We start from the raw sequence: 57,671 nt of genomic DNA, 5'->3' as shown, positions 1-57,671 counted from the left end.
ACATAAGCAAGAACATTTCCGTACATGTGATCTTTGAAGGTCTACTAATGTTGTATTTCGGATTTGGCCTTTATAGTGCCTTTGTGGTAGGTGATCAGGGTGGCGATTTTGGATTATTCCCATTCCACTTAATGCTTTTCATTGGTTTTGGTTATGTCTTCTTCAAATCATTAACATCAAAAGTGTAATACTTTAGTACCCGGCAGCCTGTCCGTCCTTTCGACTTTCAGAAGCGCCGTGATACACTTTATTTTCGGCATCCCACATAATGGCTTGGTAACCACCATAACCACCCAGCCCATAACCAACAAAATGTCTTTTTTTCATTAAACCTCTAACGGTTTCATATGGGATTCCAGATTCAACATGAATAGTTCCGGGATATTCTGCAGCCTCTCCTGTTGGCGATGATGACCCAGAATGGTCCCAGCGTGGGGCATCTCCGGCTTCTTGAACGTTCATACCAAAATCGATGATATTCATTATGATTTGGGCATGACCTTGGGGCTGAAAATCACCTCCCATAACACCAAAACTCATAAAAGGTTGTCCGTCTTTTGTAATAAATGCCGGAATAATAGTATGAAATGGTCTTTTCCCGGGCTCGTAGGTATTATAATAGCCTCGTTTCAGGTTAAACAACTCTCCTCGATCCTGAAGCATAAATCCAAGTTTTGGCGGTGTCATTCCCGAACCCATTCCGCGATAATTACTTTGAATAAAAGACACCATATTGCCATATTTATCTGCCGTAGTAAGATATATAGTTTCGCCGGCACTTATTTCACCTGCTGAATATTTTGATGCATTATCAGAAATTAATTTTTCCCGCTCAGAAGCATAGGCTTCCGAGATTAAAGTTTCCACCGGAACCTTGGCAAAATTCATATCGGCATAATATTTAGCGCGATCTTCAAAAGCCAGTTTTTTAGCTTCGGTAAATAAATGCAGGTGTTCCGTACTTCCAAATGGAATCTTTGAAAAGTCATAAACTTTTAATATTTGTAGCATCTGTAAAGCAGCAATACCTTGTCCGTTTGGTGGTAATTCCCAAATATCGTAACCTCTGTAATTAATAGAAACCGGATCGACCCATTCACTTTTATGTTGGGTAAAATCGTCCATTGACAAAAATCCCCCCTGACTTTGAATAAAATCTGTAATAGTTTTAGCAATCTCTCCTTTATAAAACACATCGCGCCCTTGGTTAGCCAGTTTTTTGTATGTGTTGGCTAAATATGGGTTTTTAAACACCTCACCTTCCTGAGGTATTTTACCATTACGCATGTAGGTATCTTCTATATTTGGAAAGGCCATTTGATTAAATCGATTAATGCTCAGATTGAAATACCATGCTATAAGTTGTGTTAAAGGAAAACCGTTTTCAGCATAGTTTATAGAAGGCTGAAGAATATCTTTCATAGGTAATGATCCGAATTTTTCATGAAGCTCGAACCAACCATCTATAGCACCGGGAACCGTTACAGGTAAGGGTCCAAAACTTGGTATTGCTGTAAGTCCTTGTTTTTCAAAATATTCTAAAGTTAAGGTTTTAGGAGACCTCCCACTGGCATTAAGACCATATAGTTTTTTAGTTTGAGCGTCCCAGAGAATAACGAATAAATCACCCCCGATACCTGAACCTGTGGGTTCCATTAATCCTAAAGTGGCATTGGCTGCTATTGCGGCATCAATGGCGTTACCTCCTTTTTTTAAAATATCCAGACCTACTTGCGTCGCTAATGGATGACTTGTGGCAACCATGCCATTTTGGGCAAGAACCTCGGAACGGGTAGCATATAAGGCGCCATTAATCCGATCTTGAGCATGAATACATAACGCCATTAAAAGTGCAAGAAAAAAAATATAAGGTGTTTTCATAGTGGGTAGTTTTGATATATTAAGTACCTAGTTTACTAAGTTACTGTTTTTGAAACACACTCTAACCAATGGAACACTTTTTCAACTTCAAATTGATGTATCTTTGAATTATGCCTATAATTAATTCGCTCAATAAATTTAAAAGCTCCGTAGTTTTGCTGATAATTTTTAGTGCTGTTTGCTATTGGATCTTTGCCTATGATTTACAACGTACTGAGTATTTAAAACTTGTAAGTCTATATGCCGCCCTATTCGGTTTCTTTTACATTCTCGTTCAAAAACTAAAATCTAATCCAAAACTCTTAACCTGGTTGGCTTTTAGTTTTCGGGCTGTTTTTTTATTAAGCATCCCTAATTTATCTCAGGATTTCTATCGTTTTATTTGGGACGGCAGAATTATTTTGGAAGGTTTTAACCCGTATATACAAACCGTAGAAAGCTTTATGTCTGGTGGCGCTTACCCGGTATCGCAGGCTGAAAACCTGTACCAGGGCATGGGTGCTTTAAACGCTAGTCATTACTCCAATTATCCACCCTTGAATCAATTGTGCTTTTTAATAGCAGCTATGTTGGCTAACAAAAGTATTTTGGGTTCTGTATTCGTACTCCGTATCATCCTTATCGCAGCCGATTTTGGAACCTTATATTTTGGGAAAAAATTATTAACTCTTTTAGGTAAACCGGATTACCTAATATTTTGGTATATACTGAATCCGTTTATTATTATTGAACTAACCGGTAATTTACATTTTGAAGGCCTAATGATCTTCTTTTTAATGTGGAGTTTGTACTTACTTCACATTGGTAAATGGAGACTTGCAGCCATACCCTTAGCCGCATCTGTTTCAGTTAAATTAATTCCGCTATTATTCTTACCTCTGTTTTTTCAATGGTTCACAGCCTCTAACGATAATGATAAAAGAAGATCTTTTAGTTTCCTTGGAATAAAAAATTTACTAACATTCTATATTATAATTGGAATAATTATCCTTGGATTATTTACACCATTCTACTCGGCTACCTTTATTGAAAATTACACCCAAACCATTGGATTGTGGTTTCAGAAATTTGAATTCAACGCAAGCTTGTACTACATCGCTAGAGCCATTGGTTATGGCTTTCGCGGGTATAATGAAATTGCCACTATCGGAAAATGGATCGCGATCATTGTGTTTTTAGTTGTGGCAGTATTAGCTATTTTTAGGAAGAACAAAAACATTTTACAACTCATTACCACGATGCTTTTGGCTTTGTCCTTTTACTATTTTACTGCAACCACTGTGCATCCATGGTATATTGCAACACTGCTCATTTTAAGTGTTTTTACGGGGTTTAAATTTCCGTTAGTGTGGAGCGGTGTCATTATCCTCAGTTACCTAGCATACCTCCACGTTGATACGTCCGATAAATCTGAGAATCTTATCGTTATCACCTTAGAGTACAGTATTGTGTACGGGGTTTTCCTTTGGGAACTTTTTATAAAAAAGCACCAAACAACTAATTTCCTGAGCTAACTCTGAATCGTTATTGCCGAGTAAAAAGAGTCAATAATATGACGCAACCGCAAATAGATTTTCACCGAAAAGCGGTGTTTCTAAAATTTTATTCTATCGGTTTTAAACTCTCAACGCGGTAAATAACCTCGTCGTCTGAATCGTCTTCAACAAACGTTATTCGGAAATCTGTGTCAATTAGACTTTTATCGTTTTTTAAATCGTATTGCTTTAAAACGCGTGGATGTACTTCTTCAAAAGCTAACTCCTCGCCATTTTCAAACCAAAACGTAAAATAACCGTTTTTGTAGGATTTAAAAACAGCTGTTCTCATGGTTCTTTATAATTGGTTAATCGTTATCGTCTTCGTTGTCATCATCATCATCCAAGTCTTCATCCAGAATCTCAGGATCCTGAACTGCTTCCGGATCATCCGTGTCAAAATCTTCATAATCATCTTCATCGTAGTTTTCCATAGTAACGGCAAGCTTGGTACTCACTTTTACTAAATATTTTGTGTCTTCCGTATTTACTTCAACAGCTTCAATAATTTCGTTATGCTGATTTCGGAATGAAATAATCTGATCGTCGTCATAACCATCAGGATATTTCTCAACTAACATAGCCAAAATTTCCGGGGTTAATTTTTTAAAATCTACAATGACACGCTTACGGTTATCATTTTTATTTTTCATTATAGTGGATTTAAATTTCTTTATAGCTTTAATTTACATGCCCAAAAGATAAGCAAAAATTAATGGCGCAACAATAGTGGCATCACTTTCTACAATAAATTTTGGAGTATCAATATCTAATTTTCCCCAGGTTATTTTCTCGTTGGGTACTGCTCCAGAATATGATCCGTAGCTCGTTGTAGAATCACTAATCTGACAAAAATAACTCCAGAAAGGGGTGTCTGTACGCTCCAGGTCTTGGTACAACATCGGCACTACACAAATTGGAAAATCACCGGCAATACCACCACCAATCTGAAAAAACCCAATCCCCTTCTCCGAATTATCGGTGTACCAATCAGCAAGAAAAGTCATGTATTCAATTCCTGATTTCATCGTGCTGGCCTTCAGCTCTCCTTTCACAACATAACTGGCAAAAATATTACCCATGGTACTGTCTTCCCAACCGGGACAAACAATGGGTAGGTTTTTTTCTGCTGCGGCGTACATCCAGGAATCCTTAATATCAATCTCATAATATTCCTCCAGAACACCGGAAAGTAACATTTTATACATGTATTCATGCGGTAAATAACGCTCACCCTTGGCTTCAGCATCTTTCCAAATAGCATATATGTGCTTTTGCAAACGACGAAACGCTTCTTCTTCTGGGATACAGGTGTCAGTAACCCTATTAAGTCCTTTTTCCAAAAGGTCCCACTCTTCTTTTGGTGTTAAATCCCGATACTGTGGTACACGTTTATAATGTGAGTGCGCTACTAAATTCATGATATCTTCTTCCAGATTCGCTCCGGTGCAAGAAATAATATGCACCTTATCCTGACGAATCATTTCAGCAAAACTCTTTCCTAATTCAGCGGTACTCATAGCACCTGCCAACGACACTAGCATTTTAGCGCCTTTATTTAATTGATCTTCATAACCCTTAGCAGCGTCTACAAGAGCAGCTGCATTAAAGTGTAAATAATGTTTTTCTATAAATTGAGAGATTGGTCCTTTTGTACTCATTATCGTTTTTAATTTTTAAAACTTTATATTAATCAGTGTTTTGGCTGTGTATCATACCCTAAAATATGAAGCAAGTCTTCACTTTTTTGTTGCTCACTAAACACTTTTGTTGTTAATGTTCCATCAGCGGCCTTATCGATCAAAATATGTTTTGGCGACGGAATTAAACAGTGTTGTAAACCCCCAAAACCACCTATGGTTTCCTGGTAGGCACCGGTATTAAAAAACCCGATATACAGCGGCTTATCCTTATGATATTTTGGTAAATAAATCGCATTCATATGTTGTTCACTGTTATAGTAATCGTCACTATCGCAGGTTAAACCTCCTAAAAGTACACGCTCATAACTTTCCTGCCAGCGATTTATTGGCAGTAAAATAAAACGTTTGTTTATAGCCCATGTATCCGGAAGTGTGGTAATAAAAGACGAATTGATCATATTCCACTTTTCGCGGTCATTCTGTTGTTTTTGGTACAACACTTCATAAATGGCACCACCACTCTCACCAACGGTAAAACTACCAAATTCTGTAAATATGTTCGGAACATCTACACCTTCCTCCTCACAAGTCAGTTGGATCTGGTTTATGATTTCATCAATCATATATTCATAATCAAATTCAAAAGCCAGAGAATTTTTAATTGGAAAACCGCCACCAATATTTAGGCTGTCCAACGTAGGGCAAATCCTTTTCAAACTGGTATAAACACGCAAACATTTCAATAGTTCGTTCCAATAATAGGCGTTATCGCGAATACCGGTATTAATAAAAAAGTGTAGCATTTTAAGCGATACCCTTTTGTTACCCGCAATCTGATTTTTATAAAACGGTAAAATATTTTTATAGCCAATTCCAAGTCGGGAGGTGTAAAATTCAAACTTAGGCTCTTCTTCTGAAGCGATCCGGATACCCACATTGAATTTTCCTTTTATCTCCTGTGACAACAGGTCGATCTCCTCATAATTATCAATTATCGGAATAGCATTTTTATGCCCGCCATTAATTAATCTTGCAATGTTGGTAATATATTGTGCACGTTTAAATCCATTACTAATAACATAGGTATCATTAGTGATTTTTCCTGAAGCCTTCAACTGTTCAACAATATCAATATCAAAAGCCGAAGAGGTCTCAATATGGATGTCATTTTTCAAAGCCTCATCCAGAACATGCTTAAAATGCGAACTTTTGGTACAATAACAATAATGGTATTGTCCCTTGTAACCATACTTTTTTATGGCATCATTAAACCATTTATTAGCCCGGTTAATGTTGTTCGATATTTGTGGTAAATAAGTGAATTTCAGCGGAGCGCCATACTGTTTCGTGAGTTCCATTAAATCAATATCATGAAACTGCAATTGGCCTTTTTCGACCTTAAATTCTTCCTGAGGAAAATCAAAAGTCTGATTTATTAAATCAAAGTATTTCGTGTTCAAATTGTAATAAAAAAAAATTAAAAATTAGGTTCTGTCCTTAAAAGTAAACAATGAGGTAAACAAAACCAATCAAATACGAATTTGATTTTTAGTTATAGGCACGAAACCATAGCTGTTAAGAACAGTATGAATTGAAATAGCGGAAGTTAGCTTTAAAATTCGGTTACTTAATCTGTAAGCTGCTTTTGAATATGACTTCCTAATGTTCAAAAGCCCGAACATAGAAACAGGTTTCAATTTGTTCAGCTAAAAGTGCGGCAAATGTAATTTATTTTTCAATACAGCAAAGCGTTTTAAAAAAAATTTCAATGTGGCTTAGTGTACAGGAAGAAATAACAGCTAAATTAATCCAACAAAGGCATTTTTAAAGGTCTTTTTTTTTAGGGCGTTACTCCCGCAAAAAAGCGGGAGTCGGGCTTTTCGCAGTCGCGCTCTTTGAGGCGCTCCAACAATGCTTCAATCCCTAACGCAAAAGAACTTCATAGCTAAAAACCATCCAAAGGAATACCTAAAAATATAGTGTAATTAAACCGCTAACTATTTACTCACCCACGTATTTTCGATGAATTATTTATCTACTTTTGGTATGGAAAATAATGCCATAAATCAGTTAAAAAATAAATATTTCTTGTGAAAACAAAAGAACCCTACAGTAAAAAATTTCTATTTGTGTCGCGTTGGGGCGAATCATTGGATATTATCAATACGATAAAATCTGAAGGTCATGCGGTTAAAATGTTTATTGAAGATAAAGCCTCCAAAGAAATCGGTTTTGGTTTTGTAAATAAAGTTGCTCATTGGGAGAAGCATATTGATTGGGCCGATATTATTGTTTTTGATTATACCGGTTATGGTAAAATTGCTAGCGAACTAAGAAGTAAAGGAAAACTTGTTATTGGCGGAACCGAATACACAGATAAACTTGAATTAGACAGAAATTTTGGGCAGTCTGAACTCCAAAAACATAAAATTAAGGTTATCCCATCCGAAGAGTTCACCTCATTTAATGATGCCATACATTACATTAAAGCTCATCCAAACACCTATGTAATTAAACCTTGTGGCGAAACCCAAGAGCTTAAACAATTACTTTTTGTTGGAAACGATGATGAAGGATTAGATGTTATTCGTGTCCTTAAAGCTTACGAAAAATCCTGGGGTAATAATTTTGGAAACTTTCAATTACAACGAAAAGTAAAAGGCGTTGAGGTATCCATTGCCGCATTCTTTAATGGAAATGAATTTATTTACCCCATCAATATTACCTTCGAGCACAAAAAACTATTCCCAAAAGAATTGGGTGTTTCTACGGGCGAAATGGGAACTAGTATGTTTTGGACAAAAGATTCTCCGATTTTTGAAGCCACCTTATTGAAATTTCAAAATACACTTTCTAAACATAACTATATTGGGCATATCGATATTAATTGTATTGTAAACGGAAATGGCATTTATCCTTTAGAATTTACCTCCAGATTTGGTTATCCTCAAATTTTTATCCAAAGCGATGGCATCATGGAACCCTTGGGAGAATTGTTTTTTAAATTAGCTTCTAAAAAACAATTTAAGATGAATGTTAAAAAAGGATTTCAAATTGGTGCATTTATAGTAGTACCTCCATTTCCTTACGATGATAAAAAAACATTCGACTTGTTTTCAAAAGATGCCGTTGTGGTAATTAAAAAGAACGGAAAAGAGGGTGTACATCCTATGCATTTAAAAAAGGTAAATGATGAATGGTTAATTACCGGCAACACAGGTATTGCCGTTTTAGTTACAGGTTCAGGAAACACCATGAAAGATGCTCAGAGAATGATGTATAATAGAATTAATAACATCATAATTAATAACGCTTATTACCGCACAGACATTGGCGACCGATGGACTGAAGATTCCGATAAGCTTTGGTCATGGGGTTTATTATAAATAAGTTTAACACCATTTAAAAATGACTTTTGAAGCTTGCACAGATTATCTGGGATTTTTTAAAATACTCCCAAAAGATTGGCAGGAAAGCATAGTGCCAGTTTGGAAAAACTTTAAAGCGAGTACAAGCGGCTATTTACTGATTGATAATAATCAAATAATTGCCGGAGGTTTGGTGTTTTCAAAATGTCCCCCAGATATGTTATATGCCGAAAATGAGTCTAAGGCATGGTTTAACAAAGGCTTTTTGTATTTAGGTTTTATTTATGTTATTGAAGAAAAAAGACATCAAAACTTAGGCTCTGTTTGGTTAGATAATCTAAAAAAAAGGATTCCAAATCAAAAGTTTTGGTTAACGATCGAAGATTTAAAACTGGATGCTTTTTATGTGAAAAACGGATTTAAATATGTAAAATCATTTTACAATGACGGGATTGAGGAAGCGGTTTATACTTTTGAGGGATAGTAATTTTGATGATCTTTAGTTCGTGCAATAATTAACATCTGGTAATTCAATTGAGATAACCAAACCTTAACGCCAACCTGTTGGCAGGCAAACCTAATCCGTGCCTAGTCATTTGGTTCCGAGGCCACCATCTTCATCATATTCAAAATTCAGAGCATAAGTAAAATAATCATAATCCTTAGTTTTCGGAAGCTTATATTTATAGCTCGTTTCCAAACGCACTTCAAGTTCTATATAACCCTTTAATCCATCCATACCATTTTCAAATGGATTTTTATTAAGTATCAGAGTCGAATGCTCTATAATTTGCTTTGCTGTAACGTGTTCGGCAACCAAATCAGACCACAAACGGAAGCTTTGATGATTTAAATTTAAACTGCGATCTAACTGCAATTGGGTCTCATCACCGGTGGAGCCATTTGAATTTTCTAATTTAAAAACGATACTCTCCTCATTCACTTTAATAACCGAAAATTTTCGCGTATCTCGAGCATCTATTGGGTTATTACTAAATACCTGCTTGGTATTCTTAAAGTGCTTTGAATTTTCATCGATTGAAATGGTCTGACTGTAACTTGTATTCATAAAATGAAATAACAGGATCAGCCAAAAAAAGGAACTGAACTTAAACATGATGGTGATTAGTTGGTTAATAGCTCACCTAAGATACTAAAATTCAGCATAATAATCACAAAGGCGTTAATTTTTTTAATAGCTCATTTTTAGAAATAGATAAAGGAATAAACCCAAATACCTGTTATTAGTACCTTAGCGTACAAAGATAAAAATGGCTCGATTATTTCGAGAACCACATTTACGTGTTCATCTCATGGCAAGATTCGAATGGTAAAGATTACTTCTCTAAACTCTTAAAATAAGCATGTTTTTGGTAAAGACTACAGCATCTGCAATTGATCCAGCTCCTGCTTACTTAAGTGTTTCCAATGGCCACGTGGAAGATCTTTTTTGGTGAGATGCCCAATGGCCACGCAGTCAATACTAATAATGTTATAATTGAAGTGCTCAAAAATACTTCGGATAATACTATTTCCCGTATTCTTAATTTTCAAACCAATTTCTTTTTTAGTTGCCCCGTCGATATAACTTATTTCTTCAACAGTAATTAATTTGCCTTCCAATTTAAATCCACTCTGGATCTTCTTAAGATCTTCAAGTTTTAAATTCTTATCGAGTTCAATATGAAATAAGCGTGGTACACCATGCTTTGAATTGGTGAATTTATCGTGAATTTTATCATCATTGGTAAACAAAATCAACCCTTTAGAATTACGTCCTAAACGACCTATTGGTTTGATACTTGACTTGGTAGCATTGGCTACGAGGTCCATAACAGTCGAACCTTTACTATCACTTGTGGTGGTAGCAAAACCTTTGGGTTTATTCAGTAAGACATAGGCCTTTTTCTCCGGATTTATCCTCGTGCCATCAAACCGCACATCATCAGTAATTTTCACTTTGTAGCCCATTTCAGTGATAACCTTACCATTGACTGTCACCAAACCTGTGGCGATATGGGTATCAGCTTCCCGACGTGAACATATTCCGGCGTTAGCCACATATTTGTTTAAACGGATCTCGTCTGAGGCAGCCGATTTTTTAGGTGTAACTACTGCTTTTTTCACAGGGGCATTGCCACGCGCAAAACTTCCCGAACGCTTGTTTCCACTGCCACGTCCTGATGCTTTTCCCTTTCCTGTACTCCCTTGATGTCTGCTCATGCGTTTAAAATTTTAGTGCAAAGATATACTTAAAATAATCACTTCCTGTCTTGAAGGTCTTAATTTATTAAATACGATTTAAAACGACGCTTACTTTAATTAAAACAATACAAAAAACACCGGATACAATGATGAATTTTAGAATGTTATGCAAAATTAGGTAGTGTATTTTCTGCTTTGATAAACGTAAGACCCAGAGAAAAATAAGCAATAAAAACGCACTAAAATAAAAATATAAATCCATGTACCCGATATCAAAATAATTCAATAATAAATAGGTAGGGATCAAAGTCAAAAGCGACAATACTGTAAGCATAACTTTCGAAACCTTTTCCCCATAAACCACAGGAATAGTGTGGTAATTTTGAACCAGATCACCCTTGATGTTTTCAAGATCTTTGGTTAGCTCACGCATGGAAATAAGTAAAAATAAATACATGGCATGAATGAAAATAACCGTCTCGAAATTTTTGTAATAGAGGAAAATAGCAAAGAAGGGAGTAATGGTGAGTATGGCTGAAGTTAAATTGCCAATAAAGGGTAATTTTTTAAGCTTATGCGAATAAAACCAGATACCAAAAATATAAAAGGAAAAAAACAATACGGCATTAAACGAGACATAACTGGCCATAATGGCTGCGGCGAAGTTAAGAACAAAGTAAAAAGACAGTTTTGTATTCTGGCTTACGAATTGGTCCAGCTGCGTTTTTAAGGGTCGGTTGATCAAATCTTTTTCCGAGTCGTAAAAATTATTAATGATATAACCGCCGGCAATCGTTGCTGCAGTAGCTAAGACCAGCATCAGCAAGTTTTCATCAAAAAGAACGGACCGTACGGGTTTATCATGAGCCATGATATAAATTGACGCCAAGTATTGCGCAATGATCATGATCAAGATATTATATCCCCGAATAGCAGAGAACATACTAAAGAACTTGAGAATTATATGTTTCTGTTTTGTTGAAGTCATACCATAACCTAATTAGGTTCTGTCCAAACAGAATACCTCATTTAAAAAAAGAAGTTGATCTTAGAAGTTATATACAACCTCCAGCTTATAGTCTGAAAGCGCTTGTTTCGCCTTTTCAATATCTTCGGTAAACCCTAAAATATAGCCACCTCCACCGGAACCGCAAAGCTTAAGATAATACTCATTGGTTTCCAGGCCATTTTTCCAAAGCTCATGGAATTGCGCAGGGATCATAGGCTTAAAATGATTTAGAACGATCTTGGATAATTGCTTAGTGTTTTTGAAAAGTGATTTGATATTTCCGGTTAAAAAATCCTCAACACAGGCATCAGTATGCTTTATAAACTGATCTTTCAACATATTACGGAAACCTTCCTGTTTCATGTTCTCCATGAAAATACGAACCATCGGTGCGGTCTCGCCGGTAACACCACTATCAATTAAAAATACAGCGCCTTTGCCATTGCTTTGTTGCGCCGGAATACCAGTAGCTTCAATATTATCTTTGGAATTTATAAGAATTGGAATACTTAAATAACTGTTCAAAGGATCCAAACCGGATGATTTTCCATGAAAAAAAGACTCCATTTCAGCAAAAATGGTTTTTAAGCTTAAGAGTTTTTCTCGGGTTAAATTTTCCAGAACAGTAATCTTGTCTTTCGCATAGTTGTAGTAAATAGCGGCAACCAGAGCACCACTACTACCAACCCCATAACCTTGCGGAATAGAAGAATCAAAATACATACCCTCTTCCAGATCCCGGTTTAAGGCTTCAATATCGAACTGTACTAAATCAGGATCAATATTCTCTAAATAAGAAGCAAAACGTTTTAAGCCTTCATTAGATTTTTTAGCTTTTTCCGAAGACTCCTTTTCCACCTTTAAAGCACCATTATAAAAATTATAAGGTATCGATAATCCTTTAGAGTCTTTGATGATACCATATTCACCAAAGAGTAAGATTTTAGAGTAAAAAAGAGGGCCTTTCATTCAGCAATTTTTTTTTGATAGCGGGACAAAATTACAACAGTTTTGCACCAAAACCAATTTTGTCACTAATATAATGACCATTTTGGCAATATGCAACTAGTTCATTCTTAATAAATTCACCAACCTGTTCTGCATCGTTTTCAGGATACAAAACATGTACATTGGCACCAGCATCCAACGTAAAACACACATGGACCTTGGTCTTTTCACGAAAGGCCCAGATCGCATTTATAATTTTTAAGGTATTTGGTTTCATTAGAATAAAATAGGGCGAACTGGTCATCATCATCGCATGCAAGGTTAAAGCCTCCTGCTCCACCAAGGTTATAAAACCATTTAAGTCGCCTGATTTAAAAATACCTTTCAATCTTGAAATATGATCCTTTGCCTGCTGAAAACGCTGTGCCGCAAACGGATGTCCGTGCATCAAATTATGCCCCACCGTACTGCTCACCTGCTTTTCACCCTTATCCACTAATAGAATAGTATCGTGATAATTTTTAAAATTCTCATGAACCTCATACGGATATTTAATGCCATACAAATCCGAACTACCTTGTATCGCTTCATGTTTTCCCCAAACTACCAGGTCGCCTTCAATACTTCTACAAGCACTTCCAGAACCTAATCGTGCTAAAAATGACGCTTTTTTTATAAATAATTCTTCTGAAATATTGGGAGAAAGGGCTTTTTCAATACTCATTAAACATAGGGCCAAAGCACTCATTCCAGAGGCTGAGGATGCAATTCCTGAACTGTGAGGAAAGGTATTAGACGTTTCTATCCTAAAATGATAATCTTTTAAAAAGGGTAGATAGGCTTCTATGCGCTTAAAAAAAGTGAGGATTTTAGGTTTGAAATCGGGAACTTCTGAACCATCCAAAAACACCCTTACAGAAAATTCATCCTCCTCTATCTTTTTTAAAAAACGCAGTGTTGTGGTCGTTTTACAATCGTTCAACGTGAAACTTATCGACGGATTTTCAGGCATTTGCGGATCCCGCTTACCCCAGTACTTCACCAAAGCAATATTGCTGGGCGACGACCAGGTAAAGGCACCGCTATCAAGGTTTTTACTATAATTTTCAGGAATAAATTGTGCGTCCGTCATGGTATTCAAATCTGTGGGCAAAGATAATAACTTTCAGTATGTGCCCATGAAAAAATAAAAAATTAGGCCCCTATATTTTGAGCTGCTATAAAAGCACCAGTCCAGGCATTTTGAAAATTAAATCCGCCAGTTACGGCATCAATATTTAAAACCTCTCCAGCTAAGAACAGGTTTTTACAACACTTACTTTCAAAAGTTTTAAAATTGACATCCCTCAGGTCAACACCTCCGGCCGTAACAAATTCTTCTTTAAAGGTACTTTTCCCATCAATATGAAAAACCGCCTGAGTGAGCTGTTTTGTTAAATTATCTAATTGAATTCTGTTCAGATCAGCCCAACGTCCGGTTTCGTCAATTTCTGATGCTAGAACCAATTTTTCCCAAAGTCGTTTTGGAATATCAAAGCTGGTCCATTTACAAACTAATTTCTTAGCTAACTGTTGTTTCTGATCCTTTAAACCTTCAATTACTTTCTCATAACTCTGATTCAAAAAATTGATGGCCACTTCAAATTTATAATCCAATTTGGCCAGATCGAGGGCGCCAAAGGCGGAAAGCTTCAAAATAGCCGGAGCACTAAAACCCCAATGCGTTATGAGTAACGGACCTTCAGTTTCCAGATCAGTTCTTAAAACCTGAACATGAACCTGAGGAACAACGACTCCCGGAATGTCTTTAATGCGTTTATCAGCGCAATTAAAAGTGAATAGCGATGGTACTGGCGGCACAACAGTATGGCCTAATTGTTTTAGAACTTCCCAGATTTTTGGATTACTCCCCGTGGCAACAATTACAAAATGTGCTTTAAACACGCATTTCGAGGTTTCTATACTAAATTGATCATCATCTTTATGGATGGTTTTAACCGAATGATTCAAAAGGATGTCTACTCCGTTCTTTTCAGCCTCATCCAAAAAACAATCAATAATGGTCTGAGAAGAATCACTTTCGGGAAACATACGGCCATCGTCCTCTATTTTTAAAGCAACACCACGTTTTTCGAACCAGGCTATGGTATCACCGGTCATAAACTGGTGAAAAGGACCCAACAATTCTTTTTGTCCTCTTGGATAATTTTCAGTTAAGGGTTTTGGTATAAACTCAGCATGCGTTACATTACAACGACCGCCTCCGGAAATTTTCACCTTAGTTAGCACCGCGTTACCACGTTCTAAAATGCTTATTTTAAGATCAGGTCGTCGTTCAGCCAGGTTTATAGCAGCAAAGAATCCGGCCGCTCCACCACCTACAATAATCACATCCCTGCTTATCATATTTTATCGGGAAAATCGGTGATAATACCATCTACACCAAGTTTTTTCATACGTTTTATGTCATCAGGTTCATTTACCGTCCAGACATAAATTTTATAGCCTTTTTCGTGAATTTGACCCACATTATCCGAATTTAATAAAGTAAAATCAGGGTTTATAGCCTCTGCACTAATGGTTTCAGCGAAAGCTACAGCCCGATCTACATTGGTTTCCGTTAGGACCGCTAAGGGTATATTTTTGTTGTGGGTGAAGGCCTTGGTCAAAAGGTCTTCTTTAAAACTAGAAATTATAAAATCGGAATAAGCCCAGCCCTTTTTTTTGACATAGGTTTCGATTATATCACAAGCTTCAGCTGCCGTACCATTACCCTTTAGCTCCACATTAACAAAACACGTTCTGTCTACAAGATCTAAAACCTCAACCAACGTTGGGATCGGATAGTTTTGAAGCACTTTAAGTTTTTTTAAGGCCTTTAATGTATGATCTGAAACTTTCCCTTTTCCATTTGTAAGCTTCTCCAAGGAAAAATCATGGAAAACAACCAAATCGCCCGAGGCACAAACATGAACATCCAATTCAATACCATCGACACCCAGATCGATCGCTTTTTTAAACGATGGTAATGTATTCTCAGCAACATACCCTTTGGCGCCTCGATGTCCGATATTTAGTATTTTGTGTTTCATGTTAACTTTTTGGTCGCATAAGTCCTTCTTGAGCTACTGAAGCCACTAATTTTCCATCTCTAGTAAAAATATTTCCTCGGGCAAAACCCCTAGCTGCATGAGCATTTGGTGATTCAATTGAAAAAAGTAACCAATCAGTAAAATCGAAATCTCTGAAAAACCACATGGAATGGTCGAGGCTTGCCGATTGAATATTGCCCCAGTGCGCTTTACTGGCATGCGGATTCATAGCTGATACCAAAATATTATAATCTGATATATAGGTTAGGATCTGTTGCTTCGTAGCTAAATCTAAATTACCCACATCACCTTTGAGTTTAAACCAAACATCATTATACGGCGGTAAATCTTTTCGTTCTAAAGGATTGCCAATTACGGTTGGTTTAAAATCGATTGGGCGATCAATCTCAAAAAAGGCTTTCAGCCCACTAGGTAAATAGTCATTGTATTGATGCAAGATATCCGTCCAACTTAAAAGCTCCTCAGGCTGCTTTAATCCAGATTTCATAGATTGTTGATGACTGTAACCGGATTCCTTTTGATGAAATGAAGCCGCCATGATAAAAATAATACTATCTTTTTGACTAGCCGTAACCCGACGTACGGAAAAGCTACCGCCATCACGAAGAATATCGACTTTATAATCAATCGGAATTTTAAGATCGCCTGCTTCTAAAAAATAGGCATGTAAGGAGTGAAGAATGCGCGCTTTATCCACGGTTCTGTAGGCTGCATTGGCTGCTTGCGCTAAAACCTGCCCACCAAAAACCTGCGGACTTCCAATAGAACTGCTAATTCCTGTAAATGTGTGGTCACTTACATGATCTAAAATGAGAAGTTCCAATAAATCGTCGACTGAAGTCATCTATTTAGTTTTTATGTAAAAGTAGGAACTAAACCTAAGTAATAAAAACCTCAGAGATTAAAGTATTGCGTGTTGTTATATAGATTTTCGTCAAAAGCATATAAAAAGGCACCTCTTCTTGAGGCTGTCATGTCTTTTTCACCGAGCTTCACAATAGCCTCTATCTGGGCTATCTTTCTTCGAAAATTACGTTTATCAAGTGGTTCATCAAGAATGCCCTCGTATAAGGCTTGAAGTTGTGGAATTGTAAATTTTTCAGGGATTAAATTTAGTGCTATTGGCGTGTTCCTTACGCGACGGCGTAAGCGTATAATTGCGGCCTCAACCATATCTATATGATCAAAAGCCAATTCCGGCAGGTCATTAACAGGAAACCATTTGGCACCGTGATCCTTTATTTTGTCATCATCGTATTCGGATCGTAAGATCAATGCTGTATAGGTTATGGATATGGTCCGGCCTCTGGGATCACGATTGGCTTTACCAAAGGCCTTCACCTGCTCCATATACACATTTTCTAAACCAGATAAATTGTACAAAACACGATTGGCGGCTTCATCGAGATCTTCATCATTGCCAATGAATCCGCCAATTAATGACCATTTTCCTTTTTGAGGTTCTGCCTCTCTATGAATTAAAAGACATTCTAATCTATTATTATTGAATCCAAAAATAATACAATCCACAGCGATCTTAATCTGCTGGGTTTGCTGATCAAATAGACTTTCAATTCTCATGTGTATAAGGACACGCTATAGATTAGTTCCCTTTCTTGTAATCTTCAAGAAACTTCGCCAAGCCTATATCCGTTAATGGATGTTTTAGTAATCCTGTAATAGACGATAACGGACCGGTCATTACATCACTACCCAATTTTGCACAGTCGATCACGTGCATCGTGTGACGAATAGACGCCGCTAAGATTTGGGTTTCAAAACCGTAATTGTCATAGATTTGTCTGATCTCGGCTATAAGATTTAAACCGTCGGTAGAAACGTCGTCCAAACGTCCTAAGAAAGGAGATACATAGGTAGCCCCCGCTTTGGCCGCTAATAAGGCTTGTCCTGCTGAGAATACCAAAGTCACATTCGTTCTGATGCCTTTATCTGAAAAATATTTACACGCTTTGATGCCATCAGCGATAACGGGTAATTTCACCACAATTTGTGGATGTAAAGCAGCAAGCGCTTCACCTTCCTTTACCATGCCTTCAAAATCTGTGGCAATGACTTCAGCACTTACATCACCATCTACAATATCACATATCTTTTTATAATGATTTGTAATATTTTCTGCCCCTGTAATACCTTCTTTTGCCATCAGGGAAGGATTGGTGGTCACACCATCTAAAATACCCAAAGCCTGGGCTTCTTTAATATCGTCTAGGTTTGCTGTATCAATAAAAAATTTCATACTATTATTGTTAAACTGTTTTTAAATAATTTAATACTTCTTGACTCACTTTTTCACCGGTAAATCCAAATTTATCATCAAGGACTTTCGCCGGAGCGGAATAACCGAAATGATCCACTCCAAATACAAAACCTTTTTCTCCAACCAGACCTTCTAAATTTACTGGTAAACCGGCTGTTAAACCGAATAATGGTTTGTTTTTTGGAATGACGTAGTTCTGATAGGCCTTATCCTGGGTTCTGAAAACACCTTCGGAAATTACCGAAGCAATATTCACTTTAAGGTTATGTTCAGATTCCAAAATGCCTGCTGCATCAATAAGGGTTGAAACTTCTGAGCCATTTGCAACAAGAACCACATCAGGATTATCAACCTCTTTCACCAAATACCCACCTTTTTCAGCGGCCAAGGCATCATTATATCGAGAATCACTCTGTGCCGGCACATCCTTGATACCCTGTCTTGAAAGAATCAAACCGGAAGGTGTGTTCTTATTTTCCAGAGCCATTTTCCAAGCTACACTAGTTTCAGCTGAATCAGCAGGTCGCAAAGCCATGAAACTAGCTTTACCACTATGGTTCTTTAATTTTTCTAATAATCGGATCTGCGCTTCTTGCTCAATTGGCTGATGTGTTGGTCCATCTTCCCCTACTCTAAAGGCATCATGCGTCCAAACAAACTTTACAGGCAATTCTTGGATACCGCTCAACCGAATGGCAGGTTTCATATAATCAGAGAATACGAAGAATGTGGCAACTACAGGAATGACACCACCATGTAAGGCCAAACCATTAGCAATAGCTGCCATGGTTAATTCGGCTACTCCAGCTTGTAAAAACGCTCCGGTGAAATCACCTTTTTGAAGAGCATGTGTTTTCTTTAAGAAACCGTCCGTTTTATCGCTATTCGAAAGATCGGCGGAAGACACGATCATGTTTTCAACATGCTCGGCTAAATAACCAAGAATATTCGCTGATGCAGCTCGGGTAGCCAAACCTTCTTTATGTACGATTTCAGAAAAATCTAATTCCGGTAATTCTCCTGAAAAGAAGAAATCTAGTTTTTTAGCCAAAGCTCCGTTATCTTTTTTCCAAGCCGATATTTTAGCTTTTTTCTGGGCAGCCTGCTCCGTTTTATTAGCAATTATTTCTTTATAGAACGAACTTACCTCCTCAAATATATCAAATGGATTTTCCGGATCAGCACCTAAATTTAAAAGTGTTTTTTCATAATCTGCTCCGGTATTCCCAATAGGCTGACCGTGAAGTTCTGTATACCCTTCAAACATAGCACCTTCAGCAGTTACACAACCTTTCCCCATTATGGTTTTTCCTATAATTAAGGTTGGTCTTTCAGTTTCATTGTTTGCCTCAGTTAAGGCTTTACGAATCTCATCGTGATCATGTCCGTCAATAGTAATAACCTTCCAACCCCAGGCCTTATATTTCATAGCAGTATCCTCAGTGGTTACTTCATCCGTAGGAGTTGATAATTGAATATCATTTGAATCGAAAAACATGATAAAATTACTTAAGCCTAAATGACCCGCAATACGGCCGGCACCCTGAGATATTTCTTCCTGAATACCGCCGTCTGAAATAAATCCATAAATTTTATGATTCATCCAATCTCCAAAACGGGCCTGTAAAAACTTGGCTGCTATAGCGGCACCAACTCCCATGGTGTGTCCTTGCCCAAGTGGTCCCGAGGTATTTTCCACACCACGTTTTACATCCACTTCAGGATGCCCAGGTGTTATCGATCCCCATTGTCTGAATTGCTCCAAATCAGATTTGGCATAATTCCCTAACAAGTAATATTGTGCATACATCAATGTAGACAAATGTCCGGCATCCATAAAAAATCGATCTCTGAACGGCCAGGTCATATCGGTAGGATCGTAATTAAAGAATTCTGAATAAAGGATGTGCATATAATCCGCACCACCCATGGGGCCTCCCGGATGTCCTGATTTTGCTTTTTCTACCATGGCTACGGCTAGTGCTCTAATATTATCTGCCGCTTGCTGATCGATTTTTTTGTTCATTGTAATATGTGCTTAAATTGTGTTGATTATGACTTTTGTTAACATAAAGTTGATAACATTCATGACGAAACTTTTTATAATCTCCGCATAAAAATATCTTTGCAAATATATAATAAAAAATCCATAAGTGTCATCATGACACCTATGGATTTTTTTAGTTTTTTTATTTCTTGAAGTTTTAATACTCAATTAATCCTGAAATTCAATCCGAAGAATTTCTGAACAAAACGCGATAACCACCATACAAAAAAAGAGGAAATTCAATAATAGCGTTAAATTCACTAACTTAGCACCTCAACATAAAATTATCAAGGTGAGGTATTGCAGAACACTCATTTATATTTTATTCTTTAGTATTTTTTTTTCCGCGGCTCAGGAATTACCTCCTATTGCCATTTATGAATCAAAAGTTTATAACGCTGAAAATCAAAATTGGAGTATTTCGCAGTCTAAAGACCACTACATTTACGTTGCAAACAACAGCGGATTGCTAGAATTTAATGGTTCCCGATGGAAATTATTCCCATCTCCCAGTGGTATTATGCGTTCTGTTCATGTCATTGACAATTTAATTTATACCGGAAGCTATCGGGAGTTTGGATTTTGGAAAGAAAACTCCTTTGGCATTCTGGAATACCATTCCATTTCCGACGAACTTGACATTGAATTTTTTGAAGACGAAGAATTCTGGAATATTATTGCAGTTGATGAATACATTCTGTTTCAATCATTCAAAAGTATTTTCATTTATAATAAAAAAAATAACACCTACAGCCGCATTACGTCGGAAGGGATTATATATAAAGTATTTAAATTAGAAGATGACATATATTTCCAGGAAGAAAAAACGGGATTATACATGATAGACAACGGAGAATCCAAATTGGTCTCTGACGATCTTGTAATTAAAGAAAATCTACTCGTTAATATTTATAAGGAGAAAGATACCATCTTAATCGAAACCGAGAATAATGGGTTTTACACCTTTAAGGAAGGTGCTCTTAATAAGTGGCAGGTCCCAGCCAATAAAGTATTAACAGAGGTTAGTGTTTATCGAAGTGCCAAATTACGTGATGGCTCATACATTCTAGGCACGCGATCTAACGGTATAATCCTTCTCTCACCTTCTGGAGAAATTATAAAACAGATCGATACAGAAACCGGTTTGAGCAACAATACCATTCATTATATTTTTGAAGACGATAAGGAAAACATTTGGTTGGCATTAGATAATGGTATCAATTGCATCAATATGACCTCTCCCTTTTCGTTATTCACTGAAAATGAAGGTAAGCTTGGTACTGTTTACGCATCTTTGATTTATGAAAATACCTTATATCTAGGTACCAATCAGGGCTTGTTTTACAAACCACTGGATTCTAAAAGCACCGTCTTCAATCTCATAAAGAATACTCAAGGACCCGTTTGGAACTTAAGACTTATTGACGATACCTTGTGGTGTTGTCATGACAGCGGTACCTTTATTATTAAAAACAACAAGGCTACATTAGCTTTGGAGGCCCGGGGGGCATGGGATATTAAACCCATTCCTGATCATCCGAAACTGTTTTTACAGGGAAATTATAGCGGCCTTTATATTATTGAAGCTGATAATCAAGGGTGGCACATCCGAAACAAAATTGAAAACTTTGATATTTCCAGTAGGTTTTTCGAGATTCAAGACAACACCATTTTTGTGAGCCATGAGAATAAAGGTGTATTCAGAATTAAAGTAAATCCTGAACTGACCAAAGCACAAGAAACTGAGATCGACACAACTGTAGGAAAAAGCCTAAAATCTTGTGTTGTAAAATACAATGGTTCTATATTTTATAGTACCGCCTCAGGTGTATACCGATTTAATAATCAAGATAATAAGTTCGAAAAAGACAGTATTTTATCTAAGCTTTATACTAAAGACTCTTATTTGTCTGGAAAAATGATTTTAGATAAAACGCAAGACATGCTATGGAATTTTTCAAAGGACAATCTGAATTATATTACTACAGGGAAATTTGCCAAAACACCGGAAATTAATCGTATCCCAATTTCAAGAACATTATCCAAAGGATTAACGGGATATGAAAATATTGCCTGGCTTAAAGACGATCAGTATCTCATTGGCACCTCAAGCGGTTATGTTGTTTTGGACATGAATAAATTGAAGAAAAAAGATTACAAAATAAACATAAATACCATCCAAACCCATTCCATTGCGGATAGTACTTCATTAGTGGAATTAGGCAGTAATAAAACATTTGAATACAAATACAATAATATTACGTTCGAATACAATGTACCGGAATTCGATAAATATTTGGATGTATATTACCAATACAAACTAGATGGCTTGTATTCCAGTTGGAGTGAATGGTCGGATACGCCAATAAATGCATTTCAAAATTTACCTTTTGGTGATTACACCTTTTCCGTTCGGGCCAAAGTTGGAAATACACTATCTCAAAATACGGCGTCATACACATTCGCCATTGACAGACCCTGGTATTTATCGCAAACCATGATCATTGCTTATGTACTTTTTGTAATTATATTCTCTATAATTATGCACAACATTTACAAGCATTATTACAAACAACAACGTGAACGTCTGTTGGAAAAAACCACAAGAGAACTAGAATTAAAGGAATTAGAAAACAAACAACAACTCATGCGTTTCAATAATGAAAAACTTCGGCAGGATATTGAAAACAAAAATAGAGAACTGGGGATTTCAACTATGAGTTTGATTAAGAAGAATGAATTCTTAAACAATATTAAAAAGGAACTGGAAGGCATAGATAATGTGACGCAACTTAAGAAGATAAATAAAATAATTGATCGAAATTTAAGCGATAATGATGATTGGAAGTTATTTGAGGAGGCCTTCAATAACGCCGATAAGGACTTTTTGAAAAAGATAAAATCATCTCACCCGGAATTAACCTCAAATGATTTAAGACTATGTGCTTATTTACGTTTGAATTTATCCTCTAAAGAAATTGCACCCCTACTTAACATTTCACCACGTAGTGTCGAAGTGAAACGCTACAGATTACGTAAAAAGTTGAATTTGGAGCATAACGACAGTCTTTCCGATTATATTTTAGAAATATAATCCACAACATATAGGGAAATCACCTATACAACACCACAACATTGAGGGTTTTTCTGCCTATACAATACATTCCTAAATTCACAATAAACCACCAAGAATATTAAGGTTTTCACAAATTTGAGCGTTTTTTTTTGCCTTGTATGTTTTTTGTAAAGGTGTTAAATACTTGTTAACAAAAAGTGCTTAATACATTTACAAAAAACTAAAACTTAACTCAAATGAGACAAACCTTTTTAAAAATTCTAGCTCTTCTGTGTGTCACCGTAGCCAGTGCACAAACAGTTCAGGTTAGTGGAAATGTACAAGACGCTTCTGGTATTCCGATTCCAGGTGTTAACGTTGTTGTTGTAAACACGAGTAAAGGAGCGGTAACCGACTTCGATGGTACTTTTACCATTGCAAATGTTGAAGTTGGCGCAACCCTTTCTTTCAGTTACGTTGGCTACGTAACAAAAACTTTACAAGTTACTGATGGTAGTGCGCTTGCTGTAACCATGCAAGAAGACCTTTCTCAATTAAACGAGGTTGTTGTTATTGGTTATGGTACACAAACCAAAAAGGAAACTACCGGTGCTGTTAGTGTTATAGGGGCGCAGGATATTGAGGCGCTTAAACCACAACGTATTGAACAAGCGATACAAGGTCAGGTTGCCGGTGTAAATATTACGACACAATCCGGTTCTCCAGGTGGTGGTGCTAATATTAGTATCCGTGGTATTTCTACCAATGGCGATAGTAGACCATTAATTTTGGTGGATGGGACGAGAATTGAAGACCTTAGTGTTATAAATCCATCGGACATTGAAAGTATCAACATACTTAAAGATGCCACCGCCGGTATTTATGGTGTTCAAGCGGCAAACGGTGTTATTTTGATCAAAACAAAATCAGGTCGTAAAGAAATGCCTCTTAGCGTTGAGTACGATGCATATGGTGGTTTTCAGCAAACGACACGAAAAATTCCAGTGTTAAACGCTACAGAATATGCCTTAATAGTGAATGAAGCTTTAGCGGCAGCTGGTAATGTGCCACCATACACTAATATAGGTACCTTGGGTGTTGGAACAGATTGGCAAGATCAGGTTTTTGAAGATGCGCCAATTCAAAATCATAACATTCGATTGAGTGGTGGTGGAGAAAAAAGCACATATTCATACAGTGGTGGTTTCTTGACTCAAGATGGTATTGTTGGCGGTTCGTCATCAAACTATACACGTTTAACGAATAGCGCAAATTATAATGTTGATTTCCTAGATAACTTTAAATTAGCTACAGGAGTGAGATTAACACGTTCTAATAAAAGAAACCTTCCCGAAAACTCAAACGCATCTGTACTATTCAACGCACTAAACATGAACCCTGTTTTGGGTGTAAGAGACGCCAATGGCGAGTATACTATTGCAGATGGATTGGGAGCTGAGGTTATCAACCCTATCGCACAGATCGATGACAATTATAATAGAACTAAAATTTTTAGATTAAGTGGTAACGCGAGTCTTTCTTATGAATTTTTAGATCACTTTACCGCGCAATCAAACATACAGTTCAACTACGCTGAAGTTAAAGGTAAAATATTCGATCCTACCGCCTTCTTTGGAAGTGGAAAGGTATTTAACGTACTCGATGAAGCTACTGTTACCCTTACTAACACATATTACAGAGATTACATTTTTGATGCGTTTGTTAAGTATGAGAACAAATTTAATGACACTCATAACTTAAAAGTACTTTTAGCAACATCCGTTTCAAAAGAAACTGGTGAGTTTAAAGGTGGAACTGGTTTTGGTTTACCAACTAATGATCCGGCGCAAGCTACTTTAGAAAATGCTAATACTGTTCAATTATTAAACCGGACAACAGGAAGATACCGAACCTTTGATACCAGACTGTTATCATATTTTGCTAGATTACAGTATGATTATAAAGGTAAATATTTACTTTCTGGAGTTATTCGTCGTGATGGATCTTCAAACTTCGGCCCAGAAAACAAATTCGGTTACTTCCCTTCCGGCTCTGTAGGATGGGTTGCTTCTGATGAGAATTTTTTGAAGGATAGCAAGTCAATTAACTTTTTGAAATTAAGAGCTTCTTATGGTATTATTGGTAACTCAAGAATTGGAGCCTTCAGATACCTATCACTATTAGATGGTGAAGGTACTTACATCTTCAATAACCAAGAAATTATCGGTACCGCCAGTGGCGCCATTGGTAACCCTGAAATCAAATGGGAGAAACAAAAGACCTTAGATATTGGTTTTGATATGAAGTTAGCTAACAATAAAATTAGTATCACAGCCGATTACTTTAAAAAGCGTACAGAAGATTTACTCGTGATCCCTCAAATTTCAGGTCTTTTAGGTGTCGGTGGTGCTCCTTATGTGAATGGTGGTATTGTTGAGAACGAGGGTGCTGAATTAGTATTAGGATACACCAATACCTTTGCCAACGATCTTAAGTTCAGTATTAATTACAATGTAACCTATTTAAGAAACGAAGTGAAGTATGTGAATACAGACACTGGAGTTCTTGAAGGTGGCGCCTTTGGTATTGGACAGCCTGCACCATCTCGAATGGAAGCCGGTCATCCGCTTGGATATTTCTACGGATTTCAAACCGATGGGATCTATCAAAATCAAGAAGAAATTGACAACTCTGCAGTAGGTAACGTTGCACCACAACCGGGTGACATCAGATATATAGATCAAAATAATGATGGCGTTATTAACGAGGATGATAAAGTGGATATAGGAAACCCAATTCCGGATGCTACGATGGGTCTGAATATTAGTTTAGATTATAAGAATTTTGATTTTTCTGCGTATGCGTTTGCTTCAATAGGAAATGATATTGTAAGAAACTATGAAAACACGAACCCACTAACCAACAGCACGGTTTACAGATTAAGACGATGGACAGGACCTGGAACGACTAACGAGTATCCAAGAGTTACCGGTGGAACATCTCCTAACAATTTATTTTCTGATTTCTTTGTAGAAGATGGTTCTTTTATTCGTTTGCAAAATGTGCAGTTAGGATATTCTCTATCTAGTAAAGTTTTAGAAGATTCTAAGATTAATAAACTGCGTTTTTATGTTTCTGCAAATAACTTATTTACACTAACAGAATATAGTGGTTACGATCCAACAGCATCTACAGGTGCTCCAATTGGAGGCGGTATAGACCAAGGTTTCTACCCAAGTGCTAAAACATTCCTATTAGGTGTTAACTTAAAATTTTAATTAAGTCATTATGAAAAATATAAATATTAAAATCCTTGCGTTATTTGCTTTAATAGCAATGAATTCATGTTCTGATGATTTTATTGATGTAAAATCACCAGATCCGAACACAGAGGATTTCTTCAACTCTGAAGAAGATTACCAAGATGCTTTGGTTGCCGCTTATGATATGCTGCAATCTACTGCAAAAATTTATCAACTGGGCGAGATTGCCTCAGACAATACCCTATGTGGTGGACAAGATGCATTAGACACACCTGGATTTCAGGAAATAGACGACATGATCCACACACCTGTAAATGCGCAGCTTAGAGATATCTGGACATGGATGTATACTGGTGTTAATCGTGCGAATTACATTATGGAATTTAAGGATAAACTCGATTTTCCTAATAAAACCAGTGTACTTGCACAAACAAGATTCCTTCGCGCCTATTACTACTTCCAATTAACAAAGTGGTTTGGAGATGTGCCTATGGCCATTGACACACGAATCCAGTTTGGTGATCAATTCGAAATAGATCGTACGCCTCAAGCTCAGGTTTATGCTCAAATTGAAGAAGACCTGGAATTCGCTGCAGCTAATTTACCGGTAACCGTAAATCAAACCGGCAGAATTACCAAAGGTGCAGCACAAGCCCTTTTAGGAAAAGTGTATTTATTCGATAAAAAATATCCTGAATCAGCTGCCGTGTTAAAAAGCTTGATAGATAGTGGCACATACCGCTTATTAACACCAACTGAAGCACCGTTGATGTGGGAAAACGAGCAAGAAAACAATGATGAATCTGTTTTCGAGATTCAGTATTCTGATGTTGACGGAGGTTCTTATGCCTGTTTCTATTGTTTAGAAGGTAACTACGCTATAGGTTTTAATGGCCCAAGAGAATATGAAGGTCCTGTTTTCGATTTTGGATACAGTTTTAATGTTCCTACCCAAGAATCATTTGATGCTTATGAGGATGGTGATATCCGCAGAGATTATTCTATTTTGGATATTGTTCAGTGGCTAGCTGATAACCCTGAGGCCTCTTACAATGAGAATGCCGGTTATGAGCAAACAGGTTATTTCAACAGAAAATATATCGCACGTCAGGGTGACTTGAACCGTCCTGATCCAGCACTTACCAACCCTAACAATACCCGAGCTATCAGATATGCTGATGTTCTTTTAATGTATGCGGAGGCTTCTGCCAATGCTAATGGAGGTCCAACAACTGATTCTTATGAAGCATTAAACAAAGTTCACCGAAGAGCTTTTGGATTACCAATTGATACGGCTGATGCATCAGATTATTCAGGGCTTTCCTTAAACGCCTTTAACGATGTTATTTTAGTTGAACGTCGTTTAGAGCTTATGGGTGAAGGACATCGTTTCTTTGATTTGGTAAGAACAAATAAGGCATCAGATTATATTCCAGGTTTCCAATCTGGTAAACACGATCTATTTCCTATACCTATTCAAGAAATCCAGTTATCAGGAGAAAGATGGGCTCAAAATCCAGGTTACTAATAAAAAAACATAAGATATGAAAACATTAAAATATTTAATCAGTTTCGTTTTGGTACTCTTCGTGAGTTGCGATCCGGACAATAACGATTTAAGCTTTGTTGAGTCGGCCCAGTCTCCAACAGATATTTCATTAGCTTTTGAAATATCTCAGGACAACTCCGGTCTTGTCTCAATAACGCCGAACGGCATGGGTGCTGTAACCTATAATATTGATCTAGGTGATGGCAGTGAAGTACAAGCCTCAGTAAAACAAGGAGAAAGCTATGAACACGTTTATTCCGAGGGAACATATTCCCTCACGGTAGAAGCTATTGGCATTACAGGATTGAAAAATGTGGTAACACAAGATCTTGTAGTGTCATTCAAGGCACCTGAAAATTTGGTTATCGACGCACAGATCGATTCCGCTAATCCATTCCAGGTGAATGTATCTGCTACAGCAGATTTCGCTGCATCTTTTGAAGTGTATTTTGATACTTCAAATCCAGATGAGGTTGCTACGCCAATGCAATTAGGAGAAACGGTAAGTTTTGAATATCCTGCCGTAGGTGATTACACCATCAAGGTAGTAGCCTTGAGTGGTGGTGCAGAAAGTACGGAAGGCACAACAGATATTACTATCAATGTACCGGTTGAATTACCCATAGGCTTTGAAGTTTTCGATGCCAGTAAATATATAGGGTTTGGTGGTGCAACTGCTGAAATTGTTGACAACCCAGATACTAGTGGCAAACCAGCTGGAATAGTTGCAAAAACTGAGAAAAATGGACCTGAAGTATGGGCTGGTAACGTTATTATTTTATCATCACCAATCGACTTCAGCAACAAAAAGGTTATTAACTTAGATATTTGGTCTCCACGAGCAGGAGGTAAGTTTTTAATGAAACTTGAAAATCTGAATGATCCCGGAATTTTCATAGAAAAAGAAGTGACACTTGAAGGAAATAGCACCTGGGAAAATGTAGATATCGATTTCAGTGATGTTGATACATCGCAAAGTTATCAGAAAATAGTTTGGTTCTTCGATATCGGTACTGTTGGTAGCGGTGGTGCAGATTGGACCTTCTACTTAGATAATATTAAGCAGGATTTTGCTGGCGTTCCAATTGCTCAAATGATACAAGATTTTGAAGGTGCAGCGCCTACATTCACTAATTTTGGTGGTGCAGGAGTTGAAGTTATTGCTAACCCAGATGCTTCTGGCATCAATACCAGCGCTAATGTTGCGGCCCTTACTAAAAGTAATGGTTCAGAAGTATGGGCAGGTAGTTTCTTTGAAACCGGAGCTCCTATAGACCTGGCAACATTTGGTTCTATAAATGTTAAGACCTGGTCACCAAAAGCAGGTATTACAGTTAAATTAAAATTAGAAAACGCAGATGCTTCTGTTACTTATGAAGTAGACCAAACCACAACAGTGGCGGATGCTTGGGAAAATATATTATTTGATTTCTCTGAAGCTCCGGCCGGAAATTATATGCGTGTGGTGTTATTCTTCGACTTTGGTACAGCCGGAGACGGTTCAACATACTATTACGATGATGTTGAATTGAAAGGAACAGGACAACTTCCTCCGCTTGGATTCCAGGATTTTGAAGGTGCAGCACCTACATTCACAAATTTCGGTGGTGCAGGAGTTGAAGTGATTGCCAACCCTGATGCGTCTGGCATCAACACCAGCGCAAATGTTGCGGCCCTCACTAAATCTAATGGCTCAGAAGTATGGGCTGGTAGTTTCTTTGAAGTTGGCACACCACTAGATTTAACCTCATACACAAGTATTAGTGTTAAAACCTGGTCACCAAAGGCCGGTATTACAGTAAAACTAAAGTTAGAGAATGTAGATGCCTCTGTAACTCATGAGGTTGATCTTACTACGACTGTTGCTGATGGTTGGGAAACTTTAACATACGACTTTAGTGCGGCACCTGTTGCAGACTACATGCGTGTTGTTATATTTTTCGATTTCGGCACAGCTGGAGACGGTTCATCGTACTATTATGATGATTTCGCACTAACCAATTAATCTGTTAAATAATTTAAATTGAATACAATGAAACATTTAAAATATATAATTGGAACGTTAATCTTCGGCTTGCTGTTTTTCACCAGCTGTCAAGATGAGGACATCCCGTTTGGTGATATTTCAGCACCTTCTAACGTTCAAATATCAGTAAAATATCTGGACGATATTGATGAGGACGGCGATCTAGACGAATCGACTGCTCCCGGACTTGGTAGTGGTCGGGTTGAAATTTCAGCAACCGCTGAAAATGCAACCTCTTTCCACATCGTTGTTGAAGGACAAACCATTCTTCAAAAATCAGGCAAAGTATCTTACATCTTTGCTACCCTAGGTGAGATTACCTATTCCATTACTGCAGTGGCTTATGGAACAGGTGGCGTGTCTACCAGTGTAACTAAAGAATATAATGTGCTTTCATTATACGAACCACCAGCAGATCTATTACAAATGCTGTACGGAGATGGTTCAAGAACCTGGCGTATCAAATCGGAAGCTAAGGACCATTTTGGTTTAGGTGCTCCTGGAGGTACAAATCCTTTTGAATATTACGGTGCTGCTGCTGGCGATAAAAGTCACGTGGGTATGTATGATGACAGATACATCTTTAATGAAGATGGTACCTTCACACATATCACGGATAGCACCAATGACGATCCTACTACTGATACTTCAGGTACCGTATTTGGACGAGAAGTTCTTATTCAAGAGCTAAATGGTGCTGGAGGTGAAGCAGAAGGACAAGACATCATCCAATATCCGTACTCTGATTATACTGGACAATGGTCCTTGTCGGCTCCAAGTGATGTCGAAACCATTTCACTAAGTGGTCTATCATTTATTGGCTACTACGTTGGCGGAGATCATAAATATCAAATTTTAAGCCGCTCAGAAAATGAGATGGTTATAAAAACAACCGATGGAAATGGTCAGTTCGATTGGGGTTTCACTTTGATCGCAGAATAAGATCCATATTGAAGTGTTAATTTTTTAAATAAAGGGGGCTGCATAGCCCCCTTATTTTCAAATTCAAATTTCAAGAAACTTCTATCTATGTTGAAAACTTCTTTCTATTATTTTAATCTTGTCATACTTGCTCTGTTATCTTGTTCGAGTTCTGAAGATTCGCCACCAATTAGTCCTCCGACAAATACAGTACCTTCAAATTTGGCGCTTACAACAACGGTTCAAGGTGTAACCTCAAATACACCATATGGTGATGGATCAGGCATAGTGAATTTAATTGCTCAAGCAACCAATGCAGTAAGTTATGACTTTATTATTAATGACGGAGCCGCCATTCGAAGTTCGGATGGAACCTATCAGGTAACCTTCAACGAAAAAAAAGGGGTAGCGATTCATGAGATAAAAGTCATCGCTTACTCAGAAACGGACAATAGCATAAACGTATTCAAACAAGTGACGGTTTCCTATTATGACGGTACTGCTCCGGTTTGGGCCGATGAGTTTTTTAAAGATGGAAAACCGGACACCAAAAATTGGACCTATGATTTAGGTGCTGGCGGATGGGGTAACCAGGAATTACAAACCTATACCAACAGCATTAATAATGCAGCTATTGAAAATGGTGTTCTTAAAATATTAGCAAAATCTGACGGTGCCGGAGGTTACACGTCTGCACGATTAAAAACTGAAAACCTGAAAGAGTTTAAATATGGTACGCTTAAAGTTAGAGCGAAACTACCAAGCTCAGCAGGCACATGGCCAGCGATCTGGATGTTAGGCAGTAATTTTGATACAGCTGGCTGGCCCCATTGTGGAGAAATTGATATCATGGAGCAAACCGGAACCAATAAAAATGAAGTTTTGGCCACTTGCCACTGGTATAATTCAGCTAGTCAAAGTACGGCCAGTTACGGTTTAAAAACAGCTATTTCAAATGCAGGGTCTCAATTTCATGTGTATGCCATGGAGTGGTCTGAAACATACATTAAAATGTATGTTGATAATGTGAAGTATTACGAAATCGCTTTAAACAGCAATTTACCTTTCAATAATGATTTCTTTTTAATTATGAATATCGCCATGGGTGGAACTTTGGGTGGGAACGTACCTGCAGGATTCACTCAGGATATTATGGAGATCGATTATGTCAGATTATATCAATAATCATAAATTAAACAGCTATAAAAGGGTTTATTTTTAAAAAATTACTTTCTAAAAATTTTAAACCATAATAATTAATAAAAAATACCCATACAACAGCTATACAAAACACACATCAGATTGTTTTTAACAACTTTTTAAAAAAGTAATAATTCAATAAATCATGTTTTTTATTGAAAAATTGTTAAAGTTTAAGCACAATTTTTATCATGTATGATTTTTGTATAGGTATTTTTAACGAAAAACATAATTGGTTTTCTTATTTTTAGAAAAATCAACCCAGGATCAACTTTTAAATAAAAAAGTGAATAATAACGGGTCATTCAAATTAAGTAGATATGAAAAATAATTTTTTAAAATTATTACTCTTATTAATTACAACAACCACGATTGCGCAAGCCAACAAGGTAGAGGTTGTAAATAATGATAAGGGCATGAAATTAGTCGTAAACGGAAAAGATTTCATGATTAATGGTATGAATTGGGACTACATCCCTATTGGAACAAATACTGTTAATGCTAATTTCTGGAAAAAATCAGATGACGTTATTAAAGCCGGGCTCGATTCAGAAATGTCTCTTTTAAAAAACATGAACGTTAATGTTCTTCGTTTATACACTGGCGTTCCGGCAAAATGGATTAAATATATTTATGAAAATTACGGCATTTATACCATGCTTAATCATTCATTCGGTCGCTATGGATTAACCTTGGATGGCGTTTGGACACCTATAACTATTTACTCTGAAGAACAAACCCAAAAGTTCTTGATGAACGAAATTGAAACGCTAGTACGTGAATATAAAAACACACCGGGTCTTTTATTATATCTATTAGGGAATGAAAATAATTATGGCCTTTTTTGGCAAGGAGCGGAAACAGAAGATTTTCCGGATGATGAAAAGAAAATAAATTTCATTGGAGAAAACCGAGGTAGACCAATGTACAAACTCATGAATGAGGCTGCCAAAAAAATGAAATCCATGGATGGTTCGCATCCCGTGGCTATTTGTAATGGTGATGTCCTGTTTCTGGATATTGTAGCAGAGGAATGTCCCGATATAGATATTTATGGTACCAATGTATATCGCGGGGTTTCCTTTGGAGATATCTTTCAAGTTGTAAAAGACAAGTTGAATAAGCCTATTATGTTTACAGAATTTGGAGCCGATGCCTATAATGCCATTGAAAATAAAGAAGATCAAAAATCTCAGGCTTATTACCTCTTAGGAAACTGGAAAGAAATATATGAAAATGCGGCAGGATTCGGTTTGGCAAACAATTCTCTAGGAGGTTTTACTTTTCAATTTAGCGATGGCTGGTGGAAATTCGCTTTTGATGAAAGAAAAAATGCTGATGTTCATGATAACGATGCTTCATGGGCTAATGGTGGTTATGCCTTAGATCTGTTGCCTGGTGAAAATAACATGAATGAAGAATGGTTTGGTATTTGCGCCAAAGGCCCCACAAACCCAAGAGGTTTATATGAATTATATCCTCGAGCAGCTTATTATGCTTTAAAGGAAGCGCATCAATTAAATCCTTATAGAGAAGGCGTTACAATCGAGAAAGTTAAAAATCATTTTGATGGTATCGAATTAATGGCTGCCGTTTTAAAAGCGCGAGGTGATAAGGCAGCTCTTGAAAATGGTGGTGGTCAAAAATTGAGAATAAGCAATTTAAGAGCAGAGTTTACAACCTTTAATACTGGAGGTACTTTATTAACAACCCCTCAAGATGCAGATCCCAATGATAACTCAACATATCCTAATCAATTAGGCTTTGATCAAATGCAATCCTACTTTGTAGGTGTGGAAGGCAAACCTAGTGAAAACATGGTAGCGAATGTTAACTTTAACATTTTAGGAAATGTAGCAACTAATCCAATCAATGAGATTTTTTACGAAAATAGAGGTCGCCCGGTTACAGTTCAAACTGAAGATGGACCTGTAGATATTGTAACAGGAAACAGAATCCAAGTTTATAACGCAGAATATACCTGGAATGCAAAAGATTTTGATTTAAGAGGGTTTTACCGAACAGGCCACTATCACTGGGGCTACGAAGGTGATTTCTTTGGCTTGTACCCAGAGGCTAATTATGGACCAAATCTTGACATTTATCAGGGTGAAATTTCAGGTTTTGAAGTTGATGGAAAAAGAAGCTTAAAAGGTTTTAAGGCGGCATTCGGACCACAATTATGGTGGGGTGCTAACCCGGCTGTTTTATTAAAGTATCAAACGAAAATTGGTCAGTTTGATCTGGCTGCTGTATATCATGAAGATCTTGATCAGGCAGGGCAAGCTGTTACTTCCATTGCAATTCCGCAGCCAAAAACACGAAGAGCTACTTTAATGGTTGAAAAAGAATTGGGTGCCTTTGATTTTCAACTTGGCGGTATTTGGGGAGGAGATCCTTTAAATGGTAGAGAATTTCAAATAACAAAAGACAACCCTAATTATGACCCAAACAATCCTGGTTCTGATGATAAATACATCATTTATAATGATAAAATCAACTGGAAAGATAATTGGGGTGCAAAGGCAAAAATAACCTATCAGGGAGGAAAATTTAATTGGTATGCTCAAGGTGCTGCACAAGGTTTAGTAGCCAACGGAGGAGCCGATCAAACACAAACATTTACAGGTTGGCGTTTAAAGGATACAGGTAGTGGTAACCAAACCAACTTTCTAACTGGGTTTACCTATACTATAGGTAACATGCAAATTGCACCTAATTTTTTATGGCAGAAACCCATTGTTGGAGCCATGCCAAATGACGTGCAATCGCCTGGAAGACTCAGAAATATACAGGCTGATCCGTTTGTGGTTAGATCCAATAGAGAAACAACTGCCGGCGAAATATTATTTACTTACGATCCAACACCAGGAACCTGGATGTATGAATGGGATAACGACAGATCAGAGGATGCTAAATTGGCATTTAATTTTGGTTTCGTTTATCGACATCTTCCAACCACTCAGGATGCCGCTATTGGATTTTTAGACAGCCGTAATTCTTTTGCCTTTTCTAATTCCGCCCCAGCAGTAGATTTATGGGAAGCACATTCAAGAATTGTATCTAAAGCCAGTCGTGATTTAGGTGTTATTGCTAATTTATATGCAGGAAATGGGCAAGCCAATGGCAGCGATAAAAGAGTTATTGATCGTGTAGGTGGTGATATACGAGTAATTTATAATAAACTTAAGGTGGTTCACGCTTTCAAAATTAATGATTGGGGACCTTATGATTATCACCGAGACTTTAACCTCACCTACCCTGTTCAACTTATGTTGGACATTTCAACAACCATCGGGAAACCAGATTGGTTTATATTACCCGATACTAAAATTGGTATCCGAGGGACTTGGCGATCACTTAACGAGTACTCCCCACGATACGCACCTAATCAGGTAGAGCCAAATACATTTCCACCAGTACCAACGGTGAGTACCGTTGGGTTTGATGATGGTCAGGAATGGGAAATCAGAACTTACGTACACATCAACATAGGAAAATAAAAAAAATGAAAATGAAAAATATACTAACAGTTTATTCAAAAACACTTTTCTTATTCGCCTTAGCTTTTGGAGTTATTGTAAGTTGCGAAAGAGAAATTTCGGATGAAGCTACATTTGCCGAATACCCATCCACATCAGATGTTTTTACAGATAACCCTATAGGATTAGGTACTAGTTTTTACCTACCCTACGGTGGATCTAAAGCTACAGCCTGGTCTGTAGATAATGAAGTTAGCTATGAAGGCACTGCCTCCATGCGCTTTGATGTTCCTAATGCAAATGACCCCGAAGGTAATTTTGCAGGAGCTATTTTTAGAATTGATGGTGATGGTTCCGGTAGAAACCTAACTAATTTCGACGCTTTAACTTTTTGGGCAAAAGCTTCTCAGGCCGTAAATATTTCGGAAATAGGGTTTGGTGAAGATTTTATAGAAAATAAATTTATAACCACCCGAACTAATGTGAGTCTAACCACAAACTGGGTGAAATACATTATACCAATTCCTGATCCTTCTAAACTTTTTCAGGAACGTGGCATGTTACGATATGCCGCAGCTGGTATTGGACCTGTTGGTAACGAAGTAGGTTATAGTTTTTGGATTGACGAATTAAAATTTGAAAAACTGGGAACCATCGCTCAACCGAAACCTGCAATTCTAGGTGGACAGGATATTAGTGAACAAAGCTTTATAGGAATTACTAACCAATTAGCGGATTTAACACAAACCTTTAATTTAGCTTCAGGCATTAATCAAACCGTAACAGCTTCACCGGCATATTTCACTTTTAAATCTTCTGATCCGGAAGTGGCTATAATTAATGAATCAGGTGTTTACACCGTTATAGGTGCAGGTACAACAGTTCTTACAGCGCAATTAAATGGCGTAAAAGCAGCAGGATCTTTAACTCTTGAATCGTTGGGCAATTTTGTAGCGGCTCCAGATCCAACAGAGATGGCTAATAATGTCATATCTGTTTTTAGCGACGCTTATGATAATATCCCGGTCGATTTTTACAATGGGTTTTTTGCTCCTTTCCAAACAACTCTGGGTGGCGCAAATATTAATGTAAATGGCAACAATATTATACAATACACTGATCTCAACTTTGTGGCTACAGAATTTAAAAACCCTACGATAGACGTTTCTCAATACACCTTTTTCCATGTAGATATTCAAGTACAGGAGCCTATTCAATCCGGTGACTTTATTTCTATAGAATTAGGAGATTTTGGATCAGATAATGCCTTTGGAGGAAATAATGATTCTAGTGGAAGGATAACTTTAAATAGTTCAGAACTATTATCAAACCAATGGATTAGTTTGGATATCCCTTTATCCGATTTTAACTTATCCAGTAGAAGTAATTTGGCACAAATATTCTTTATATCTGATGCCACTATATCAACAATTTTGGTAGACAATATGTATTTCTACAAGCAATAAGTCGGATAAATGAATTTCAAAAAACTAAAAATGAAAAAAACAATTATAAAGTATTCAAAACCAAGTGTTTTAAGTTTGATTTCATTTCTACTTATCACCCTTATATTCACTGGTTGCGAAGTAGATGAAAAACAAACCGTTGCCACTTTTACTGAAATAGTGATGCAGGACGAATTTAGCACGGATGGCGCTCCAAATAACAATATTTGGGGTTTTGATATCGGCACAGGTAATAATGGCTGGGGTAATAATGAATTACAATATTACACAGACCGCAGTGACAATGTAACGGTACAGAATGGTATTCTCATCATTACGGCTAAAAAAGAAAATTACGAAGGTGCATCTTACACATCGGCCAGACTAATAACCAAAGGCAAGTTTCAACAAACCTTTGGGCGTTTTGAGGCCCGAATTAAGCTTCCTTATGGCCAAGGTATTTGGCCGGCATTCTGGTTGTTGGGAGATGATTCTAACGGCACAAAAGTATGGCCGGAAATTGGCGAAATTGATATTATGGAATATACTGGTAACGCCCCGACTACAGTATTTGGTACTGTTCACGGACCAGGATATTCTGGAGGAGAGTCTATTAGCAAATCTTATGAATTACAAAATGACAGATTCGATACCGGTTTTCACATTTTTGGCATAGAATGGGGTCCGGATTACATAAATTATTATGTAGACGATGTTTTATATAATCAAATTACCCCTGAGGATGTTCCCGGGGAGTGGGTATTTAATAATGGCCCTTTTTATATTATTTTAAATATGGCCGTAGGAGGTTCTTTACCTGGTCCTCCAAATGAAGAAACCGTGTTTCCTCAAACCATGCTTGTAGATTATGTACGAGTGTATAAGAATAGTTTCAACTAACAAAATAAAAAACAATGAAAAAATTAATTAAAAATTTTAAGCAAATTACAGTTTTATTCCTAGCGCTTATCGCTTTAGGCTGCCAAGAGGATGAGGCTGTTTTACCTCAAGTTGTTGCTAATTTTACGTATACACTTAATGCAGATAATGGTACTGTTACTTTTATAAACGTTTCAGAGAATGCAAATACCTATGAGTGGGATTTTGGAGATGAGAACACCTCTACTGAAATAAATCCTGTGAAAATTTATGAAAACGGCACCTATACGGTTACTTTAAAAGCTAAAAATGTTTCAGGAGCTACCGATACTTTTGAGGATGAAATCGTTGTTCTAATTCCCGAAATAGCAACTTTACCAATCACTTTTGATGGTGAAAACACAAAATACGATGCTCAAGTTTTCAGCGGAGCCGCTTTTAGTGTGGTGGACAACCCTGATCCCTCAGGAGTAAACAATACAGTTACTAAAGTTGGAAAAATTGTAAATAGCGGTGCAGCTTATGAAGGATTTTATCTGGATCTAGGAGCTCCTATCAATTTAACTACAGATAAAACCATTCAAGTTATGTTTTGGTCAGATACAGCTGTTGATATTTTATTAAAATTGGAAGAAGGCACAGGAGCTGCTGTTGAAACTACAGCAGGTCATAGCGGATCGGGCTGGGAAATGATCTATTTTTCATTTGATTCTTCTGCCAGCTACTCCAGATTTACTATGTTTGTAGATGGCCCTGGCACAAGCTCAGGCACCTTTTATATAGATAATATTTCACAGATTAAAACTGCTGATATTCCTTGTTTACAAACAAATTTAGAGTTACCAATAGATTTTGATTGTAATGGTATTGATTACACCTCTAAAATTGTGGGTAATGTATCTTTCAATGTTTTAGATAACCCTGAAACATCAGGCATTAATGCGCAAGAAACGAAAGTTGGTGTCATTACTAATTCTGGTGAAGCTTTTGAAAATGCTTTCTTCAACTTAGATACTCCAATAGACTTTACAACCCTTAAGGGCATTAGATTTAAATTATTTTCAGATCAGGCACTACCTATTAAATTAAAACTTGAAGATGGTACTGAAGCTCCAATAGAGGTTGATGTAAACCATACAGGTTCAGGTTGGGAAGAACTGACCTTTACCTTTACTTCAACCGCATCTTACAACGATATGGTATTATTTGTTGACGGCCCTGGTACATCAGTAGGAACTTTCTACATCGATGATATCACTCAAGTAACTGGTGAAGTTGCCAATCCATGTACAGCTGAAACTATGCAGTCTTTATCGGGAGCAGATTTAAATCTTACATTTATGTCTGATCCTAGTGCTAGTATCATCGAAGATGGCGGTGATTTTCAGTGGATAGATAATCCGGATTTTGATAATGACGTGAACATGTCCTGTAAAGTAGGTCAAATTACAAAGTTAGGTAATAACCCTTGGGATAATAATCAAATCGATTTAGATTCGAAATTAGATTTTGATGCGAATACCGGTTTAAAAATTAAGGTATGGTCTTCAAGACCTAACACCGAAGTACGAATTAAACTTGAAGAAATTGGAAACGCAGGAAATAACGTAGAACAATTTTTAACGACTTCGGTAACTAGTGGATGGGAAGAATTAACATTTCCGTTTACAAGTGCAGACAGTAACAAGTTTAATAAAATAGTTATTTTCTTTGATCTGAATGCAAACAATACAGACACCTATTATTTTGACGACCTGGCCTTATATGGCTCAGGAAGCGGCGGCGGTGGCGGCGGTGCTTTTGACTCCGGTTTACTTGTTAACGGCGACTTCGAAAACGGAGCTAGCCCTTGGACAATTGGAGTAGGAAGCGATCCCGTTCCTGTAGTAACAGATGCTGGTAACACATATTATTCAGTAGATGTCACAGCAGCCGGAAATGCGTTTGATGTCAATATGAGTCAAAAACTTGCCATAACTCAGGATGCCACTTATACTTTAACTTTTGATGCATGGTCTGATCGTTCAAGAACAATATTAGCAGGAATAGGCCTAAGTGGTGGTGATTTTTCAAACACGACAGAAGCGGTAAATTTAACAGCCGTTAGACAAACATTTACGCTTACACTTACAGCTACTGGCTTTGGTGCACCAGATGCACGTGTATTGTTTGATTCGGGAGCAGAAATTGGATTAGTTAATATTGATAACGTTTCACTGGTGTTAGATGGAACCGGCGGCGGCGGCGGTGCCGGTGGCGGCGGCGAGTTAATTCCAAACGGTGATTTTGAAGCCGGTAACGGTGATGGTTCAGGATGGTTGTTTTTTGACAATGGTGGTTCATCAGCTATAAGCAGCGACTTTAGTAGTGGCGGTGGCGTTTATTCCGCCAAAATAACTGCTGGTCAATTTAATAACCCCGGAGTTAAAGCAGAACGTGTTGGTGTTGGCGTTGTATCTCCAAATCAATTAATGGAAGTTGTTCTTGACTCCAGAGTCTTATCTCTGGCTGATGGTGCTGTAGTGAATGTTCTTGCATTCTCTGAAAGTGCTGTTGATGGCGAACCAGCTATTCTTCACAATCTAGGAACAGTAAACGTAACTCCCGGAGTTTGGAATACAAATACATTTACATTTACATCAGGCGGAACCGTTTCTGGAGGAATTTCTTTATTAATTGAAGTAGTTTGTGGAGGAGCAACAACCTGTGATGGAACAGTTTATATAGATAATGTATCTCTTAAAATTAAATAGATTAAAATTAAATTCACATTAAATTACATAAAGGCTGGTAAAAAAATTCATTTTTTGAACTAGCCTTTAAAATAAAATTAAGCTTAAATAAATGAATAGTAAAGTTTATAAAGAAGACCTTAAAGATTCCAATAAAATGGAAAAAATTAAAGGAGAATTAATCACTTTTGAGAATGAATCTTTTTACAAGATTTCAAACAGTGACAAAATGCGTCCCTTTTTTATGAGTGTAGTAAGTGATTCTAACCATTGGATGTTTATTTCCAGCAACGGTGGATTAACAGCCGGTAGGCAAAATGCGGAATCCTCTTTATTCCCTTATTACACGGATGACAAGATTACTGAAATGGCTGAATATACCGGTAGTAAAACCATTTTTCAAGTTAAAACAAAAGATAAAGCAACTATTTGGGAGCCATTTTCAATTCGTCAACAAGGCATTTATAATACTGAAACCAATCTATACAAAAACAGCCTTGGAAATAAAGTGGTTTTTGAAGAAAAAAATCTTGATTTAGGGTTGACCTTCAGATACCAATGGAATTCCAGTAACCAATACGGGTTTATAAAAAAATCTAAAATCATAAATGATTCTGATCAAATGGTAACCCTAACGGTTTTAGATGGTTTACAAAACATCCTGCCCAGTAATGTATCATCAGATTTACAAAATAGCAGAAGTAATTTAGTCGATGCCTACAAGAAAAGTGAATTGCAGGAAAATGTTGGTTTAGGAATTTATGCCTTAAGTGCAGTTATTGTAGATAAAGCAGAACCAAGTGAAGCTTTAAAGGCTAATATAGTTTGGTCGGCTGGCCTTAATAAACCAACCTATTTACTGTCATCTATACAACTAGATACGTTTAGAAGTGGTGGAAAAGTGACTACAGAAGTAGATGTTAAAGCTGAAAAAGGCGCCTATTTTATTTGTTCAGATATAATATTGGACGGAAACGCTGATAAAAACTGGATGTTTGTCGCTAACGTAAATCAATCCATATCTGATGTTGTTAAAATTTCTGATCTTATAGAAAATGAAAATGAGGTCGCAGAAATTGTAGAAACTGACATCCAATTAGGCTCGAAAACTCTCGTAGAATTAATAGGAAGTTCAGATGGTCTTCAAAAAACTGCAGACCCATTAACCAATACCAGACACTTTGCCAATACCATGTTCAATATCATGCGTGGTGGTATTTTCGATCGAGGTTATACTATTGAAACTGAAGACTTCAAAACATATTTAAGCAAAGCGAATCAAACGGTATTTAAAGAAAAAGAATCTTTATTAAATCAGTGGGGGAAAACTATTCTATTAAATAAATTAAAAGAACTGGCAGAGAAAGACGGAAATTACGACTTTAAGCGCTTATGCTTTGAATATTTACCACTTAAATTCAGTAGAAGACATGGCGATCCAAGTAGACCATGGAATAAATTCTCGATAAACACACAAAGTCCTATTGACGGTTCAAAAATTTTGGATTATGAAGGAAACTGGCGTGATATTTTCCAAAACTGGGAAGCATTAGCACATTCATATCCGGAGTTTATTGAAGGTATGATCCATAAATTTTTAAATGCGACTACTTTTGAAGGTTATAATCCGTATCGGGTTACCAAAGATGGTTTTGATTGGGAAATTATTGAAGAAAACGACCCTTGGTCTTATATAGGTTATTGGGGCGATCATCAAATAATTTATCTATTAAAGTTTTTAGAAATTATAGAAAACCATTACCCTGGTGCTTTAGAAAAACGATTTGATCAAGATATTTTTGTTTATGCTAATGTGCCCTACAAAATTAAATCGTATCAGGAGATCTTAAAAAATCCTAAGGACACTATTGATTTTGACTTTAAGTTAGATCATAAAATAAATGAAAAAAGAGCCGTTCTAGGTGCAGATGGCGCTTTATTGGAAGACCAAAATGCTCATATTTATAAGGTTAATTTAATTGAAAAATTATTAGCTACTGTTCTGTCTAAAATTTCCAACTTCATTCCTGAAGGCGGAATTTGGTTAAATACACAACGCCCCGAGTGGAACGATGCCAACAACGCTTTGGTTGGTAACGGTGTATCCATGGTGACCCTTAATTACCAATACCGTTTTTTAAATTTCTTTGAAAAGATCATTGAAAAAGCAAAAACTCAGGAGATTCATATTTCTAAAGAATTACAAATTTTCTTTAATGCTATTGTAGCAACTCTCGAAAAAAACAAGGCTGTTTTATCAGGTAAAATATCGGATAAAGACAGAAAAAATATTCTGGATGGTTTAGGAAATGCTGGAAATCAATTCAGAGAAACCATATATAATAATGGTTTTAAAAACCAGAAATCAGCACTAAGCCTAAACGATATTTCGAATTTTATAAAGGTTACAAAAGCTTATTTAGAACACAGTATCGAGGCTAATAAACGGCCTGATAATATGTATCATGCCTACAATTTAATGACGATTGAAAATGATCATGAGATCTCTATTTCTTATTTATCAGAAATGTTAGAAGGGCAAGTAGCTGCTTTAAGTTCGGGCTACCTCACTCCTACTCAGGCCTTAGATTTATTAAATGGTTTAAAAGAAAGTGCGCTATTCAGAGAAGACCAATACAGTTATATTTTATATCCCAATAAGGAATTACCAAGGTTTGACAAAAAGAACAACATTCCTTCTGAAAAAGTGGAACAATCGAAATTGCTCAAACAATTAGTCGCCCGAGGTGATCAAAGTATTATTAATCGGGATATCAAAGGACAGTATCACTTTAATGCAGATTTTAACAATGCCAATAGTTTAAAAAAGGCCTTAAATAGTTTAGATAGCTCTTATGAGACTTTAATTAAATCAGAAGAATCATTATTACTCCAAATATTTGAATCTGTTTTTGATCACAAATCTTTTACGGGTCGATCAGGAACATTTTTTGGTTACGAAGGATTAGGATCTATTTATTGGCATATGGTATCCAAACTATTACTAGCGGTTCAGGAAAATTGTTTACTCGCCATTAACACAAATGAAAGTGATCTTGTAATCGGAAAATTGTTTGAACATTATTACGAGATAAATGCGGGTATTGGCGTTCATAAATCACCGGAATTATACGGGGCATTCCCCACAGATCCCTACTCCCATACGCCTGCTACAAAAGGAGCACAACAGCCGGGAATGACAGGACAAGTAAAAGAAGATATTCTAAGCCGATTTGGAGAATTGGGTGTTTTTGTTGCCAATGGACAAATAGTATTCAATCCCCGTTTATTACAAACCAAAGAATTTTTAACAGAAGCCTCAAACTTCCGTTTTATTGATGTGAATCAAACAGAGCAAAATTTAGATTTAGAGCCTCATACATTATGCTATACCTATTGTCAGGTCCCTATTGTTTACAAGATCTCAAATGATGTTGGTTTAACAGTAGAGCTAAATAATGGTAATAGCTTGAATTCAGATAGTATGATCCTTGACAAATCGATCTCTAAATCCATCTTTGAAAGAAAAGGAGAAGTACGTCAAATAACAGTGTCATTTAATCGCTAAAACTAATAACACTTTTTTGATTTTTAAAATGAAAAGCATCTGATGATATTCGAAAAAAAGCATAAAAAAATTCAAAAAATTACATTAGCCATTTGCCTTTTTGGAATGCTAACAGGATGTTTCGAAAACCAGAAAAATAAAAAAACCCCGGAAAAAGAATATAAATACATGACTGCAGCCGATATCTTAGGAAATCCCAAATACTTAGCTATTAGTTACGGAGGTTACCGCCATAAAACACGTGATATCCAACCCACGATTAAAGAGTTACAAGATGATATGAAAATTTTAGCCGCTATGGGGGTTAAAATTGTTCGAACTTATAATGTTCACCTGGATCAAGCTTCAAATTTATTAAAAGCTATTACAGCTTTAAAAGGGGAAGACCCTAATTTTGAAATGTATGTGATGCTTGGTGCCTGGATAGACTGTGAAAATGCCTGGACAGATAAAACTCCTAACCACGAGGTTGAAAGTAAACAAAATGCCAAAGAGATTGCACAAGCAGTAGTTTTAGCTAAGAAATATCCGGAGATCGTAAAAATTATTTCTGTAGGAAACGAAGCCATGGTACATTGGGCTACAAGTTATTTTGTGCGCCCAAATGTCATTTTAAAATGGGTTAATCATTTACAAAACCTTAAAAAATCAGGCGAACTACCGAATGATTTGTGGATTACAAGCTCCGATGATTTTTCATCCTGGGGTGGTGGAGATCCTGTATACCATACTAATGATTTAAATAAATTAATTAAAGCTGTAGATTATATTTCTATGCATACATATCCTATGCATAACTCCTATTACAATCCGGATTTTTGGTTTGTACCTTCTGAAGAAGAAACGCTTACAGATAGTGAAAAAATTGATTCTGCTATCCAACGTGCTATTAGGTTTGCGCAAAAGCAACACGACAGTGTTACCAATTACATGAAAAGTTTGGGTATTAATAAACCCGTACATATTGGTGAAACGGGTTGGGCGACAATGTCAAATTCACTTTACGGAGCTAATGGCTCAAGAGCAACCGATCAATACAAAGCCGGGCGCTATTACCAACTATTGAGAGCGTGGACCAACAAAAATAATATTTCTTGTTTTTATTTTGAGGCCTTTGATGAACCGTGGAAAGATGCCGGAAACCCCTTAGGTTCTGAAAACCATTTTGGATTGATAAACTTAAAAGGAGAAGCTAAATATGCCATTTGGGACTTAGTTGATAAAGGGATCTTCAAAGGTTTAACAAGAGATGGAAACCCCATAATAAAAACCTATAATGGAAATTTAGAATTACTAATGAAAGATGTACTTGTACCACCGGCTCCGGAAGAAGTAAATTTTTCACATTAAAAATAATTTTACAAAAATGAATTTAGTTAAGCTATGTATTTACTGTTTTTTAATAACAATTTTAAGTTGTACTCCAATGACTACTAATTTAAAATTCACCGTTTTTGAAACTTCGGCTAAGGGTAACAAGCTTACAGAACTAACAACCTTTCAAAAAGCAGATGATTCCGTAACGCTTAAATTAAATCCTGAAAAAACCTTCCAAACCATTACCGGTTTTGGTGGCGCTTTTACAGAATCTTCAGCTTATTTATTGAATAGACTAAGTAAAAAGAACAGGGACACTATTCTTAAGGCCTATTTTGCTAAAGATGGTGCCCGATATTCCTTAACCAGAACCCATATGAATTCTTGTGATTTTTCATTAAGTCAATATTCATATAGCCCTGTAGAAGATGATAAAAACCTTGAGCATTTTACAATTGAAGAAGATCTAGATGATCTTATTCCCATGATAAAAGAAGCCATTGCCATATCCGAAGATGGTTTTAAAATTTTCGCTTCGCCATGGACGGCAGCACCTTGGATGAAAGATAACAAACAATGGGTTGGGGGAAAATTACTTCCTGAATATTATGATACCTGGGCTTTATTCTTTTCAAAATACTTGGACGCGTATAAAGATCAAGGGATTGATATTTGGGGTTTTACAGTTGAAAACGAACCACATGGTAACGGAAACAATTGGGAAAGTATGCATTTTACTCCGAAGGAGATGACGGATTTTGTACAATTTCATTTAGGCCCCAAATTAGAGAAAGATGGTTATGGAGATAAAATAATTTTAGGCTATGATCAAAATCGTGCAGGTTTAAAAGAATGGGTAGATGAAATGTTTCGGGATGAAGCCTCTTCAAAATATTTTGACGGTACGGCTATTCACTGGTATGAAAGTACCTATGAAGTATTTCCTGAGGCACTTCAATATGCGCATACCAAAGCACCAAATAAATATTTAATAGAAACGGAAGGATGCGTTGATTCGCAAGTTCCTGTTTGGCGCGATGATTCGTGGTACTGGAAAAAAGAAGCTACCGATTGGGGCTGGGACTGGGCTGCGGAAGATCAAAAATACTTACATCCTAAATATGCTCCTGTAAACCGGTATGCCAGAGATATTATTGGCTGTCTTAATAATTGGGTTGATGGCTGGGTAGATTGGAATATGGTTTTAGATAAGCAAGGTGGTCCTAACTGGTTTGAAAACTGGTGTGTAGCACCCGTTCTTGTTGATACGGATACCGACGAAGTTTATTTTACACCACTGTACTATACTATGGCTCATTTTAGCAAATACATCAGACCAAATGCTAAAATTATCGCATTAGAAAATTCAGATAAAGAATTAATGGCTACCAGTGCTGAAAATCCTGATGGTAGTATCTGTGTCGTTTTATTTAATGAAAAGGAAACACCAAAAAATATCAAACTTACTTTAAATAATAAAAGCATCGATTTTGTAATAGATGCTAAAGCAATTCAAACTATTTTAATTACCGATAACTAACCTAACTAAAACATGTCTAAAATTAAAACAGCATCAAGAGATAGTGTATCTATAGGCCAAAAGGCAGCTTTTGGATCAGGTCACTTCATATTAAACATTTTACCGGGAACACTCGGTGTATTTATTCAGTTCTTTTTATTAACAGCCTGGGGTGTAGACCCCTTGTGGGCAGGACTTTTAGGAGGGTTACCACGGATATTTGATGCCCTCACAGATCCTATTATGGGTTTTATATCAGATAATACAACCTCAAAATGGGGCCGAAGAAGACCCTACATTTTTACAGGAGCCATCATAAGTGGTATACTTTTCTTTTTAATGTGGCAGATTGATGATAATGCTTCACAAACACTCATTATCTGGCAAGTCATGATCCTTCAAATTCTGTTTCTTGTGGGGAATACCATGTTTGCTACCCCTTTGGTAGGCTTAGGTTATGAAATGACTTCTGATTACAACGAAAGAACCCGTTTGATGAGTTTTGCCAATAGTATGGGACAAATCGCATGGATGATCGTGCCTTGGTTATATGTTATCATTCCAGACACCGAAACATTTAATACGCAAACCGAAGGTGTCCGAACAATGGCGCTGATAGTAGGCGCCATGTGTGTTGTTTTTGGAATAATGCCGGCCCTATTTTGTAAAGGTATAGATTCTGCACATATGGAAAACAGAAAAAAAATCACCTTTAAAACTTTGGCTTCAAACATGAAAGACTTGTTTATAGGTATAAAGCAAGTTTCCAAAAACAAACCTTTCATGAAGTTATGCGGAGCTACATTTCTGGTATTTAACGGTTTTCAACTGGTAGCAGCCTTTGGTGTTTTTATTATTGTTTTTTACATGTATAATGGAAGTTACGAAATAGCAGGAACTTGGCCCGCCTGGTTTAATACCATTAACGCTATGATCACCGCTTTTTTAGTAATACCTATTATTTCAAAAATGGCCAATAAATGGGGTAAGAGAAATGCCTTTTTAATTTCTACCGGCCTCTCTGTTGTAGGATATATTTTAAAATGGTGGGGTTTTGATAAAGAGTTAAATAGTTCTTTTAATGATACAGCATTCGGAGAAGGCTTAAGTTCAGGTTTGGCTTCTATTTTTGGATACCTCAATCCTATTCTTAACGATATAGGAATGTCTTGGTTTACTATAAATCCGGCTAACGATATCCCTTGGCTTATTTTTATACCAATTCCCTTTTTCGCCTTTGGAATGGGAGGGTTATTTACTCTTATGATGAGTATGACCGCCGATGTTTGCGATCTGGATGAATTAACCAACGGGATGCCTCGTAAAGAAGGCACATTCGGAGCTATTTATTGGTGGATGGTTAAACTTGGTCAAGCTATTGCTCTGGTTTTAGGAGGTCTCATACTAAAAATAGTAGGATTTGACCCCAACGTTACAGTCCAAACTTTAGATACGATGAATAGGCTGAGAATAGCCGATATTATAATCCCATCAGGAACCGCTGCACTGGCCATGTGGGTGATGTGGAAATACAGTCTCTCAGAAGCCAGAGCTGTAGAGATTAAAGAAGAATTAGTGAAACGTAGAGGAGAACTCTAAAACTTAAATAAGTATGTCGTACAGAGAAGACAAAATAATGGCACTATCAGGGTTAAACCTTGATAATAAAACAAAAAAAGGGCTGCAAAATATTTTTAAGCGCGTATTAAATAAGGGTATGCATGGTCTTGGTTTTAGTCCTTATGAAGAAGATCAAAAACCAGGCGACCAGATAACAGAAAAACAAATACGCCGGCGTATGAAAATTATTAAACCATATACCAAATGGGTTCGTTCATTTTCCTGCACAGATGGTAATGAATTAATTCCGGTTATAGCGAGGGAATATGGAATGAAAACTTTAGTAGGTGCATGGCTGGGAGATGATCCTGAAATTAATAAAAAAGAAATTGCAGGACTGATCAAATTAGCAAAAGAGGGTTATGTTGATATTGCTGCTGTGGGCAATGAAGTGATGTATAGAAAAGACCTTACGGAAGAAGAACTTCTGAAACACATGGCTGAAGTTAAAGCAGCCATTCCAGATATCCCCATGGGATATGTAGACGCCTATTATGAGTTTGCTCATCGTCCGAAAATTACCGAAGCTTGCGATGTTATACTCGCTAATTGTTACCCGTATTGGGAAGGTTGTGATATCGATTACTCCTTGATTTATATGAAAGACATGTATAACCAAGCTGTTAAGGCCGGTAAAGGTAAAAAAGTGATCATTTCTGAGACCGGTTGGCCAAGTGAAGGGGAAGGCTTGCAAGGTGCTTTACCCTCTTTCGAAAATGCCATTAAGTACTTTGTAAATACTCAAAAATGGGCTGCAGAAGATAATATTGACATATTCTATTTCTCCTCTTTTGATGAATCATGGAAAGTGGGATCAGAAGGCGATGTTGGAGCCTACTGGGGATTATGGGATAAAAATGAAAACTCTAAGTTTACGAGAGATTCCTTAGTTGTTTATAACAAAAAATTATTCCTTTAGGACTACTTTAATTAAACGAATTAAAAACCTCAAAAAAGTTGTTTTATTCAATTGAATAAAACAACTTTTTTTTACTCTATTGATTTTCTGCATTTTAAAGCTCTTTTAGTGAATAATTAAACTTCAAGGTTTTAATCATTAACCACAACTACACCACAACAACACCACAACATTAAAGATATTTTTCTTGAAGAATGAAGTTAATATTAAGAGTCATTCAAACAAATTCATGCTTAAAACGATATATTTTTTGATTTCTTTTAAAAAATTTTAAAATTATTTGAATTGTATGTAATTTGTATGGGTGTTTTTTGAAAAATCTTTAATAAAAATACATATCTTTTTAAAATTACTAAAAGATAAATTTCAATTATCCACTAAAACTAATTTATTATGAAAAAAATTACTCTTTTATTTTCTTTATTAACTTTAACATTCTTCAACGGTTTTGCGCAGTTGAATGTCTCCGTTTCCAATGCAGACGGTACGGGATGGAATCCTTATGTAAATGCATTTAACACATCGGATGAATCTTTTGCTTTCGGTTTTGGTTATGCTTTTGATAAGCAGAAAACTGAATTTGACGGAACCACGGTGACTGTAAAACCAAATTATGGTATTTGGACTGATGAAAATAACAATGCTGCTTGGTTCGATAATCCTGGAACTCCACCAAGTAACCCTAACAAGAATATTGAAGCTTTATCTTATCTGCAAGTAAGCAAAGGTGCCAACCCAGAGTTTTTCACTCAAGACGTTACTTTTAGCGGTGATGTTAATGCTTTCACCATTGATGGTAGTTATGTTGTTAAAGCATTTATTGCTGTTTTCCCAGGAGATTATTCCAGTAGTGTTCGTTATGAAACTATAGTTACAGGTACTGGCACTTTCTCTGTAACCCGTCCCTTTACTGATGTAGTGCCCGCCGACACCCATTTCCAATATGGGTTTATTGTGTATGGTTTACCTGCAGATCCAGCTCTTGAGGCTTCTTTAGGTTCTGTAGTTTTTCAGCAATCTGCTTTGAGTTCTGAAGAGTTTGCACAATCTAATTTTACAACCTATCCAAATCCAACCAGCGATAATTGGATCGTAAAAACATCTAATCTTGAGATCACAAACATCCGTGTTTATGATATTTTAGGGAAAAATGTTATTACTATGGCTCCTAAAACTTTTGAAGCCAGTATCGATGGTTCAGGTTTAAAAACAGGCTTATATTTTGCTCAAATAGAAACACCAGCAGGAATAGGAACTATTAAGTTGGTTAAAAATTAAACCTAAATATTTAAGGTAATAAGGCATTTTAAAAAAACCTTTATTTCATCTTAAGTTTATAAATTAAAAAAGCCTCTTGAAATTCAAGAGGCTTTTTGCTTTTTAGGAATACGCAGAAAGATCGGTTCACCTTCATAAACTACTCACAATATTTTGCCGGGGTTACAATCAAGCCCTTTATTGTTACAAAATAACTAATGCCTTTAGCAGATTATTTGGAACTTTGGTCATATTAAAAGAATCCAAATAATCATGAGAACCACGTTATGCCTTATTTTAGGAGTATTTCTTCCCATCCAATTTTTTGCAGCAGAAATTACATGGAATTTAAACGCAACCTATGGTGTTACACAGTCAGGCTTTGCAAATATTATTTCGGATGCCCGGACCCATTTTCTATCTCATCCCGATGACACGATAATCGTAACCATTGACGAAGGCACCTATAATATAGGTGGTAACGGAAGTCATGGAATAAATTTTAGACCCGGGTTTCAACCCGGACCAAATGGACGACTAATTTTTAAAGGCGCTGGCATGGATTTAACTAAACTCATCTTCACCGAGACCAGACAGGACATGATGAATGGCATTGATGTGTATAGAATAACCTTTCAAGATATGCATATGGCCAGACCCGGTTACACCGTTACACAAGGCACCGTGGTGAGTATAGCAGCCGGAGAGCTTGTATTGGAAATACAAAATGGTTTTCCAACGCCATTAGAATTATATGACGATACATTTGCCCAGGGCCGATATTTCAGGAAATATACCAATAGCACATCGGATCCCCAGGTGATTCAAGAAGATAATGATCAGGTTCCCTGGGGTTATCGAAATGGTGTTTATCTATATCCCGAATTAGTAAGTGGTAATACCTGGAAGTTTTATTTATCTAATCCAAACCAGATATTAACAAATTATGCCGTGGGAGATTTGGTTGGCGTTAAATCAAAACATGAAGGAGAAATTTATTGGTTTAATAGAGGTGGCGAGGTTGTTTTTGAAAACATTAAATGGACGGGAAGTTCCAGAGGCCTTGTTCGTGGTGGGTTTTCAGACCTTACAATACGGGGTTGCAGAATTGAACGTGGCGAACCCATTAATGGTCAAATGCCTTGCTTATCAACCCCTTCAGGAGGTCCTCAAATGAACCAGCCTTCAGATATTGTTTCAACCAATATGATCGTTGAAAATTGCTTTATTGATTCCCCCGGAGACGACTGTGTTGCGTTTTTCAATGTCAATTGCGGCAAAGTACTTAACAGCACGCTAAGAAATTCCTTCGCAAGAGGGTTTTTAGTAACCCCTGAAGCCAGTAATATCTGCGGCGCTAACAATATTATGGAGAATAACCCCTACCAAATTGATAACGGACAGCCCCTAACAGAGATAACAGATTGTGGATCGGAAACGCTGAACATAACCGCAGCCGACAGTTATTTATCTAATGCCGGAACCCTTTACACAGAATCCGCATTTTTTGCAGACATCTATGATGACCCCGGTTGCGATATTGTAAAATACATAAATCTAAGTATTGAAACCTTAGACCTGGAGAATTCAAATGAAAATAAGGAAAAAAGAATCTCCTATCCGAATGGAACAACAGGTATCATTCGTTTTTCTAAACTATTAAAAACGGTATCCGTATTTAATACTCAGGGCAAAGAAGTTTTAAAAATTAATGAAGCGAAGGGTATCCGAACTTTAAATATCTCTCACCTCAGTTCAGGAACATACTTCCTTAAACTCGATGGGTCCGTAATTGAAAAGGTGATCAAAAAGTAAAAAACAAGATTCTATAGACATATTTAGCTGGATTCCTCGATAAAGATTTTCCATAAACAAAAAAGCCTCTTGAAGTTCAAGAAGCTTTTTTCTCAGTGCGGGCGGGGAGACTCGAACTCCCACACCTTGCGGCACTAGATCCTAAGTCTAGCGTGTCTACCAATTCCACCACGCCCGCTGAGTCCCGCGATAATCGGGATGCAAATATAAACAAGATTTTTAAATTCCAAACTTCAAACCACTAAAAACATTCTTTTTTTATACTTTTGAATTCAATCCTTAAAATTCCGAAATGAATACTATTCAATCCTATATTAATTCCCATAAAGACCGTTTTCTGAACGAGCTCATCGAACTGCTTAAGATCCCTTCCATCAGTGCCGACTCAGCCTATAAAGCAGACGTTCTAAAAACGGCCGAAGCCGTTAAAACCAGTCTCGAAAAAGCCGGTTGCGATAGCGTAGAACTTTGTACTACAGAGGGTCATCCTATTGTGTATGGCGAAAAAATAATCGACCCTAACTTACCCACCGTTCTGGTATACGGACATTACGATGTGCAACCTCCGGACCCATTAAATCTATGGGATTCCCCACCGTTTGAACCGGTAATCAAAAAAACAGACATACATCCCGACGGTGCTATTTTTGCCCGTGGTGCCTGTGACGATAAAGGGCAAATGTACATGCATGTGAAAGCCCTCGAGATCATGACCAATACCAATACCCTACCCTGCAATGTGAAATTCATGATCGAAGGCGAAGAGGAAGTTGGTAGTGTAAATCTAAGTACCTACGTTAAAGATAACAGAGAAAAACTGAAGAATGATGTGATCCTTATTTCCGATACAGGGATGATCGCTCCTAATGTACCGTCCATAACAACTGGCCTACGCGGACTCAGCTATGTAGAGGTTGAAGTGACCGGACCCAACCGCGATCTCCACTCCGGACTTTACGGTGGCGCGGTAGCCAATCCCATCAATATTCTGGCAAAAATGATCGCTCAATTACATGATGAGAATAACCATATTACCATCCCCGGATTTTACGATCAGGTTCAGGATCTATCCGAAGAAGAACGCACCGAAATGACCAAAGCACCCTTCAATCTGGAGGACTATAAAAAATCTATCGGTATCCCTGATATTTATGGGGAAAAAGGCTATACCACAAACGAGCGAAACAGCATTCGGCCAACTCTGGATGTCAACGGAATTTGGGGTGGCTACACCAGCGAAGGTGCCAAAACGGTTATCGCTAGTAAGGCCTACGCTAAAATTTCCATGCGTTTAGTTCCCGATCAAGATTGGCACGATATCACCGAAAAATTTACCAAATATTTCGAAAGTCTCGCACCCTCGGCGGTCACGGTAAAGGTCACCCCGCACCATGGTGGTCAGGCCTACGTAACACCAATCGATAATATTGGCTATCAGGCAGCCAACAAAGCATACGAAGACACTTTTGGCACTCCCGCTTTACCACAACGAGGCGGCGGCAGTATCCCCATCGTATCCCTTTTCGAACAGCAATTACACAGCAAAACCATCCTCATGGGCTTTGGCCTCGACAGCGACGCCATACACTCCCCAAACGAGCATTACGGCATCCGCAACTATTTTAAGGGCATCGAAACCATACCCCTATTTTATAAACATTTTACAGCATTATTTAATGAATAATAAGGGTGTTCCTCCCGCTTTTGGGCGGGAGTCGGGCTTTCCGCTGTATCTTTTTTTTTCCTGCGTCAAAAAAAGGATGCCGCTTCAATCCCTAACACAAAGCCGTAAACCATGACAAACAACCAACACACCAACCAACTATCCCTACTCGCAGTAGCCACACTTTTAATAAGCACCTCCGGCGTACTGGGAAAGTTCATCGATTTACCAACACCCACCATTATTTGGTTGCGCTGTGCTCTGGGTGGTTTATTCTTGTACCTCTTCTGCCGATACAAATCGTATAATATCAAATTAAAATCTAAAAAAGATCTCCCTACTATTTTACTCAGCGCTCTGCTGCTGGGTACGCACTGGGTGACTTATTTTTATGCCTTAAAATTATCAAATGTAGCCCTGGGGATGTTATCCCTATTCACCTTTCCAGTCATCACCGCATTATTAGAGCCTTTGTTCTTCAAAACAAAATTCAATGCCGTGCATATTGTTTTAGGTGTTATTGTCCTTATTGGGATTTACATTTTAGCCCCCGAATTTAATTTTGAAAGTGGCGATGTGAAAGGTATTTTACTCGGTGTTTTTTCAGCCTTTTGTTATGCCTTGAGAAATCTGTTCTTAAAACAGCACGTAAAGCAGTACAACGGCACGGTGCTTATGCTGCAGCAAATCGGAATTCTCAGTGTGGTCTTGCTCCCGGTAATGTTTTTTATGGATGTGAGTAACCTAAAAACGCAATATCCCTACGTGATTCTATTAGCTTTAGTAACCACAGCCATCGGGCATTCCCTGTTCATTCACACACTAAAATATTTCTCGGTAAGTACGGCCAGCCTGATCAATAGTGTACAGCCCATATTTGGTATCATTATGGCCTACCTGTTCCTGAACGAAATTCCAAACGTGAATACCTTCATCGGAGGCACTCTTATCTTAACCACGGCAATTATTGAGAGCAATCGCTCTGGTAAAAACAAAAAAAACAGCTCGTCATAAACAAGCTGTAATTTTCACATCTAACAATCAATCTTAGGGCAATTGAGAATACCCATGTCGGGTTTTCCACATAAAGTATTTCTCAAATAATACTTTTGAAAAATCAAAAATCACATTCGGTAACATGATGGCAAACTTTCTGGGTTTGAACAAGCTGTTACTTAAAATAATAACCTCTTTCTTACCGGCATCCATCACACAGATTCCGGGTATTTTACCCCAAGCTTTTTTCTTCAACTCGGTTTTACCTTGAGCTGTTCTAATAATATTTTCGGCTACAATTTTACCAGTCTCATCAGAAGGATAACCTGTTTTCGGACCAGAGAACGGTACTTTCCCCGGTGTAAAAGGTAATTTTACATCTACGGCAATACCAGCGGCCCAAACATTTGGAATATCACGGTGTCTGTAATCGTCTGTTACAGGAATATATCCGGCAGCTGTAGCGTTTAGGTCTTTAGATTTCGTTACAAAATCCACACCTACAAACGGTGGCATTAACATTGTAAAACGACTATTCAATACTTCACCGGTGCTCAATGCAACTTTATCTTCAAAAACTTCTTTGATACCCACTTCGGTTCTGTAGTGAATATGAAACATCTTCATAAAAGATTTCAACATGGTTTCCCCTCCAGTAATCCCGTCGATACCAAAGTGGCCTAAAAAGGTTTCAGGTGTTACCCAGTACAAGTTTACTTTTTTTCTAATGTTTTGTTCTCTAAGCCATTTTTCTACGTTAAATAGGAATTCATAAGCGGCACCCATACAGCCGGCATTTTGAGTGGCCCCAATAACAATGTCGCCGGGATTTTTCTTGAATTCCTCAAGTGCTTTTCTGGTTTTCATGGCACCGTTTGGTGTTCCAATGTAGTGCGCATATTCTTTAACTCCGGGAGCTACATCATATTTTACCTTAGGCCCTGTTGCAATGACTAAATGATCATAAAACACATCACCTTGGTCGGTTGTTACTTTATTTTTTTTAGTATCCACTTGAAGCGCTTCGGCTTTTAAAAATGTGACACCTTTTTTCTCTAATATAGTATCTTTTCTGAATGAAATATCTTGAATATCTCTTCGGCCAAAAGGAACCCAGATCAGCGATGGAATAAAAAGAAAAAGTGGTGATTTGTCGATTAACACAACCTCGTGTTGTGCTTTCCCTTTTCGTTTGATCTCGAGGGCAGCAGTCATTCCTGCAAAGTTCCCTCCAATAACAACAGTTTTCATAATTCAATGTTTTAAAACCTATGTAAATTTACAGATAAAGCAGGGTTTGGAGTGTAACACTTGTTACAGTAAATCAGTCATTTAGAACCCGAATTTCAAATGGATGTTTTTTGCTTTGTGATGTAACATTTGAATGATTTTTGCGTTCTAATAAACAATCAATCAAAAAACAATCATATCATGTTAAAGCAATTCTTTATCCTTTGCTCAGGAGCCGATGCCAAAATTTTAGAAGACTGCAGTCCCGGGGAACAAAATAAATACGTTGGTATTGGAGCCAGCGTGTTCTTTACAGCGCTCATGGCCTTTATCGCGGCAGCCTATGCCTTAAATACTGTATTCGACAATATTTGGATCGCTATTTTCTTTGGAATCATATGGGGCATGCTCATATTTAACCTCGACCGCTTTATTGTGTCGACCATCAAAAAGACTGGGCGTTTTAAAAGTGAGTTCCTTCAGGCGACACCCCGAATTATTCTGGCGATCATTATCGCAGTGGTAATCTCAAAACCTTTAGAGCTAAAGATTTTTGAAAAAGAGATCAACCAGATACTACTGGAAGAAAAGAACGATCTCACCCTGGCAAATCAAAATCAGATATTAGAACAATACTCGCCTGAAATAACAGCTTTGGAGCAGGAAATCACAGATCTTAATAACGCCTTAAAAACGAAAGAGACTGAAGTAAATAACCTGTATGATGTTTATATCGGCGAAGCCGAAGGCCGCACCGGCACTAAACTTTTAGGAAAAGGTCCCGTGTACAAGGAAAAACGAGATAAACATGATGTTGCTCTTACAGAGTTTACAGCCCTGAAACAAGAAAATTCAGAAAAGATCAAGGCCCTTGAATCACGTATCGAGCAACTCAAAACGGATTATACCAATCAGGTAGGCGAAACGCAACCTGTTATTGATAATTTTGATGGTCTCATGGCCCGTATCAGAGCTTTAGGAAAGCTACCTTGGTTACCCTCATTTTTTATCTTTCTGTTATTTCTAGCCGTAGAAACTGCTCCGATCATGGCCAAACTATTGGCACCAAAAGGCGCTTACGACTATAAATTGGACGATGAAGAGCTCGCAATTAAAACACATATCACGCAAAACAAAACGGCACGTGAAGGTATGCTACAGACCGATACGGTGATTAACCAACGCTTG

The 57,671-nt window shown here is 37.2% G+C and carries 41 protein-coding genes and 1 tRNA gene (2 of these 42 cut by a window edge); 24 read left to right on the top strand and 18 right to left on the bottom strand.

What is annotated here, in order from left to right; genetic code table 11:
• Nucleotides 1–188, top strand: partial view of a cellulose synthase family protein gene (locus tag V8G61_RS02035; protein ID WP_394873761.1) — the final stretch only. The gene continues 1,303 nt to the left of window position 1, outside the view; the window shows 188 of its 1,491 coding nt (coding positions 1,304–1,491); its start codon lies beyond the left edge, outside the window; it ends in the stop codon at nucleotides 186–188.
• Nucleotides 189–192: 4 nt separating this feature from the next.
• Here the strand turns inward: V8G61_RS02035 and ggt are convergent, their stop codons facing one another.
• On the bottom strand, nucleotides 193–1,881 hold the full coding sequence (gene ggt, locus V8G61_RS02030; RefSeq protein ID WP_394873760.1) for a gamma-glutamyltransferase: 1,689 nt from the start codon (nucleotides 1,879–1,881) through the stop codon (nucleotides 193–195).
• A 155-nt stretch (nucleotides 1,882–2,036) separates the two neighbouring features.
• Here ggt and V8G61_RS02025 point away from each other — a divergent pair, with 155 nt between their 5' ends.
• Nucleotides 2,037–3,395, top strand: coding sequence for a mannosyltransferase (locus tag V8G61_RS02025; protein WP_394873759.1), 1,359 nt, complete (start codon nucleotides 2,037–2,039; stop codon nucleotides 3,393–3,395).
• 88 nt (nucleotides 3,396–3,483) lie between these two features.
• Here V8G61_RS02025 and V8G61_RS02020 read toward each other — a convergent pair whose 3' ends face one another.
• From V8G61_RS02020 to V8G61_RS02005, 4 genes are read right to left on the bottom strand one after another with little or no spacing between them, the layout of a single operon-like run.
• Nucleotides 3,484–3,708, bottom strand: coding sequence for a hypothetical protein (locus V8G61_RS02020; RefSeq protein WP_394873758.1), 225 nt, complete (start codon nucleotides 3,706–3,708; stop codon nucleotides 3,484–3,486).
• A gap of 16 nt (nucleotides 3,709–3,724) precedes the next feature.
• Entirely contained in the window at nucleotides 3,725–4,069 is a 345-nt protein-coding gene (locus V8G61_RS02015; RefSeq protein WP_394873757.1) for a hypothetical protein, read from the bottom strand.
• A gap of 33 nt (nucleotides 4,070–4,102) precedes the next feature.
• On the bottom strand, nucleotides 4,103–5,077 hold the full coding sequence (locus V8G61_RS02010; RefSeq protein ID WP_394873756.1) for a deoxyhypusine synthase family protein: 975 nt from the start codon (nucleotides 5,075–5,077) through the stop codon (nucleotides 4,103–4,105).
• 32 nt (nucleotides 5,078–5,109) lie between these two features.
• Entirely contained in the window at nucleotides 5,110–6,519 is a 1,410-nt protein-coding gene (locus V8G61_RS02005) for an arginine decarboxylase (RefSeq protein ID WP_394873755.1), read from the bottom strand.
• Nucleotides 6,520–7,149: 630 nt separating this feature from the next.
• Between V8G61_RS02005 and V8G61_RS02000 the strand changes: the two genes are divergently transcribed.
• Together V8G61_RS02000 and V8G61_RS01995 are read left to right on the top strand one after the other, a co-directional pair.
• Nucleotides 7,150–8,445 carry a phosphoribosylamine--glycine ligase gene (locus V8G61_RS02000; protein WP_394873754.1) on the top strand — a complete coding sequence of 432 codons (1,296 nt, stop codon included), beginning with the start codon at nucleotides 7,150–7,152 and terminating at the stop codon, nucleotides 8,443–8,445.
• A 22-nt stretch (nucleotides 8,446–8,467) separates the two neighbouring features.
• Nucleotides 8,468–8,911, top strand: coding sequence for a GNAT family N-acetyltransferase (locus tag V8G61_RS01995; RefSeq protein WP_394873753.1), 444 nt, complete (start codon nucleotides 8,468–8,470; stop codon nucleotides 8,909–8,911).
• A gap of 108 nt (nucleotides 8,912–9,019) precedes the next feature.
• On the opposite strand, the gene V8G61_RS01990 is transcribed toward V8G61_RS01995, so the two are convergent.
• The 11 genes from V8G61_RS01990 to V8G61_RS01940 all read right to left on the bottom strand — a co-directional run bounded on the left by V8G61_RS01990 (nucleotide 9,020) and on the right by V8G61_RS01940 (nucleotide 20,006).
• A complete protein-coding gene (locus V8G61_RS01990) occupies nucleotides 9,020–9,544 on the bottom strand; it encodes a hypothetical protein (RefSeq protein WP_394873752.1) in 525 nt (174 codons plus the stop codon).
• Nucleotides 9,545–9,807: 263 nt separating this feature from the next.
• Nucleotides 9,808–10,650, bottom strand: coding sequence for a pseudouridine synthase (locus V8G61_RS01985; protein ID WP_394873751.1), 843 nt, complete (start codon nucleotides 10,648–10,650; stop codon nucleotides 9,808–9,810).
• Between the two features lie 67 nt (nucleotides 10,651–10,717).
• The gene (locus V8G61_RS01980) at nucleotides 10,718–11,620 is read right to left on the bottom strand and encodes a geranylgeranylglycerol-phosphate geranylgeranyltransferase (RefSeq protein ID WP_394873750.1); all 903 of its coding nucleotides are present in this window, start codon (nucleotides 11,618–11,620) and stop codon (nucleotides 10,718–10,720) included.
• A gap of 60 nt (nucleotides 11,621–11,680) precedes the next feature.
• Nucleotides 11,681–12,610, bottom strand: a complete 930-nt coding sequence (locus V8G61_RS01975) for a mevalonate kinase (protein WP_394873749.1) — start codon at nucleotides 12,608–12,610, stop codon at nucleotides 11,681–11,683.
• Nucleotides 12,611–12,641: 31 nt separating this feature from the next.
• The gene (locus V8G61_RS01970; RefSeq protein ID WP_394873748.1) at nucleotides 12,642–13,721 is read right to left on the bottom strand and encodes a diphosphomevalonate/mevalonate 3,5-bisphosphate decarboxylase family protein; all 1,080 of its coding nucleotides are present in this window, start codon (nucleotides 13,719–13,721) and stop codon (nucleotides 12,642–12,644) included.
• Nucleotides 13,722–13,783: 62 nt separating this feature from the next.
• Entirely contained in the window at nucleotides 13,784–14,995 is a 1,212-nt protein-coding gene (locus tag V8G61_RS01965) for an NAD(P)/FAD-dependent oxidoreductase (protein WP_394873747.1), read from the bottom strand.
• Nucleotides 14,992–15,681 carry a glycerophosphodiester phosphodiesterase gene (locus V8G61_RS01960; RefSeq protein ID WP_394873746.1) on the bottom strand — a complete coding sequence of 230 codons (690 nt, stop codon included), beginning with the start codon at nucleotides 15,679–15,681 and terminating at the stop codon, nucleotides 14,992–14,994. The genes V8G61_RS01965 and V8G61_RS01960 overlap by 4 nt, the downstream gene beginning before the upstream one ends.
• 1 nt (nucleotide 15,682) lies before the next feature.
• The gene (locus V8G61_RS01955; protein ID WP_394873745.1) at nucleotides 15,683–16,546 is read right to left on the bottom strand and encodes an acyl-CoA thioesterase; all 864 of its coding nucleotides are present in this window, start codon (nucleotides 16,544–16,546) and stop codon (nucleotides 15,683–15,685) included.
• Nucleotides 16,547–16,596: 50 nt separating this feature from the next.
• The gene (locus tag V8G61_RS01950; RefSeq protein ID WP_394873744.1) at nucleotides 16,597–17,283 is read right to left on the bottom strand and encodes an NUDIX domain-containing protein; all 687 of its coding nucleotides are present in this window, start codon (nucleotides 17,281–17,283) and stop codon (nucleotides 16,597–16,599) included.
• A 22-nt stretch (nucleotides 17,284–17,305) separates the two neighbouring features.
• Nucleotides 17,306–17,959 carry a fructose-6-phosphate aldolase gene (gene fsa, locus V8G61_RS01945; RefSeq protein ID WP_394873743.1) on the bottom strand — a complete coding sequence of 218 codons (654 nt, stop codon included), beginning with the start codon at nucleotides 17,957–17,959 and terminating at the stop codon, nucleotides 17,306–17,308.
• A 10-nt stretch (nucleotides 17,960–17,969) separates the two neighbouring features.
• Nucleotides 17,970–20,006 (bottom strand): transketolase family protein, encoded by a 2,037-nt coding sequence (locus tag V8G61_RS01940; RefSeq protein ID WP_394873742.1) that lies wholly within the window; start codon nucleotides 20,004–20,006, stop codon nucleotides 17,970–17,972.
• Nucleotides 20,007–20,319: 313 nt separating this feature from the next.
• Between V8G61_RS01940 and V8G61_RS01935 the strand changes: the two genes are divergently transcribed.
• The 17 genes from V8G61_RS01935 to V8G61_RS01855 all read left to right on the top strand — a co-directional run bounded on the left by V8G61_RS01935 (nucleotide 20,320) and on the right by V8G61_RS01855 (nucleotide 52,594).
• Complete coding sequence (locus V8G61_RS01935) at nucleotides 20,320–23,121, top strand: LuxR family transcriptional regulator (RefSeq protein ID WP_394873741.1); 2,802 nt, start codon at nucleotides 20,320–20,322, stop codon at nucleotides 23,119–23,121.
• 218 nt (nucleotides 23,122–23,339) lie between these two features.
• A complete protein-coding gene (locus tag V8G61_RS01930) occupies nucleotides 23,340–26,360 on the top strand; it encodes a SusC/RagA family TonB-linked outer membrane protein (protein ID WP_394873740.1) in 3,021 nt (1,006 codons plus the stop codon).
• A gap of 10 nt (nucleotides 26,361–26,370) precedes the next feature.
• Nucleotides 26,371–27,873, top strand: coding sequence for a RagB/SusD family nutrient uptake outer membrane protein (locus tag V8G61_RS01925; RefSeq protein ID WP_394873739.1), 1,503 nt, complete (start codon nucleotides 26,371–26,373; stop codon nucleotides 27,871–27,873).
• 16 nt (nucleotides 27,874–27,889) lie between these two features.
• On the top strand, nucleotides 27,890–29,899 hold the full coding sequence (locus V8G61_RS01920) for a hypothetical protein (protein WP_394873738.1): 2,010 nt from the start codon (nucleotides 27,890–27,892) through the stop codon (nucleotides 29,897–29,899).
• 27 nt (nucleotides 29,900–29,926) lie between these two features.
• A complete protein-coding gene (locus V8G61_RS01915) occupies nucleotides 29,927–30,862 on the top strand; it encodes a glucan endo-1,3-beta-D-glucosidase (RefSeq protein WP_394873737.1) in 936 nt (311 codons plus the stop codon).
• Nucleotides 30,863–30,949: 87 nt separating this feature from the next.
• Nucleotides 30,950–32,026, top strand: a complete 1,077-nt coding sequence (locus V8G61_RS01910; RefSeq protein WP_394873736.1) for a glycoside hydrolase family 16 protein — start codon at nucleotides 30,950–30,952, stop codon at nucleotides 32,024–32,026.
• Nucleotides 32,027–32,361: 335 nt separating this feature from the next.
• Nucleotides 32,362–35,544, top strand: a complete 3,183-nt coding sequence (locus tag V8G61_RS01905) for a glycoside hydrolase family 2 TIM barrel-domain containing protein (protein ID WP_394873735.1) — start codon at nucleotides 32,362–32,364, stop codon at nucleotides 35,542–35,544.
• An 11-nt stretch (nucleotides 35,545–35,555) separates the two neighbouring features.
• Nucleotides 35,556–36,989, top strand: coding sequence for a glycosyl hydrolase family 16 (locus tag V8G61_RS01900; RefSeq protein ID WP_394873734.1), 1,434 nt, complete (start codon nucleotides 35,556–35,558; stop codon nucleotides 36,987–36,989).
• Nucleotides 36,990–37,019: 30 nt separating this feature from the next.
• Complete coding sequence (locus tag V8G61_RS01895; protein ID WP_394873733.1) at nucleotides 37,020–37,868, top strand: family 16 glycosylhydrolase; 849 nt, start codon at nucleotides 37,020–37,022, stop codon at nucleotides 37,866–37,868.
• A 14-nt stretch (nucleotides 37,869–37,882) separates the two neighbouring features.
• A complete protein-coding gene (locus V8G61_RS01890; protein WP_394873732.1) occupies nucleotides 37,883–40,600 on the top strand; it encodes a carbohydrate binding domain-containing protein in 2,718 nt (905 codons plus the stop codon).
• Nucleotides 40,601–40,691: 91 nt separating this feature from the next.
• On the top strand, nucleotides 40,692–44,147 hold the full coding sequence (locus tag V8G61_RS01885) for a hypothetical protein (RefSeq protein ID WP_394873731.1): 3,456 nt from the start codon (nucleotides 40,692–40,694) through the stop codon (nucleotides 44,145–44,147).
• A 42-nt stretch (nucleotides 44,148–44,189) separates the two neighbouring features.
• A complete protein-coding gene (locus V8G61_RS01880; protein ID WP_394873730.1) occupies nucleotides 44,190–45,497 on the top strand; it encodes a glycosyl hydrolase family 17 in 1,308 nt (435 codons plus the stop codon).
• A 76-nt stretch (nucleotides 45,498–45,573) separates the two neighbouring features.
• Entirely contained in the window at nucleotides 45,574–47,004 is a 1,431-nt protein-coding gene (locus V8G61_RS01875; RefSeq protein ID WP_394873729.1) for a glycoside hydrolase family 30 beta sandwich domain-containing protein, read from the top strand.
• Between the two features lie 12 nt (nucleotides 47,005–47,016).
• Complete coding sequence (locus tag V8G61_RS01870; RefSeq protein ID WP_394873728.1) at nucleotides 47,017–48,582, top strand: MFS transporter; 1,566 nt, start codon at nucleotides 47,017–47,019, stop codon at nucleotides 48,580–48,582.
• A gap of 13 nt (nucleotides 48,583–48,595) precedes the next feature.
• Entirely contained in the window at nucleotides 48,596–49,522 is a 927-nt protein-coding gene (locus V8G61_RS01865; protein WP_394873727.1) for a glycosyl hydrolase family 17 protein, read from the top strand.
• 393 nt (nucleotides 49,523–49,915) lie between these two features.
• Complete coding sequence (locus V8G61_RS01860) at nucleotides 49,916–50,800, top strand: T9SS type A sorting domain-containing protein (RefSeq protein WP_394873726.1); 885 nt, start codon at nucleotides 49,916–49,918, stop codon at nucleotides 50,798–50,800.
• 252 nt (nucleotides 50,801–51,052) lie between these two features.
• Entirely contained in the window at nucleotides 51,053–52,594 is a 1,542-nt protein-coding gene (locus V8G61_RS01855; protein ID WP_394873725.1) for a T9SS type A sorting domain-containing protein, read from the top strand.
• A 96-nt stretch (nucleotides 52,595–52,690) separates the two neighbouring features.
• Here the strand turns inward: V8G61_RS01855 and V8G61_RS01850 are convergent.
• Nucleotides 52,691–52,772 (bottom strand) — tRNA-Leu (locus tag V8G61_RS01850).
• A gap of 114 nt (nucleotides 52,773–52,886) precedes the next feature.
• Between V8G61_RS01850 and V8G61_RS01845 the strand changes: the two genes are divergently transcribed.
• The gene (locus V8G61_RS01845; protein WP_394873724.1) at nucleotides 52,887–54,278 is read left to right on the top strand and encodes a dipeptidase; all 1,392 of its coding nucleotides are present in this window, start codon (nucleotides 52,887–52,889) and stop codon (nucleotides 54,276–54,278) included.
• A gap of 111 nt (nucleotides 54,279–54,389) precedes the next feature.
• Entirely contained in the window at nucleotides 54,390–55,271 is an 882-nt protein-coding gene (locus tag V8G61_RS01840) for a DMT family transporter (protein WP_394873723.1), read from the top strand.
• A 33-nt stretch (nucleotides 55,272–55,304) separates the two neighbouring features.
• On the opposite strand, the gene V8G61_RS01835 is transcribed toward V8G61_RS01840, so the two are convergent.
• Complete coding sequence (locus V8G61_RS01835; RefSeq protein WP_394873722.1) at nucleotides 55,305–56,504, bottom strand: NAD(P)/FAD-dependent oxidoreductase; 1,200 nt, start codon at nucleotides 56,502–56,504, stop codon at nucleotides 55,305–55,307.
• Nucleotides 56,505–56,684: 180 nt separating this feature from the next.
• Here V8G61_RS01835 and V8G61_RS01830 point away from each other — a divergent pair, with 180 nt between their 5' ends.
• Nucleotides 56,685–57,671 carry the 5' portion of a DUF4407 domain-containing protein gene (locus tag V8G61_RS01830; protein WP_394873721.1) on the top strand. 114 nt of this gene lie beyond the right edge of the window, so the window shows 987 of its 1,101 coding nt (coding positions 1–987); its start codon is at nucleotides 56,685–56,687; its stop codon lies off the right edge, out of view.

The organism is Gaetbulibacter sp. M240 (assembly GCF_043876815.1).
GTDB lineage: Bacteria > Bacteroidota > Bacteroidia > Flavobacteriales > Flavobacteriaceae > Gaetbulibacter_A.
Note: the sequence above shows the minus strand (reverse complement) of the source record. Positions and strands in the feature narration are given on the sequence as shown.

Coding starts and splice junctions, on each gene's coding strand:
- V8G61_RS01860 (WP_394873726.1), top strand. CDS start 49,916: ATGAAAAAAATTACTCTTTTATTTTCTTTATTAACTTTAACATTCTTC.
- V8G61_RS01975 (WP_394873749.1), bottom strand. CDS start 12,610: ATGAAAGGCCCTCTTTTTTACTCTAAAATCTTACTCTTTGGTGAATAT.
- V8G61_RS01895 (WP_394873733.1), top strand. CDS start 37,020: ATGAAAAAAACAATTATAAAGTATTCAAAACCAAGTGTTTTAAGTTTG.
- V8G61_RS02010 (WP_394873756.1), bottom strand. CDS start 5,077: ATGAGTACAAAAGGACCAATCTCTCAATTTATAGAAAAACATTATTTA.
- V8G61_RS01885 (WP_394873731.1), top strand. CDS start 40,692: ATGAATAGTAAAGTTTATAAAGAAGACCTTAAAGATTCCAATAAAATG.
- V8G61_RS01990 (WP_394873752.1), bottom strand. CDS start 9,544: ATGTTTAAGTTCAGTTCCTTTTTTTGGCTGATCCTGTTATTTCATTTT.
- V8G61_RS01980 (WP_394873750.1), bottom strand. CDS start 11,620: ATGACTTCAACAAAACAGAAACATATAATTCTCAAGTTCTTTAGTATG.
- V8G61_RS01925 (WP_394873739.1), top strand. CDS start 26,371: ATGAAAAATATAAATATTAAAATCCTTGCGTTATTTGCTTTAATAGCA.
- V8G61_RS01870 (WP_394873728.1), top strand. CDS start 47,017: ATGTCTAAAATTAAAACAGCATCAAGAGATAGTGTATCTATAGGCCAA.
- fsa (WP_394873743.1), bottom strand. CDS start 17,959: ATGAAATTTTTTATTGATACAGCAAACCTAGACGATATTAAAGAAGCC.
- V8G61_RS01960 (WP_394873746.1), bottom strand. CDS start 15,681: ATGAAACACAAAATACTAAATATCGGACATCGAGGCGCCAAAGGGTAT.
- V8G61_RS01875 (WP_394873729.1), top strand. CDS start 45,574: ATGACTACTAATTTAAAATTCACCGTTTTTGAAACTTCGGCTAAGGGT.
- V8G61_RS01900 (WP_394873734.1), top strand. CDS start 35,556: ATGAAAAATATACTAACAGTTTATTCAAAAACACTTTTCTTATTCGCC.
- V8G61_RS01855 (WP_394873725.1), top strand. CDS start 51,053: ATGAGAACCACGTTATGCCTTATTTTAGGAGTATTTCTTCCCATCCAA.
- V8G61_RS02015 (WP_394873757.1), bottom strand. CDS start 4,069: ATGAAAAATAAAAATGATAACCGTAAGCGTGTCATTGTAGATTTTAAA.
- V8G61_RS01920 (WP_394873738.1), top strand. CDS start 27,890: ATGAAAACATTAAAATATTTAATCAGTTTCGTTTTGGTACTCTTCGTG.
- V8G61_RS01905 (WP_394873735.1), top strand. CDS start 32,362: ATGAAAAATAATTTTTTAAAATTATTACTCTTATTAATTACAACAACC.
- V8G61_RS01930 (WP_394873740.1), top strand. CDS start 23,340: ATGAGACAAACCTTTTTAAAAATTCTAGCTCTTCTGTGTGTCACCGTA.
- V8G61_RS01995 (WP_394873753.1), top strand. CDS start 8,468: ATGACTTTTGAAGCTTGCACAGATTATCTGGGATTTTTTAAAATACTC.
- V8G61_RS01840 (WP_394873723.1), top strand. CDS start 54,390: ATGACAAACAACCAACACACCAACCAACTATCCCTACTCGCAGTAGCC.
- V8G61_RS01835 (WP_394873722.1), bottom strand. CDS start 56,504: ATGAAAACTGTTGTTATTGGAGGGAACTTTGCAGGAATGACTGCTGCC.
- V8G61_RS01915 (WP_394873737.1), top strand. CDS start 29,927: ATGAAACATTTAAAATATATAATTGGAACGTTAATCTTCGGCTTGCTG.
- V8G61_RS01865 (WP_394873727.1), top strand. CDS start 48,596: ATGTCGTACAGAGAAGACAAAATAATGGCACTATCAGGGTTAAACCTT.
- V8G61_RS01910 (WP_394873736.1), top strand. CDS start 30,950: ATGTTGAAAACTTCTTTCTATTATTTTAATCTTGTCATACTTGCTCTG.
- V8G61_RS01940 (WP_394873742.1), bottom strand. CDS start 20,006: ATGAACAAAAAAATCGATCAGCAAGCGGCAGATAATATTAGAGCACTA.
- V8G61_RS01985 (WP_394873751.1), bottom strand. CDS start 10,650: ATGAGCAGACATCAAGGGAGTACAGGAAAGGGAAAAGCATCAGGACGT.
- ggt (WP_394873760.1), bottom strand. CDS start 1,881: ATGAAAACACCTTATATTTTTTTTCTTGCACTTTTAATGGCGTTATGT.
- V8G61_RS01880 (WP_394873730.1), top strand. CDS start 44,190: ATGATATTCGAAAAAAAGCATAAAAAAATTCAAAAAATTACATTAGCC.
- V8G61_RS02020 (WP_394873758.1), bottom strand. CDS start 3,708: ATGAGAACAGCTGTTTTTAAATCCTACAAAAACGGTTATTTTACGTTT.
- V8G61_RS01890 (WP_394873732.1), top strand. CDS start 37,883: ATGAAAAAATTAATTAAAAATTTTAAGCAAATTACAGTTTTATTCCTA.
- V8G61_RS01965 (WP_394873747.1), bottom strand. CDS start 14,995: ATGATAAGCAGGGATGTGATTATTGTAGGTGGTGGAGCGGCCGGATTC.
- V8G61_RS01845 (WP_394873724.1), top strand. CDS start 52,887: ATGAATACTATTCAATCCTATATTAATTCCCATAAAGACCGTTTTCTG.
- V8G61_RS01950 (WP_394873744.1), bottom strand. CDS start 17,283: ATGAGAATTGAAAGTCTATTTGATCAGCAAACCCAGCAGATTAAGATC.
- V8G61_RS01955 (WP_394873745.1), bottom strand. CDS start 16,546: ATGACTTCAGTCGACGATTTATTGGAACTTCTCATTTTAGATCATGTA.
- V8G61_RS01970 (WP_394873748.1), bottom strand. CDS start 13,721: ATGACGGACGCACAATTTATTCCTGAAAATTATAGTAAAAACCTTGAT.